This is a genomic window from Nocardioides sp. GXQ0305 (genome assembly GCF_050880345.1).
Classification (GTDB): Bacteria; Actinomycetota; Actinomycetes; order Propionibacteriales; family Nocardioidaceae; genus Nocardioides.
Map to the genome: position 1 here is coordinate 222,613 of NZ_JBNYXG010000001.1, position 55,902 is coordinate 278,514.

Consider the following 55,902-nt stretch of genomic DNA (forward strand, 5'->3'; position numbering starts at 1 on the left):
TGTCCGCGGCGTCGGTGACCCCGGAGGGGCACGAGACCAAGCCGCCGGCCCGCTACACCGAGGCGACGCTGATCCGCGAGCTCGAGGAGCGGGAGATCGGGCGGCCGTCGACCTACGCCTCGATCATCGGAACCATCCTCAACCGCGGCTACGTCTACAAGAAGGGGACCGCGCTGGTGCCGGCCTGGCTCGCGTTCTCGGTGACCCGGCTGCTGGTCGAGCACTTCCCGCGCCAGATCTCCTACGAGTTCACCGCCCGGATGGAGGACGTCCTCGACGACATCGCCGGTGGCCGCCGCGACCGCAACACCGAGCTCGCGGAGTTCTACTTCGGGTCCGGCGACGTCGAGGGGCTCAAGACGCTGGTCAACGGGCTCGGCGAGATCGACGCCCGCGAGCTGGCGACGTTCCCGATCGGCGAGCCCGAGGACGGCATCAAGCTGCGCGTGGGTCGCTACGGGCCCTACCTCGAGGGCGACGAGGACGGCCCGTACGCCGGCAAGCGCGCCAACGTCCCCGACGACCTGCCGCCCGACGAGCTGAGCACCGCCAAGGCGCGTGAGCTGTTCGCCAACCCCGCCGGCGAGGAGATCGAGCTCGGCGAGCACCCCGAGACCGGGCTGCGCGTGGTCGCCAAGAACGGCCGCTACGGTCCCTACGTCACCGAGCAGCTCCCCGAGGACGCGCCGAAGAAGGAGCGTCCGCGCACCGGGTCCCTCTTCAAGTCGATGAGCCTCGACACGATCACCCTCGACGACGCGGTGAAGCTGCTGTCCCTGCCGCGGGTCGTCGGCACCGATCCCGAGTCGGGCGAGGAGATCACCGCCCAGAACGGTCGCTACGGTCCCTACCTGAAGAAGGGCTCGGACTCGCGGTCGATCGACTCCGAGGAGAAGCTGCTCACCATCGACCTCGACGAGGCGCTGAAGATCTACGCCCAGCCCAAGCAGCGCGGCCGGGCGGCGGCCGCCGCCCCGCTGAAGGAGCTGGGGAACGACCCGGTCTCCGGGCAGCCCGTGGTGGTGAAGTCGGGCCGGTTCGGCGAGTACGTCACCGACGGCGAGTACAACGCCACCCTGCGCAAGGACGACACCGTCGCCGACCTCACCCTCGAGCGCGCTGCCGAGCTGCTCGCCGAGCGGCGCGCTCGCGGCCCCGCCAAGAAGGCGGGAAGGAAGACCGCCAAGAAGACGGCGAAGAAGGCGGCCGCCAAGAAGACGGCGAAGAAGTCGACGACCAAGAAGACGGCCGCCAAGAAGGGCTGACCCACGCCCGGTGGTTGAGGTGTGAGGCGCGCCAGCGCCGAGCCTCGAAACCCCGTACGGGCTCCGGGGCGTCGGTGGCCGCCCGTAGGGTGAACCCGTGAGCCCAGCTGGTGGTCCCGGGACCTACGCCGACACGGGGGTCTTCGTGTGCTTCGAGGGCGGCGAGGGTGCCGGCAAGTCGACCCAGGCCGACGCCCTGGCCCGCTGGCTCACCGAGGCGGGCTACGCCTGCCGCCTCACTTTCGAGCCCGGTGACACTCCCGTCGGCAAGCAGCTGCGCGACATCGTGCTCGACCCCGCGACGGGCGAGCTCTCGCCCCGCACCGAGGCCCTCCTCTACGCCGCCGACAAGGCCGAGCACGTCGACACCCTCGTGCTTCCGGCGCTCCGCCGGGGCGAGGTGGTGATCACCGACCGCTACGTCGACTCCTCGATCGCCTACCAGGGCGCCGGCCGGGTGCTCGGGCTCGACGAGGTCACCCGCCTCCAGCGCTGGGCCACCGCCGAGCTGCGGCCCCACCTGACCGTGGTGCTCGACGTCGCCCCCGAGCACGGGCTGGGCCGCTTCGACGGCCGCGACCGGATCGAGGCCGAGGGGCACGAGTTCCACGAGCGCGCGCGCCAGGCGTTCCTCGCGCTCGCGGCGGCCGACCCCGACCACTACCTGGTGGTCGACGCCCACCAGCCGGTCGACGAGATCGCCGCGCTGGTGCGCGAGAGGGTGACCCCGCTGCTGGGGCAGGCCGCCCGGTGACCGCCGCCACCGTGCCCGCCCGCACAGTGTGGGACGACCTCGTCGGCCAGCAGCGCGTCGTGGAGTCGCTGCGCCGGGCCGCCGGCGGACACGGCATGTCCCACGCGTGGCTGTTCACCGGTCCACCCGGCTCCGGCCGCTCCAACGCAGCGGTGGCGTTCGCCGCGGCTCTGCAGTGCGAGGACGGCGGGTGCGGCGACTGCCACGAGTGCCACACCGTGCTCAAGGGCTCCCACGCCGACGTCACGATGGTCCGGACCGAGAAGCTGTCGATCGGGGTCGACGAGGTCCGCGACCTGGTCCGCCGCTCGGCCCTCGCGCCCGTCGGCCGTCGCTGGCAGATCCTCGTCGTCGAGGACGCCGACCGGCTCACCGAGCAGGCCTGCAACGCGCTGCTCAAGGCGATCGAGGAGCCGACCGACCGCACGGTCTGGATGCTGTGCGCACCGACCGTGGAAGACGTGCTGCCGACGATCCGCTCCCGGTCCCGGCTGGTGTCGCTGACGACCCCGACGCCGAGCGACGTCGCCGAGTTCCTGGTCCGGGTCGACGGTGTCGAGGCCGGGCTGGCGGCGTACGCCGCCCGGGCCAGCCAGGGGCACATCGGCCGCGCCCGGGCGCTGGCGCGCGACGACGCCGTCCGCGCCCGACGTACCAGCGTGGTGTCGATCCCGGCCCGGCTGACCTCGCTGGGGGCCTGCCTGTCGGCGGCCACCGAGCTCACCGAGACGGCCAAGGTCGAGGCCGAGGCGATCACCGACGCGCTCGACGCCCGCGAGCGGCAACAGCTGGCGGAGGCCCACGGCGTCGTCGAGCGCGGCCGGCGCCCCCGGGAGTACGGCCCGGCGCTCGCCGCGCTCGAGCGCAACCAGAAGACCCGCGCCAAGCGGCGTCACCTCGACGTGGTCGACCGCAGCCTGATGGACCTGGTGTCCGTCTACCGCGACGCCGTCGCCCTGGCCGCCGGCGCGCCGGGCGAGCTGGTCAACGAGGAGCGGCGCGGCGAGATCGCCCACCTGGCCGAGACGTCGAGCGCCGAGCTCAACCTGCGTCGGATCGGATGGGTGTTCGAGGCCCGCGAGCAGATGCTGGACTTCAACGTGCCTGTGCAGCTGGCGCTGGAGTCGATGATGGTCGCGCTCCGGCTGCCCGAGGGGGCCCGCCGGTGAGGCGGGTGGTGGCGTGGGTGCTGGTCGTCGCGCTCGTCCTCTCGGGGCTCGGGGTCGTGGTCGGCCTGGTCGTGTTCCGCGACGCCGGTGACACCGCGGGCCCGCCGGAGCAACCCCCCACCGAGGCGGCCCCGGAGGAGGGATCCGCTGACGCGCCCGACCCGACGCTCGACCGCTTCTACGGCCAGCGTCTCGACTGGTCCGCCTGCGGCGAGCACCAGTGCTCCCGGCTCACGGTGCCGCTCGACTACGAGCAACCCGACGGTCGCACCCTCGACCTCGCGGTGCTCCGGGTCCCCGCCTCCGGGCGGCCGCAGGGGTCGCTGGTCGTCAACCCCGGCGGTCCCGGCGCCCCCGGGACGGCGTACGCCGCCGCGGCCTCGCAGGTCCTCGGAGACGCCCTCGTCAGCAGCTTCGACGTGGTCGGCTTCGACCCTCGCGGCACCGGCACCAGCGCACCGGTCGACTGCGTCACCGACGCCGAGCTCGACGCCTTCCTGGCCTCCGACCCCTCGCCCGACGACCGGGCCGAGGCCGACCGCTTCCTGCAGCTGTCCGGGGCGATCCCGAGCGGTTGCGCCGCCGACGACGCCGACCTCGCCGCCCACGTCTCCACCGTCGAGGCGGCCCGCGACATGGACGTCCTGCGCTCCGCCCTCGGCCACCGCCAGCTCGACTACCTCGGCAAGTCCTACGGCACCAAGCTCGGCGCGACCTACGCCGAGCTGTTCCCCGACCAGGTCGGCCGCTTCGTGCTCGACGGCGCCCTCGACCCGACACTCTCCACCCGCGAGGTCAACCTGGGACAGGCGGAGGGCTTCGAGACCGCGCTGCGCGCCTACGTCTCGAACTGCGTGGAGTCCACCGACTCCTGCTACCTCGGTGACTCCGTCGACGAGGGACTCGCCCGGATCAGCGACTTCATCACCGAGGTCGACGCCCGCCCCCTGCCCACCGACGGCGATCGCGAGCTGGCGGTCGGCAACGCGTTCTACGGGATCGCGGTCACGCTCTACGACCGGAGGTACTGGACCATCCTCAGCGGCGCCCTCCGGGCGGGCCTCGACGGTGACGGGACCGCGCTGCTCGGGCTGAGCGACGCCTACAGCTCCCGAGGTCCCGGTGGCTACACCGACAACAGCAGCGAGGCGTTCGTCGCCATCAACTGCCTCGACGACCCGTTCGCCCTGCCGGCCCGGCGGATCCCCGCCCAGGTGCCGGCCTTCCGCGAGGCCTCGCCGACCTTCGGCGACGTGTTCGCGTGGAGCCTCGTCGGCTGCCTCGACCAGGAGGCCGAGTCGATCGAGGAGCCGCTCGACATCGACGCGGCCGGGGCGGCGCCGATCGTGGTCGTCGGCACCACCCGCGACCCGGCGACGCCGTACGCGTGGTCCGAGGCGCTGGCCGACCAGCTCGAGTCGGGCGTGCTGGTCTCGCGCGACGGCGACGGCCACACCGGCTACCACGCCGGCAACGCCTGCGTGGACGGCGCCGTCGAGGGCTTCTACCTCGACGGGACCGTCCCCGACGACGGCCTGTCCTGCTGACGGCTCGGTCGTCGTACCCGACGCCTGCGTCGTGGAAAACGGCTGATCCACGACACGGATGCCGGGTACGACGAGATCAGCGTGCGGTGATCGGCTCGGCGACCGACTGGATCCGCCGGGTCGCGAGCTCGATCATCAGCCGCGCCGCCGGCGACAGGGTCGCTTCGGTGCGGTGGACGACGGCGAAGGTGTCGAACTGTCGTGGCCGCAGTGGCGCCAGTCCGGCGTGGGGAGCGAGCCGGGGGAGCAGCTGCTCGGCGGCGCCCCGCGGGATCACGGTGTCGGCGAGCCCCATGCCGACCAGCTCGACGACCGTCTCGACGTCCTCGACCTCGATCCGGGTCTGCGGGTTGTGGCCGGCCTCGTGGAGCATCTGCCGCAGGATGATCCGGGTGGAGTCGTCGCCCCGCCACGTGGTCTCGGGCATCACGAGGGCGGCCCGCGCGAGGCGTTGTGGGGTGATCTGGCCCGACAGCCGGTCCGGGTCGGCGCTGACGAAGACCAGCTCGTCGCGTGCGACCGGGGTCACCGACATCCCCTCGCTCGACACCGTCGGTACGGCGATCATCGCCGCCTCCAGGCGGCCCCGGCGCAGGTCCTCCTGGACCTCCCTGGAGTTCTGGCCGATCAGCTCGACCCGGACCCCCGGGTGCTGCTTCAGGACGTCGGCGACCAGCCCCGCGCCGGCGTACAGCCGGGCGGTGCCGAACATCCCGAACCGGATGGTCCCGGTCTCCAGGGTGGTCGCGCTGCGTGCGGCCCGCCAGGTCTCGTCGGCGGCCGCCAGGGTCCGTTCCGCGTGCGGCCGCAAGGTGTCGGCGACCGTGGTCGGGACGACCCCCCGCCCGACCCGCCGGAACAGGGGGGCGCCGAGGGACTTCTCGAGGGACCGGATCTGCTCGGAGACCGACGGCTGCGCGTAGCCGAGCTCGGCCGCCGCAGCCGTCAGCGATCCGTGCTCGTACGTCGCGAGGAAGCAGCGCAGCTGGTGCAGCGAAAACAAAGGCTTCTCCTTGAGGTCCTCCAGACAACTCAGGCTACCCCTATGAGTCGAGAGGCCCGAGAATGGTCGCGTACCCAACCGCACGAGACACCCGGGGAGGACCCGTGTTCGACCACCACTGCACCGCGTGTGACCGCCGCCAGCTGATCTTCCCGAGCCAGGTCACCCGCATCGACAACACCGACCACGGCATCGAGGTGGCCTTCGGCTGCTGGTGCGGTTCCCAGCAGATTCACCTGACCGGTCGCCGCGCCGACCGCCGCCGCCTCACCCACGCTGCCTGAGGCACCTACGACGGTTTCGTCGTCCGGCGCGCTGCTCCGTATACTCACCCGGGTTGCCCGGGCCGAGCACCACCGACCGCCCGGGCAGCGCGCCGCCTTAGCTCAGTCGGTAGAGCGATTCACTCGTAATGAATAGGTCGTCGGTTCGATTCCGACAGGCGGCTCCGCTCTCGCCCGGAGACCTCTGTGCCCCGGATCCGCGTCACCTGGTGACTCGAATCCGGGGCACTGTCGGTTGTCAGCCGGGCCAGACCGCAGTAGCGTGACGCGCAACTTGCGGTTGCGTGAGTCAGGAGCGGGCATGGAGCACGGCAGCATCGAGCGGGAGCTGCACATCGAGGCCACACCCGAGGTGGTCTACGAGGTGATCAGCTCGCCCGAGCACCTCCGGGAGTGGTGGCCCGACGACGCCGAGCTCGAGCCGGTCCTCGGCGCCGCGGGGACGGTCACCTTCGGGGACCCGACCTCTGGCGAGGCGAAGGTGGAGGCCCTCACGGTCGTCGAGGCCGACCCGCCGCGCCGGTTCGCGTTCCGGTGGGTGTACGACGACGGCGCACTGCCGGCCCCCGGCAACTCCCTGCTCGTCACCTTCGACCTCGTCGCCGACGGTGACGGAACCCTGCTCCGCTTCACGGAGACCGGCTTCCGCGAGAGGGGATGGGAGGCCGCCGTGCTGGAGGAGGTCTACCGGGACCACGTCCGGGGTTGGGACCACTTCCTGCCGCGCCTGGTCTCCCATGCCGACGGTCTGGTGGCCCGGTCGTGAGCACCGCGATCGACGACGACCTCTGGAGCGCGGTGGGTGACCCGACGCGCCGACGCGTGCTGGACCTGCTCCTGGCCGACGGCGTCGGTACGGCGAGCAGCCTCAGCGAACAGCTGCCGGTCACCCGTCAGGCGGTCGCCAAGCACCTGGGGGTGCTGGACCGCCATGGGCTGGTGAACATGACCCCCTCGGGCCGCGAACGCCGGTACCAGGTGGACGAGGCCCAGCTCGCCCGGGCGGTCGCCCAGCTGTCCGCGGTCGGCGCGGAGTGGGACGCCCGCCTGCGGCGGATCAAGAGGCTGGCCGAGCGGATCGAGCGCAGCCGGGAGGGCTGACGCCTCCGGGCCCGACGGGTGCGCCGTCGCGGGCGACGGCGCACCCGGTCGCCTGCCCGCTACGAGGGAAGGCGGGTACGGCCGGCCGCGGCGAAGTCACGGGCGGTGGCTTCGGCGAGCTCGGCGGTCATCGGGGAGGCGGTCCCCGTCGCGAGGAGGGAGCGGAGGCCGGCGTCCAGGAAGTGGGTCCACGCGTCGTGGCACACCTCGTAGCACTGCAGCTCCGGGACGAGTCCCTCGTGCGTCACGGTGACGACCGTGCCCGCCGCGGTGCGGGCCACCTCGAAGACGACGTCGGTACCGATCCACTCGGCCTGGTCGTCGACGAAGCTGAAGTGGTTGTCGAGCACGTGCCACACGGTCCGCCGGCCCGGGTCGGACTCCGTGACCCGCATCCGGGTGCGGTGGACGCCGGGCATGTCGAAGCCGAACTCGTCGCCGACGTCCCGGGCGGATCCCTCGATCAGCTCGTTCCACCAGGCCGCGGGTCTCGCGATGGCGGCGGAGACCTCCTCCGGGGTGCTGTCGACCGTCAGGGTCGTGGTGAAGCTCTCGGTCATGATCCTTCCTTCCGTGGGTCGAGGGCCGCGGGCACGGGTGGCGAGGACCATGGGTCGGGCAGCCCCTCGCCCGTGGTGATCAGGCTCCGCAGGCTGCCGTCGACGTAGTGCAGCCAGGCCGTGGAGCACGCCTCGAAGCACTCCACGTCCGGCACCAGGCCGACGTGGGTGAACCGCAGCTCGGCACCCTCCCCGGTGGGAGCGATGTCGAACACGATCAGGGATCCGGTCCACTCGGCGGGCTCCGAGATGCCGGCCAGGTGGCTGTCGGTGACCCGCCAGGCCACACGGCGCCCCGGCTCCAGCTCCACCACCTGCTGGACGCTGTGGTGCTGCGGAGGATGTCGGTAGGTGAACTCCGCGCCGACGCGGTCCGCGCGTCCGTCGATCTCGCCGGTCCACCACGCGCCCACGTCGAGGATCGCGTCGAAGACCTCCTGGGGGGACTGCTCGACCGAGAACGTGGACGCGTGGTCGCGCCCGGCGCCTGGTCTGCGGGTCGTGCTCGTGCTCATGGGACCTCCAAATGTGCAACTGTTGGTTGCACGAGGGTAGGCGACAAAAGAGGGTCACGCAACCAAGAGTTGCGTAACAGATCACGGTCAGGCGGACACCAGCCGCAGCTCGCGACCGGTGAAGGCGGCCAGGGCAGCCGCCTGGTCCTCCACCTCGGCCCGCGCGGGGGCGGGCAACGACCGGGCCAGGCCGAGGCTGACCGTCGTGGTGCGGCCGGCGTCTTTGCGCTTCCACCAGCCGACGTCGCGGCGGCCGTGGACGACCACACCGCCGCCCGCCTCCGCGAAAGACGAGTGACCCGTGCCCCACGGATGGTCGGGGAGGCGGGGCAGGTTGCTGCCGGGGTAGGTCAGGTATGCCTCGTCGAAGACCGGCAGGAGGAACGCGCCCTCGGCCGGGTCGGGCCCGGCTGCGTCGGCGCCGTACCAGTGGTCGACCCCGTCGACCTCGATCGTGGCGAGCGCGTCACCCAGGTCCGCCACGGCAGCCCGCACCTCGCGCTGGGTCAGGGTGCACCACCGAGCCAGCTGTGCGGCCGAGGCCGGCCCGTGGCCGGTGAAGAAGCGGAGCACCAGTTCGCGGACGGCGTCGTCGCGGTCCTTCGCGGGCGCGGGTGCGACCCGCTCGTCCAGGAGTGTGTAGGTGTGCTGGCCGTTGACGTGCGGTCCGGAGCAGACCAGGCCCTCCAGCTCCGCGATGCCGATGACCTGCCCGAGCCGCTCCCCGGCCAGGTCGTCGCGGCCGACCGCGGCAGCCACCTGTCGACGCGTGAGCGGCGTGTCCGCGAGGGTGGCGAGCAGCCGGTCCACCTCGCGCCGGAGCACCGCCGGATCGCCGAGGCCGAGGCGTCGCGTGCGTCCCGCCATCGACCGCAGCACCTTGGGGCCGGTGAGGTCGAGGAGCCAGCGCACGTCCTCGACGGAGACGTAGTGCCAGGTCGGGCGGAGCACGTGGGTGCGTACGACGTGCCCGTCGTCGACGGCGGCCCGCACCGCGGCGTCGTCGGGGCCGCCCGTCCGCAGCGACAGCGACCAGCGCGCGAGCGGAGCGTCCTGGGCCTGCACGGCCAGAAGTGCCCGTACCGCCTGGGGGACGTCGGCGAAGCCCGGGCCGGTGAGACCCTGCGCGCGGGCCCTCCTGGCCAGCACGTCATCGAGCACCTCGGGGCCCACGCGGTCACCTTCTCACGCGACCGGTTCGGCACACTGGCGTCATGGACGACATCCCGCCGGAGCTTCGTGGAGTCTCGCCCGACCCCACCCGCAGGCCGACCGTGCCGACGTGGGTTCGGCTCACGGCGCTGGTGCTGGTCGTCGCCATGGTCGGCTACGCCGTCGCCCTGATCCTGTGAGCCACCGTCGGTGGGCATCCGGGTCCCGGGGGCGAGCACGGCACCTGGACGTCGATGTTCGCCCGCCGTCACACCACACCAAGGACGACGAGGAGCGCCCCCGCAACGACCCCGGCGCTACCGATCACGCTGCCCTTGCTCAACCTGGCTCCGTCGAGCGGCTCGATGGGAACCAGCGTGGACGCGGTCATGATCAGGGCAGCCACGGCCCACGCTCTGGTGAGGGGAACGCCGAACCAGGCCGACTCGACGAACAGCACCAGCGCCAAGGCCCCGAACGTGACCGGAGCGGCGGCATGGACGTGGGCGATGACCTGGTCGGCTGACCGCCGTTCCGACGCCTCCGCAGCGGTCTCGTCCGGCTGCTCCACGGTTGGCGGCGAGGCTGGCTTCGGAGCACGAACGACCGGTACCGGTGCCCACGGAGCGCCGAGGGAGCCCGTTGCCAGCCCGAACGCCATGCCCGGGAACCAACTCTCCTGCACGACAGAAACGCGTGCCCTGCGCGCCAGGGCACTCCGCATCCACACCCCTGCCGCTGCCAGCGTCGCCACACCGAACGCCCACGCCAGGATCGAAGTCGCGCCCAGCTCCGGAGACCAGAACGCCGGCAGGACGAAGACCACGGCCGTGATGAGGATCGCCCACATCGGGCGGCGCAGACGTTGCGCGAAGGGAAGCCGGTCAAGCTGCTGCCCCAGCGGTTCCAAGAACTGGGATGCGAGGTCGGTCCCTCTTCCCCGCCCGGTCGACCGGATCAGCCCGATGCCCAGCAGGAGGACTGCCAGGAGGCTGGCCGCCGTGGCCGGCGACGCCTGCTGAAGTCGAGCGAAGCTCCATCGAGGGGGCAACGGCTGCGCGAGGTCGAGCCCGGTGCGGTACGTCACCCCATCGGCTGTCGGCCTCAGCTCGCGGTCGGCCAGGTTGGCATCCAGTGCGTAGGCGCGAGCCAGTGCGCCCTGGGCGGACAGCACGTACGCCGGCCCGCGCTCCGCCTGGATGGCGCCGATGTTGAACCAGCCCAGCGCGTAGTTGGGAGCGACGCCGACGGCGCGTCGCAAGGCGTCAACGGCGTCGGCGCGGCGCTGCCGCTCGGTCGCGAGGAGCACCGCGAGGTTGTTGGCTGCGGGAAAGGTGCCGGGGTCGCTGGCCAGTGCTCTCCGGTAGTAATCGATGGCGAGGTCGGTGTCTGCCGCCTGCTCGGCGGCGACACCGGCGGTGTAGAGGAACGCGGGACTGTTCGGGTCGGCCACGACCGCCTGTCGCGCCGCCGCCAGGGCCTCCCGCCCGCGGTCGAGGGCGCTCAGGGTGACAGCGAGGTTGTTGTCGACCCGCGCCGGTCGGACGCCAGTGGTCCCGGCTTCGAGGAGCACCGGAACAAGCTCGCGGGCGGCCTCATAGTCCTCCACCGCTGCCGCGAGGGAGTCTCTGTCGCGTTCGCTGTCCGCCAGCAGGGCGCGAGCGTGGTAGGCGACGAGCGCAAACCGTGCAGCCACTTCCGGGTTCTCAGCGCTGCGTTGGTACGCCGCCCCCTGCGCGGCGCGCTCGTCGAGCGTGCGCAGCAACAGACTGGCCTCCTCGACCCGCCCCGCCTGAAGGAGCGCTCCGCCGCGCTGGAGCTGGGTCTCCCAGACGTCGACATCGTTGTCCCACTGCTCGTCCCGGTACAGCCGCGCCGCTCGGCCGAACAAGGCGGCCGCCTCGTCGTACTCCCGCTGAAGGAATCGCACCTCGGCGAGCCGCTTGACGGGCCGCGGGTCGTCTGGGCCCACCCGTGCCGTCCACTCGCCAATCACCTGGCCCGCGCGGTCGAGGTCGCCGGCCCACCGCCAGAGATTCTGCCTGCTGTCGCCCAAGAAGTTGGCCCTCAGGACCCGGCCGCTCTGTGGTCCGCCTTGAAGCGTGCGTTGTCCGTCGAAGTGACCCGCCTCGGCACGCACCAGGTCGGTGAACGATCCATTGACCGGGCAGTAGTCGGACGGCAGGATCCCGTCGAACCAGTCGAACGAACCCGAGGGGAGGCCGTCGAGGGCCCTCGCCGGAGAACCAGCCAGGACGGCGTCGCGTCTCCATGCCCAGTCTGGGCAGTCGACCACGGTGCCGGTGATGCCGGGATCGTCGCGAAATCGCGGAACGTACGACGCGTCCAGCACCAAGGCACCGTTGCCACCCAGATCGGGGCTCGGCTGGAGGTCGATGGTCGTGAGGCGCGTGTAGCGGTCCGACCCGAGGGGGCCCTGGGCGTCGACCTCGACCATGCCTGGGACCGGGTACGCAGGGCCCTCCTGGGGGAAGGCGGCAGCACCACTCTGGTGGAGGCGGAAGGCGGTGGCGCTCGCAGCGGCGAACTCGCGCGCACTCTCCTGGGCCTGGAGGAGCACCTGCAGGCGCACGCCGGGCGAGGCGACACCCGTCGCGTCCGCGAGCAGCTCCACTGCCGCGGTGGGTTCGCCGAGTCCTACGCTGACCCGTGCCACCCCCACCACGAACTCGTCGCTGCCGGACAGGGCCCTCGCGCGTCGATAGCCGGCACCTGCCTGCCGGAACGCATGCCGTGCGGTGAATGGCTGGAGCGCGGAGGTCCTCTGAGCGAATCGGACACGGTTGTCGGCCCACCCAGCGACGACGCCGGCGTCCTCCGGGTATCTGACAAGCAGCTCCTCAAACGCCTCATCGGCCCTCTCCTGCATCTCCGCCGGGAACGGATCCACCGGGCTGCGATGGTCCGCGCTGGCGCGCTGAGACAGGTAGGTGGCTTGCAGCCACCCGGCCGTCGGGTCGCCAGGACAGAGCGCCTCAGCACGTTGGCCCTCGACGGCGACGACCCCGTCGCGTGGCTGCGCGTCCGCTGCCACGAGCAGCAGCAGGTCGAGCTGGGCTTTGCAGTCGCCTGCTCCGCGGGCGCGATCCAGCACGGCGTACGCCGCGGCGGGAGCGTTGGCGACCGTGGCGTCGCCCCTGCGCGCAGAGAGCGCAGCCAACGCCGCACCCAAGGCTGCGGCTTCGGGGGTGCGGCCACGGTCGGGAGCGGCGTCGAGGATCCGGGTCATGTCCGGGTAGTCGTACGGGTATTGCGTTCCGAACTCGTCCCGGAGCGCGGACTCGGTGAGCCGGTCGTCCAGGTCCCCCGAGCTCAGGATCGTCAGAAGCTCGGTCGCGCCTGCTTCTCCGAGGGCGGATACGGCCAGGGGCCACACGTCGTTGGGGACCGTGACCGGTGAGCCCGTGGTCAAGCCGGCCGGCAGCTCCCTCAGGGGTCGAGACGCTTCCCCGGCGTCCCGTTCGTCACCCGGAGGCAGCAGGGAGCGACGCACCGGGTCCAGCGGCAGCCGGTCCGCGGTGTAGGTGGCAAGGGGAGCGAAGGAGACCAGGCCGAAGAGCAGAACCGCCAGCCCGATGTCCGATACACGTCGTCCTGGAGTGCGCATCACTCAAGCCCCCGAGTACGCGCTCGATCATCCGAGCCTCTTCACAAGGTCCCACAGGCCGGATCGGACCGCAATCGGCCTCGGTGGCGATCGGCCCGGGGGCATCAGGTTCCACGTGCACGTCGAGGAGGCGCCAGAACAGGGCCCGTGAGAGGGCGCCGACGACCCGCCAGGTCTGACGCGAGCACACCAACCCGAGAACTCCCCTCCCGCGACTCCGGACTCACGGCTAGCCTTGTTCGTCGGACGGTGCGGGGGAGGGAGGCCCCGATGGTCCGCATCGGCACGTGGAACCTCGAGAACCTGTTCCTGCCGGGCCAGGAGCAGGGGGCGCCCGACGACCAGGCGGCCTACGACGCCAAGCTGGACACGCTCGCCGAGGTCATCGACGGCCTGCACCCCGAGGTGCTGGCGGTGCAGGAGGTCGGCGCCCCGGAGGCGCTCGACGACCTCGCCGGACGGCTCGGTCAAGAGTGGCGGACGGCGCTGGCCGACCCCGACCGGCGCGACATCCGGGTCGGGTTCCTGTCCCGGGCCGAGCTCACCCACGTCGAGCAGGTGCGCGACTTCCCGGCCGGCATCGGCCCGGTCCAGGTCGACGACGACCTGACCACCATCCACCAGCTGGGCCGGCCGGGGCTCCGGGCCCGGGTGCGCGCGGGGGGCCACACCCTCGACCTGGTGTCGGTGCACCTGAAGTCCAAGCTGCTGACCTTTCCGGACAACCGGTTCAGCCCGCGCGACGAGGGCGAGCGCGTCCGGTACGCCGTCTACGCCCTCCACCGCCGTGCTGCCGAGGCGGGCGGGGTCCGTACCTACGCGACCGCACTGCTCGACGACCACGCGGACGTCGTGGTGGCCGGCGACCTCAACGACGAGCCGGAGGCCGCGACCACCCAGATCCTGCTCGGCCCGCCCGGGTCGGAGGTCGGGACCATCGGGTTCGACCGGCCCGACCAGGGGGACGCCCAGCGGCTCTGGAACACCGCCGGGTTCATCGACCCCGAGCACCGCTGGTCGCGCATCTACCGGGGTCGGCGCGAGCTGATCGACCACGTGCTGTGCTCCGAGCGGGTGGTGAAGGCCGTCGAGCAGGCGTTCACGGCCGACGTCGAGGTCGCGTCGATCGACGAGTTCCCGACGCAGCGCCGCAACGAGCCGGTCTCCGACCACCGTCCGGTGGTCGTCGACCTGGCCGACGCCTGAGCCTGTTCACGCCGCCCGCGCCCGCAGCACCCCCGCCAGCACGGCCGACACCAGCAGCAGCGCGCTGCTCAGGGCGACCACGCCCGACCAGCCGACCGACGTCCAGGCCGCCGCGGCCACGGTGCCCGCCACCGAGGACGCGACGTAGAACGAGAACAGGTACAGCGAGGCCGCCTGGCCGGGCCCCACCCCCTGGGCGTGGGCGCGCGCCGGCACCCAGCCGCTGGCCACGCTGTGCACCACGAAGAAGCCCGCGATCACCAGCGCGAACCCCACCGCCATCCAGGGCAGGCCGGCCGGCAGCGTGAGCAGCACCCCGCCCAGCGCGACCGCGACCCCGAGGGGCAGCACCCGCGCGCGGCCCCAGCGGTCGGCGAGCCGGCCGGCGCCCATCGCGGCGAGCGAGCCGAGCGGGTAGGCGACGAACACCAGGCTGGCGGCGCCGACGCCGAGGCCGAACGGCGGGCTCGTCAGCCGGAACCCGAGCGCGTTCGACACCGCCATGAACGCCCCGACGCCGCAGCCGCCGACGGCGTACAGGGCGAGCAGGCCGCGGTCGGACACCGCTCCTCGCGTCATCCTGCCGAGTGATCGCAGCCCGGGACTCGCCGGACGGAAGTGTCGCGACGGCGGTAGCACCAGGCGCACGACCACGGCGCAGGCGAGCGCCAGCAGCGCGACCGCGCCGAGGGCCCACCGCCAGCCGAGCAGGTCAGCGACGCCGCCCGGCAGCAGCCGGCCGACCATCCCACCGAGGGCCGTGCCCCCGATGTAGAGGCCGGCGGCCCGGCCGTGGATCGCAGCGGGCAGCTCCTCGCGGAGGTACGCCGTCGCCACCGCGGGCAACCCGGCGAGCAGCAGCCCCTCGACCACGCGCAGCCCGAGCAGCACCGGCCAGCTCGGTGCCACCGCGCACAGGCCGGCGACCACCGCGGACGCCACCAGCGAGACGTGGATGAGAGGCGTGCGGCCCACGACCTCCGAGAGGGTGCCCGCGACCAGCAGCGCCACGGCCAGCGCGAAGGTGGTCGCCGACACCGCCAACGAGCTCTGGGCAGCACTGATGTCGAACGCCTCGCTGAGCGCGGGCAGCAGCGCCTGGGGGCTGTAGATCAGGGCGAACGTCGCCAGACCCGCGGCGAAGAGCGCCATCAGCACCCGGCGTACGTCGGCGGTGGCGGCCGACGGCGCGACGGGACGGCGGGCCAGGAGGGTCACGACGCCCCACTTTGCGTCGGCGGCGCTGATACGTCCAATGTCAGGTGCGGCCGGATTCAATGCGTATTCCGTATGATCCGGGTTGTGCGGCTGCGAGATCTCGAGTGGCTGGTCGCGGTGGCCGACCAGCAGCACGTGACCGAGGCGGCGGCCGGCCTCGGCGTCCCCCAGCCGACCCTCTCGCGCGCCCTGGCCAGGGTGGAGGACGAGCTCGGGGCCCGGCTGCTGGAGCGGGTGCCCACCGGGGTCCGGGTGAATCCCGACGGTGAGCTGGTGGTCGAGGCGGCCCGCGACCTGACCGCGCGCTACCGCGCGCTGCTCTCCGAGCTGGCCGGCCGCCACGACCCCGACGGCGGGCTGGTGCGGCTCGCCTTCCTCGACTCGATGGCGACCTCCGTGGTCCCGCGGCTGCTGCGCGACTTCCACCGGGAGGCCCCGGCGGTGCGGCTCTCGCTGCGCCAGGAACCCGGCCACGTCATCCTCGAGGACCTGGAAGCCGGGCTCTCCGAGCTGGCCGTGACGTCCGCTCGGCCGTCGGGTCCGTGGGGCTGGCTGCCGCTGCAGGAGGAACGGATCGTGCTGGTCGTCGGGCCCGCCCACGCGCTCCGGGACCGGCAGCGGGTGACGCTCGCCGAGGTGGCGCGGCAGGACCTGATCACCACCCCGGTGGGCTTCGGCTACCGCGCCATGGTCGACGACCTGTTCCGGTCGGCCGGCGTCACACCGCGGGTCGCCTTCGAGAGCGGCGACCTCGCCACGATCGCGGGGCTGGTCTCGGCGGGGCTCGGGGTGGCGCTGCTCCCGGAGCAGCTGGCCGGCCAGTCAGGCACCACGGGCATCGCCGTCCGGGCGCGGTCCGCCCGGCGCGTGGTGGGGCTGATGTGGCGCGCGGACCGGCCGCTGACCCCGCCCGCCCAGCGGTTCCGCGACTTCGTCGCGGCGCGTGTCGACACCGCCGTGACAGGCTGACCGGGTGCCTGCCCACGACGTCGTCGTCCTCGTGGAGGGTGCGAGCGACGCCGCCGTCGTCGAGCTGCTGGCGGACGGCGTCGGGCCGTCGCTCGAGGTGGTGGCGATGGGCGGGATCACCAACGCCGCCCGCCACGTACGCCGCCTCTCCGCCCGCCGGCCCACCCCGGCGGTCCTCGGGCTCTGCGACCTGCGCGAGCGCCGCTTCCTCGACCGGCTCGAGCCGCCCCTCGACGGGGTCTTCGCGTGCGACGCCGACCTGGAGTCGGAGCTGATCCGCGCGGTCGGGCCGGCCGGGGTGCTGGACGTCCTGGCGGCACTCGGTGAGCTCGCCCGGTTCCGCACCTTCCAGGGCCAGCCGGAGTGGCGCGGGCGACCGATCGCCGACCAGCTGCACCGGTTCGCCGGGACCCGGTCGGGCCGCAAGGCCACCCTTGCCCATGCCCTCGCCGCCCGGCTCGGACCGGACGACGTACCGGCCCCACTGGCCGACCTGCTGGCCACGGCGCGCCGGCTGCAGCGTGGGTGAGGAGCGGGCCTGCAGGCACTCGCGGTTGACCGACCGGACTCCTGGGTACGGAGACAGGAATCGACGCTGGGAGGTAGGTGATGGGTGCCGCAGTGGTCCCGGTCCTGCTCGTCCTGGTCGTGCTCGCGGTCGTGGCCGCCCTGATGGTCTCGGCAGGCCGGAGGCGGCAGCGCGAGGTCGCCGAGATCGACCGGCCCGAGACCGCCGCGTTGCGCTACCCGGTTCCCGAGGGCCAGGACCCCGTGCCCGTCGTGACCGCCCTGAAGGACGAGGGGTTCGACGCCCTGGCCGAGGGGCACGACGTGGTGGTGAAGGTTCCCACGGACGCCGCGCGCCACCGGTCCCGGGTCCGGGAGGTCATCGCCGCTGCGCCGAGCAACCTCGAGGGTGATGCGTCCCCCGACCAGGACGTGCGCTTCACCGACGAGTGAGGCGAGGACTCAGCTCTCAGACGGCAGCCGCATCGGGACGTGGGGGATGCCGTCGTCGAGGAACTCCGCACCGGCGACCGTGAATCCGAGCGACTCGTACCACGCGACCAGCGCCGCCTGGGCGTCCAGCACCACGTCGCGGTCGGGGCAGACCTGGAGCGCGGTCTCCATCACCACGTCGGCGAGGCCCCGGCCCCGGGCGGCGGGCGCGAGGGCGACCCGACCGATGCGCCACCGGGTCCCCTCGTCGAGCACGCGGGCGTAGCCGACGACCGTGTCGTCCTCGCGGAGCACGACGTGGCGGGTGCCGGGCTCGGCGTCCCGACCGTCGAGGTCGGGGTAGGGGCACTCCTGCTCCACGACGAACACGTCCTGCCGCAGCCTCCAGACGGCGTACGCCGTCGTGGGCTCGAGCGCAGCGAAGGGCAGGGCGTCGACGGTGATCATCGGAGGAACTCCAGGGTCTGGCGCCGCGCGGTCCGGGCCTCCGGGGCGATCGGCAGCAACGGGTAGGAGTGGATCAGGTCCGGCTGCTCCACGTAGCCGAGGTCCCAGCCGGCCGCGCGGGCCCGCTGCGCGAGCAGCCGGCAGCCGGGCAGCAGGAGGTCGCGGGTGCCGCAGAACATCAGCGCCCGGGGGAGTCCGGTGAGGTCGGCGAGGGCGGGGCTCACCTCGGGTCGGCCGAGGTCGGCCTCCGAGCCCGCCCACCACAGGGCGTACGCGTGGAGCTTGCCGAGGAACAGCCACGGGTCGCGGGCGGCGTACGCCGGGGTCGCGGGCGTGGAGGTCGTCAGGTCGACCCAGGGCGACAGCAGCAGCAGCTCGCTCGGCTGCGGCCCACCCCGGTCACGCAGCGCCATCGCGAGGGCGAGCGCGTAGCCGCCGCCCGACGAGTCGCCCAGCAGGGTCGTCCGGCTCGCCCGGCACCACCGCGCGGCCAGCCCGGTCATCGGCCCGAACGAGTCCCGCCACGTGTGCTCCGGGGCGAGCGGGTAGTCCGGCATCACCACGCGGGCGCCCAGGGCGCGGGCCAGCCGGGTCGCGTAGCGGACGTGGAACGGGTCGATCGGGGCCATGTAGGCCCCGCCGTGCACGTGGAACAGGGTGCGCCGCGGTTCGATCCCCCGTGGGGTCACGACGTGGACCGGGAAGCCCGCCACCTCCTCGGTGACGAGGGAGAACCGGCGGTCGAAGCCCGGCACGAGCTGGGTCGGCAGCGCCCGGTCGAGCCCGAGGTGCCACCGCTCGACCCGCGCGCGCTCGGTCGGCTCGTCGACCAGGTCGCGCGAGCGCCGTACCCGGGGCACGGCGTACGCCAGCAGCTGGTGGCGTCGGCTCGGCATGGCGCGACCCTACTGGCGTCGAACGGTGGGGGGCTGTCACAGCGGAGCGCCCGCCGGGGTCTCCATGGGTGGGAAGAGACCTCTGACCCCGACTCCCCAGGAGGAGACATGCCCAGCACCAGCACGTTCCGCGTCCCCCCGGCCCCGATCCGCGGGCTCTACGGACGCGCGCTCGAGTGGTACGCCCGGCGCACCTACGGCGAGGTGCCCGACAACGCCTACGTCCTGTGGCACAACCGCAAGGTGCTCAGGGCGATCTTCGGGTTCGAGCAGAAGGTGGCCAGGCTCGACGCCCTCGACCCCCACCTGCAGACCTTCGCGCAGATGGCCAGCGCCGGGGTGATCGGCTGCTCGTGGTGCCTCGACTTCGGCTACTTCCTGGCCCACCGCGAGGGCCTGGACGAACGGAAGGTGCGCGAGGTGCCCCGCTGGCGCGAGTCCGGGGTCTTCACCACGCTCGAGCGCGACGTCATGGAGTACGCCGAGGCCATGTCGGCCACGCCGCCGACGGTCACCGACGAGATGGTCGCGGGGCTGCGCGACCGGCTCGGGGACCCCGCGGTCGTGGAGCTGACGGCGCTGGTCGCGATCGAGAACGAGCGCTCACGCTTCAACTCCGCGATGGGCCTCGCCAGCCAGGGCTACTCCGAGGTGTGCGAGCTGCCACTCGCCGTGCCGGCGGTAGAGTCCTCGGCGTCGTGAGCACCGAGAGCGGGACGGACCCGACCGCGACGTTCGTCGACCACCGTGCGCTGCTGTTCACCGTCGCCTACGAGATGCTCGGCTCGGCGGCCGACGCCGAGGACGTCGTCCAGGAGGCGTGGCTGCGCTGGGACGGCGTCGACCACGCCGCGGTCCGGGACCCGCGCGCCTACCTGGTCCGGGTCACGACCCGGCTGGCGCTCAACCGGATGCGCACCCTGGCGCGGCGGCGCGAGGCCTACGTCGGTCCGTGGCTGCCCGAGCCGCTGCTGACCCGGCAGGACGTCGCCGACGACGTCGAGCTGGCCGACAGCGTCTCGACCGCGATGCTCCTGGTGCTCGAGACCCTCACGCCGACCGAGCGCGCGGTCTTCGTGCTGCGGGAGGTCTTCGACGTGCCGTACGACGAGATCGCGGCCGCGGTCGACCGGAGCCAGGACGCCGTACGACAGATCGCCCACCGCGCCCGCTCCCACGTGCTCGCGCGACGGCCGCGGCAGGAGGTGACCCGGGCCGAGCAGGACCGGGTCATCGAGCGGTTCCTGGCCGCCGCGGCGAGCGGTGACCTGCAGTCCCTGATGGACGTGCTGGCTCCCGACCTGGTCCTGGTGACCGATGCGGGAGGACAGGCCAAGGCCGCGCTGCGTCCGATCCACGGCCGCGACAAGGTGCTGCGGTTCCTCGAGGCGGTCAGCCAGGGGCCGATGAACGGCGAGCTGCTGAGCATCAACGGCGGGCCCGCCCTGGCGCTGCGGATCGACGGGGAGCTCGACACCGTGGCGACCTTCCGCATCGAGGACGGGGTGGTGACCGCGCTGTACCTGCTGCGCAACCCCGAGAAGCTGCAACGACTCGGCGAGGCCACGGCGCTCCGGAGGTGACCACCGCCGGAGGTTGAGGTGCGAGGCGCGCCAGCGCCGAGCCTCGAAACCCCGGGAGGGCGTCAGGGTGGTGTGCGGCGTAGTGTGGCGGCGTACAGACAGGGGAGCCCGCGCGGCGGGCTGAGAGTGCGGGAGACCCGCAGACCCTCCGAACCTGATCCGGTTGACACCGGCGTAGGGAGTCGCTCGATGAGGCTCGTACCTTCCGTCCTGCTCACGTGTGCGTTGATGTCGGGCTGCAGCCTGATCGGGGGCGAGCCGGACCGGCAGGCCACCGACGGCGGGTCCGCCACCGCCCCCGACGAGGTGGTGCTGGTGACCCACGAGTCGTTCAGCCTGCCCAAGCCGCTGCTCAGGCAGTTCGAGCAGGAGTCGGGCTACGACCTGGAGGTGCGCAGCAGCGGCGACGCCGGTGCGCTCACCACCAAGCTGGCCGTCACCCGCGACGACCCCACGGGTGACGTCGCCTTCGGGGTGGACAACACCTTCGCCTCGCGAGCGCTCGAGGAGGGCGTGTTCGACACCCTCGGGGCCGACCTGCCCGCGGGCGCGGACGACTACGCGCTCCCCGGCGACGACGGGGAGCGGCTGGCACCGGTCGACAACGGCAACGTGTGCGTCAACGTCGACACCACCTGGTTCGAGCAGCGCGACCTGGCGCCGCCGGAGACCCTCGACGACCTCACCGACCCGGCCTACGAGGGGCTGTTCGTCACCCCGTCGGCGCTGTCGAGCTCGCCCGGCCTGGCGTTCCTCCTGACCACGGTGGCGGCGTACGGCGAGGACTGGCCGGCGTACTGGGAGGACCTGCTCGCCAACGACACGGCCGTCGTCGACGGCTGGACCGACGCCTACTACGGCGACTTCACCCAGGGCGGCGAGGGCGGCGACCGCCCGATCGTGCTGTCCTACGACTCCTCGCCCGCGTTCACCGTGCCGAAGGGCTCGGACGAGTCGAGCACCGAGGCGCTCCTGGACACCTGCTACCGCCAGGTCGAGTACGCCGGCGTGCTCGCCGGCGCCGCCAACCCCGAGGGCGGCCGTGAGCTGGTGGAGTTCCTGCTGTCCGAGGACGTCCAGGCGGCGCTGCCCGACTCGATGTACGTCTTCCCGGTCCGCGACGGCGTGCCGCTGCCCGACGACTGGGCCCGCCACGCGGAGCAGCCCGCCGACCCCTACGCGCTCGACCCGGCGCAGGTCGCCGCCGAGCGCGACGCCTGGCTCGCGGAGTGGCGCGACCTGACCACCGGCTGAGGAGCCGGCCGTGACCCGACGCCTGCTGGGGCTGGCCGCGCTCGCCGCACTGCCGGTGCTGGCGCTGGTCGCGTTCTTCGTCGTCCCGGTCGCGGCGATGGTGTCGCTCGGCCTCGAGGGCGACGGCGGGCTGGCGGGGACGCTCGAGGTGCTGACCCGCGAGCGCACCCACCGGGTGCTGCTGTTCACCCTCGCGACCGCCGCGGCGGGCACCCTGGTCTCGGTCGTGCTCGGACTGCCCACGGCCCACGTCCTGCACCGGACCTCGCTGCCGCTGCGGCGGCCGGTGCGCGCGGCGCTGCTGGTGCCGTTCGTGCTCCCGACGGTGGTGGTGGGGGTGGCGTTCCGGCAGCTCCTGGGCGAGGGCGGACCGCTGGGGTTCCTCGGGCTCGACGGGACGCCGGTCGCGATCGTGCTGGGCCTGGTCTTCTTCAACGTCGCCGTCGTGATCCGGGTCGTCGGCAGCGCCTGGGAGTCGCTCGACCCCCGGCCGGCGCAGGCGGCCGCCACCCTGGGCGCCGCACCCGCGACGGTGTTCCGCACCATCACCCTCCCCGCTCTGCGGCCCGCGATCGTCTCCGCCGCCACCGTCGTCTTCCTCTTCTGCGCAACCGCCTTCGGGATCGTGCTCACCCTCGGCGGCGCCCGCTACGCGACGGTCGAGACGGAGATCTACCTGCTGACCGTGCAGCTGTTCGACCTGCAGGCCGCCGCAGCGCTGTCGCTGCTGCAGCTGGTCGTGGTGTGCGGGCTGCTGCTCGCCGCCCGCCGGACCAGGACGGTCGCCCCCACCGCGCGCCGACCTGTCCCTCCCCGGCGGCCCGACCGCTCCGACGCCGTCCCCCTGGCGGCCACGCTGGTCCTCCTGCTGTACGTCGCCCTGCCGGTCGCCGCGCTGGTCACCGGGTCGCTGCGGGTCGAGGGGAGCTGGAGCCTGGCCAACTACGAGGCGCTCACGACCACGGGCGACCAGCAGGCGCTGCTGGTGCCGGTGACCGAGGCCCTCCTCAACTCGCTGCGCACCGCCGTCGACGCGACCTGGATGTCGCTGCTGGTCGGCCTGATGGTCGCGCTGGTCGTGACCCGGCGCTCCCGGTCGGTGACGGAGCGGCGGGTGCGTGGCGTGCTGGACGGGTTCTTCATGCTGCCGCTCGGCGTCTCGGCCGTGACCCTCGGCTTCGGATTCCTGATCGCGCTCGACAAGCCGCCGCTGGACCTGCGCGACAGCCCGCTGCTGGTACCGGTGGCGCAGGCCCTGGTCGCGCTCCCGCTGGTGGTCCGCATCCTGGTGCCGGTGCTGGCGGGCATCGACGACCGGCAGCGCCAGGCAGCCGCGTCGCTGGGCGCCGGGCCGCTGCGTGCCCTGGCCACGGTCGACCTGCCCGTGCTGTGGCGTCCGCTGCTGGCGGGCGCCGGGTTTGCCTTCGCGGCGTCGCTCGGAGAGTTCGGCGCGACCTCCTTCCTGGCGCGCGACGACGCTCCCACCATGCCGGTCGTGATCTTCCGGCTGCTGGGCCACCCCGGCGAGATGAACTACGGGATGGCGCTCGCGGCGTCGTGCGTGCTCGCCGCGACCACCGCGCTGGTGATGCTGCTGGTCGAGCGGCTGCGGGTGCCGAGCCTGGGAGCCTTCTGAGGTGCTGACGCTGCGCGACGTCTCGGTCACCCTCGACGGCCACCCGGCCGTCGCGGGCGTCGACCTCGCGCTCCCCGACGGACAGGTGCTCGCCGTGCTCGGTCCCTCGGGATGCGGCAAGTCCACGTTGCTGCGGGCCGTCGCCGGCCTGGAGACGCTCACCACCGGCTCGGTCGCCTGGGACGGCGACGACCAGGCCGGGGTGCCGACCCACCGGCGCGGGTTCGCGCTGATGTTCCAGGACGGCCAGCTCTTCGACCACCTGACCGTCGCCCGGAACGTCGGCTACGCACTGCGTCTGCGGCGGACCCCCGACACCGCGCAGCGGGTGGCCGAGCTGCTCGACCTGGTCGGCCTGCCGTCGTACGCCGACCGGCTGCCCGGCACCCTCTCGGGCGGTGAGCGGCAGCGGGTCGCGCTGGCCCGGTCGCTCGCGGTGCGGCCGCGGCTGCTGCTGCTCGACGAGCCGCTCTCGGCCCTCGACGCGGGGCTGCGGGAACGGCTCGCCGGCGACCTCGGCCGGATCCTGCGGGAGGCCGGGACGACCGCGCTGCTCGTCACCCACGACCACGAGGAGGCGTTCGCGGTGGCCGACCGGCTGGCGGTGATGCGTGAGGGCCGGATCGTGCAGGAGGGCGGGATCGCGGAGGTGTGGCGGCAGCCGGTGGATCCTCCCACCGCACTGTTCCTCGGCTACGCCCGCGTGCTCTCCGGTGAGCACGCCGCGACGCTGCTCGGTGCCCTCGGCCTCGACGCCGGCCCGGCTGTGGCCCTGCGCCGTTCGGCCCTCCGCGTCGTCGACGACGGCCCGGTCACCGGCACGGTGGTCTCGTCGCGGCTCACCCCCGAGCAGGTGCGGCTCGAGGTCGACGTCCCGGGTGCCGGGCGGCTCGACGCGGTCGCGCCGCTGGACCGTCACCCTGGGACCGGCGAGCAGGTGCGGCTCCTGATCGACCGCACCCGGATCGCGCTGATGGATCTCGCCTAGCCGGTGGCGTCACGGGACGACGATCGCGGGGACCGGCGCGTGCCGGAGGATCTTGGCGCCGCTGGACCCGAGGAACAGCCGCTGCATCACGCCCGCCGAGGAGGACCCGACGACGAGCACCTCGTCGCGGTCCCAGGCCACCCGGTCCAGCGTCGAGGCCCACGACCGCCCGACGGCGACCTCGGTCGTCACCTCGTCGGGCAACCCGTCGGCGGCGGAGAGCTCCTCGAGTGCCTGCTTCTGCAGCGCCTCCGCCTGCGCCACCCAGGCCGCCAGCACGTCGTCCTCGGTGGCGGGCGAGACGTCGGGCGGGTACATGGTGCGGCCCCGTACCGCGAAGGTGACGATCCGGAGCGAGGCCCCCACGTCGCGGCAGATGGCCGCGGTCTCCCGCAGCGTGCGGCGCGACACCTCGTCGCCGCGGAACGCACAGGTCGCGCGCGTCACCCGGCCGTGCTCGCTCGCGAGGTAGCCGCGGGTGGCCAGGGCGACCGGGACGTGCGCCGAGTGCAGCAACCGGTCGGCCGCCGAGCTGAGCTGGACGTGGCCGTAGCTGCCGCCGTGGCCGGAACCCACCACGAGCATCCTCGCGTCGCAACGGTCCGCCTCGGCCAGCAGCCCTCCGGGCACCGAGCGGGCCGCTACGTAGCCGACGCTGACCGTGAGGTCGGGTGCGTGCTCGGCGGCGAGCTTCTCCGCGACGACGACGGTCTCGCGCCCCATCCCCTCGGCCCAGGCGCGGAACTCCCGGTCGGTGCCCTCGGCGGCCTGGGTCCCCCAGGGGGCAGGCACCACGGTCACGACCCGCAGCTCCTGCCCCGCCGACCGGGCCAGGGTGGCGCCCAGCTCGATCGGCGTCGGGTCGTGGCGCCCGAAGGAGAAGGCGGCGAGGACGGTCACGACGCGACCTCCTCGGTGAGACGGGAGCGGTGGCGCGCGACGAAGAAGTAGTAGGCCATGAGCGCCGCCAGCCAGACCCCGAAGATCACCCAGGTGATCGGCGCGAGCCCGGACAGCACGTAGACGCAGGCCGCGACGGTGAGGATCGGGGTGACCGGGTAGCCAGGCACCTTGAACGGCCGGTGCAGGTCCGGACGGGTGCGGCGGAGGACGATCACGCCGATCGCGACCACCGAGAAGGCGATCAGGGTCCCGATGGACACCGTGTCCCACAGGTAGTCCGACGGCACGAAGCCGGCGATCAGGCTGACGACCACCATCACGACGATCGTGTTGAAGGTCGGCGTGAGGGTGCGCGAGTCGACCTCGGCGAACCGGTCGGGCAGCATCCGGTCGCGGCCCATCGCGAACAGGATGCGGGTCTGGCCGTAGAGCGTGACCAGGGTGACCGAGAAGATCGAGATCACGGCACCCGCAGCGAGGATCGTGCCGGGGATCGCCGAGCCGGTGATGTTCTCCAGGATCACCGAGAGGCCGGCGCTCTGCTGCTCCTCGCTGGAGAACTCCTCGAGCGGCTGGGAGCCGACGCCCGCGATCGCGACGAGCAGGTAGATCCCGACGACCACGATCAGTGCCCCGACCAGCGCCCGGGGCAGCGCGCGCTGCGGGTCCTTCACCTCCTCGCCCGCGGTCGAGATGGAGTCCAGGCCGATGAAGGAGAAGAAGATGGTGCCGGCGGCGGCGGTGATGCCGGCCGACCCGGCGGCCCAGAAGTTCTCGAAGCGGTCGGCCTGGAAGGCGGTCAGCCCGATGACGGCGAACAGCACCAGCACGGCGAGCTTGATGAGCACCATGACCGTGTTGACCTTGGCCGACTCGCTGGCCCCGCGGATGAGCAGGAGCGAGCACAGGACGACCAGCACGATGGCGGGGAGGTTGACCCAGCCCGTGGTGCCGCCCTCGACGGGGATGGGCGAGTAGGACAGGGCGTCCGGGATCGTGACGCCGACCGTCTGGTCGAGGAGCTCGTTGAAGTAGCCGCTCCAGCCGACGGCGACCGCGCTGCCCGCCACGCCGTACTCGAGGATCACGCAGGCCGCGATCCCCATCGCGAACACCTCGCCGAGCGAGTGGTAGGCGTAGGAGTAGGTCGAGCCGCTGACCGGGATCGCGCTCGCCAGCTCCGCGTAGCAGACCGCCGAGAGGCCGGCGGCGACGCCGGCCAGGACGAACGCCACGATGACCGCGGGGCCCGCGTCGGGCACCGCCTCCTGGAGCACGAAGAAGATCCCGGTGCCGACGGTGCCGCCGACACCGAACAGCATGAGCTGGAAGGTGCCGATGGTGCGGTTCAGGTCCGGGCCCGAGTGATGGTGGTCCGCCTCGTCGGGGTGGGCGATCTGGAGCGGCTTCTTGCGGAGCATCTGGTCCCGCAGCGACATCGACATGGGTCCTCCCTCAGTCCGATGGCGGCACCCGCCGCGGCGGGAGCCGTCGACCACCGCTCACCTTGGCCCTGCGGCCCCTGCAGCGCACCACCCGGGCTGGGTGAGCCGCCTACCGCCCGGTGGCCGGATGGGACACGATGAGCGGGTGACAGCGGTGCACGTGGAGGCGGTCGACGACCCGCGGCGCCTGCGAGAGGTGAGCGACCTGTTCGCCCGGGTCTGGGGCCGCAACGACGAGGGGGTGCCGATCTCGAGCGAGATGATGCGCAGCCTCGCCCACGCCGGCGGGCTGGTGTCGGCGGCGTACGACGGGGAGGCGCTGGTCGGCGCGGCTGTGCTCGGTCGCGACGAGCCGGGTGCGTGCTACGGCTATCTCGCGGCCGTCGCGCCGGGCCTCGGCGACCGGGGACTGGGTCGCGCGCTCAAGCAGCACCAGAGGGAGTGGGCGCTCGGTCACGGCGTCACGACGATGCGGTGGACCTTCGACCCGCTCGTCGCTCGCAACGCCCGGGTCAACCTCACCCGGCTCGGTGCGACGGCCGGGCACTACGAGGTCGCGTTCTACGGCGAGATGGCCGACGAGCAGAACGCCGGCGAGGTCGGCGACCGGCTGGTCGCGACCTGGCGGATGGACAGCGCGCGGGTGGCCGCGGCCCTGGCCGGCGAGGCGCCGGAGCCGCCGCCACCCCGCGGGGCGGTGGCCGACGGCCCGGACGGTGCCCCCGCGGTCTGGTCGGGCGCGGCCGACCGGTGGATCCGGGTCCCGGCCGACGTGCTCGCCGTGCGCCGGCAGGGGACCGGGCTCGCGACCGCGTGGCGCGAGGCGGCGCGGGCGTGGTTCGAGGAGGCGTTCGCCGACGGCTGGGTGGCCGAGGGGGTCAGCCGGGACAGCGTCTACCACCTGAGCCGGAGGGACCCGTGATGCGCATCGAGCAGGCCGAGATCATCTGGGTGAGGCTGCCGCTGGTGGCCCCGTTCCGGACCTCCTTCGGGACCAGCCACGACCGCGACACCTTCCTGCTCCACCTCACGACGGACTCCGGTGAGGAGGGATGGGCCGAGTGCGGCGCGGAGCCGGACCCGCTCTACTCCAGCGAGTTCCTGGCCGGTGCCGAGCTCGTGCTGCGCGACCACCTGGTCCCGCGCCTGGCCGCGCTCGGCGACGACCTGGCCGCCCACCTCGTCCAGCCGGCCCTGGCGCCGGTCAAGGGCCACTGGATGGCCAAGCACGTGCTGGAGACCGCGGTCCTCGACGCGGAGCTGCGGGCCCAGCGGGTGTCGTTCGGACACCGGCTCGGCGCCGTCCGCGACCGGGTCCCGGCGGGCGTCTCGGTGGGGATCATGGACTCCCACGACGAGCTGCTCGCGGCCGTCGGCCGCTACCTGGACCAGGGCTACGTGCGCATCAAGCTGAAGATCGAGCCCGGCTGGGACCTCGAGCCGGTGCGTCTGGTCCGGGAGACGTACGGCGACATCGGGCTGCAGGTCGACGCCAACACGGCGTACACGCTGGCCGACGCGGCCCACCTGGCGCGGCTCGACGACTTCGACCTGCTGCTGATCGAGCAGCCCCTCCCCGAGGACGACCTGCGCGGGCACGCCGAGCTGGCCGGGCGGATCCGCACGCCGGTCTGCCTCGACGAGTCGATCACCTCCGCCCGCGACGCGGCGACGGCCATCGCGCTCGGCTCCTGCGCGGTGATCAACGTCAAGCCCGCCCGGGTGGGCGGCTACCTGGAGTCGGTGCGCATCCACGACGTCGCGCTCGCGAACGGCGTCCCGTGCTGGTGCGGTGGGATGCTGGAGACCGGGATCGGCCGCGCTCCCAACCTCGCGCTCGCCGCGCTGCCCGGCTTCACCCTGCCCGGCGACACCTCGGCCTCCGACCGCTACTACGCGACCGACCTCACCGCGCCGTTCGTGCTCGAGGACGGGCACGTGCGGGTGCCGACCGGACCGGGCACCGGGGTCGAGGTGCTGCCCGACCTGCTCGACGCCGTCACCCTCTCCCGCACGCCCCTTCCGTGGGGCTGACGCGCCCACGGCCGCCCGCCGGCACGCACCTAGACTGACGCCTGTGTACCGCCGGGCCTATGCACTCCTCGTGGGGGTGGCTGTCGTCATGGGCCTGCTCGCGATCATCGCCGCGATCGTGCTCGACAAGCGGCTGGCCGACCCCGACGGCTTCCTCGGACCGTCCTGGCTGCGGCTCCCGCTGCTGATCTCGGGCGCGTTCCTCGCCGACATGGTGCCGCGGACCCTGTGGATCTCCCGCGGCCGGCCCAGGGAGTGGCGGGAGATCGTGCGCCACCGGCTCCAGACCCACTGGGGCCGGGAGCGCTGGACCCTGGTGATCCTGGGGATCGTCTGCTTCTACGTCACCTACGTCAGCTACCGGAACCTCAAGTCCTTCCTGCCGTTCATCCGCGAGCGGAAGTTCGACTACGAGCTGCACCTGATGGACCGGGCGCTGATGTTCGGCCACGAGCCCGGCAACGTGATGCACGAGCTGTTCGGCACCGGGGTCTCGGCGCACGTGCTCTCCTACATCTACCTGTGGTTCCTGCCCCTGGTGCCGCTGGCGGTCACCGCGTGGCTCGTGTGGTCGCGCAACCTGTCCTACGGCTACTGGTTCGTGACCAGCCAGGTGCTCGCCTGGACGCTCGGCACGGTCTCCTACTACATGCTCCCCACCCTGGGTCCCGGCTTCTACACCGCGTGGGTCTACCAGGACGTCGTGGGCGCAGGCACTCCCACGTCGAACCTCATGGAGTCGCTCTCGGACGCACGGGAGCGCGTGCTCTACGAGGGCATCGAGGGGGCGGTGCAGTCCACCGCGGGCTTCGCCAGCCTCCACGTCGCGATCACCCTGCTGGTCGCGCTGATGATCCAGTACACGATCCGGTCCCGGGTGCTGCACTGGGTCGGCTGGGTCAACTTCGCCCTCACCATCGTGGCCACCATCTACTTCGGCTGGCACTACATCGCCGACGACGTCGCCGGCGTCCTGATCGCGCTGCTGTCCTTCTACCTCGGGGGCATCGCGAGCGGGCAGAAGTTCGAGCGGCACGGGCTGTCCTCCCACCCCACGACGACCGACTCCCACGTTCCCGCCGACGTCAGCGACTGAGTGAGCAGCGGACGCCGGCCGCGGGTCATCCGGAGGCGTTGCCGGACCACAGGACCGACCCGTCGCGCGCCAGCACCTGGGCGGGGAGCGGGACGATGCCCGCGAACCCCGGGACCTGCGCGGCGAAGGACCACACCCCGTCCCGCACCGGCGCGGAGGCGGTGCTGCCGTCGGGCAGCGTGACCTCGATCCTGGCCGCCCGCCTGCTGGTCCGGCCGGCCCCCACGACGTAGGTGCGCTCGTCGTCGACGACGGACTTCGCCGACGCGCCCGTCCCGACCGTCCGCAGCAGGATCCCGCCGCCGCGCAGCGGCCAGTCGGGCTCGACCTCGTTGACGCCGACGTCCCACGTCACCGGTCCGAGCAGGCAGCGGTAGTCCTGCCCCTCGTGGGTGAGGAGCGCCACGACCAGCGGGCCCGTGCCGGCGGTCGCGACCGGGTCGGCGTCACGCAGGTCGGGGATCGAGTCGCCCCGACGCGTGATCGTGCTGGACCGGGGGTCGAACCGGACGTCGCCCCCGTAGTAGGCCTCGGTGCACAGCGCAGCCACTGCGTCGCCGTCGCCGGGCGAGGCGAGGAACGCGTCGAAGGGCACCGGCCGCTCCTCCTCACCGGTCCGGGGGATGCGGCAGAGCACGGGGTTCGAGCCTCCGCGGGCGTCGACCAGCGAGACCACGTCACCAGCGCGGTAGTTGAGGTCGGCATTGGCCACCCGCCACGGCCGGCCCGCGGGGTTGCGTGCGTACATGGGGAGCTCGCCGTACTTGTCCAGCTGGGGCAGGCAACGGCGTACCACCTCGCGGTGGCCCACGGTCGCTGCCTCCGCCCGGCTGGTCGGCTCGTCGGGCCCGGACGGGCCGGGGCGTTCCTGCCCGGTGCTGAGGATGCCCGGGGTCACGGCGACGGCAGCGACGGCTGCGCAGCCGAGGAACGTCGCACCGGCCGCGCGTACCCGGCGACGTCGCCGTCGGTCGGCGCGTGCCCGGGCGAGGAGTCGCCCCAGGTCGGTGTGGAGGGGCCGCTGGCCGTCGTCTGCGGCGCGGGTGAGCAGCTCGCGGACGACGCGGTCCGGGGTGCTGGTGTCGTTCATGTCCTTCCCTCCCGTACGGCGCTCCCGGCGTCCTCGTGGGCGGCCAGCAGCGGCTGCAGCTGGCGCAGCGCCGCGTGCGTCTGGCTCTTGACCGTGCCCTCCGAGCACCGGAGCACGCGGGCCGACTCGGCGACCGACAGGTCGTGGTAGAAGCGCAGCACGAGGCAGGCCCGGCGCCGGGGTGTCAGTCCGGCCAGCGCCTCGACCATCGCGTCGCGGTCGGCCACGAGGTCGCCGGGACCGGCGACGGCCAGGTCGCGACCCGCCTCGTCGCTGGGCGACTCCCTCCGCCACGGCCGGCGCGACTCGTCGATGACCACCCGGACGCAGGCCCGGCGGGCGTAGCCGAGCAGGGCCTCGCGGCTGCGGACCCGGTGCCAGGAGCGGTAGACCCGGATCAGCGCCTCCTGCGCGGCGTCCTCGGCGCGGTGCCAGTCGCCGCACATCAGGTACGCCGTCCGGCGCAGGTCGGCCAGCGACGCCGCGGCGAACTCCGCGAACTCGGCGTCGTGGTCGGCTGCCACCCCGGTGCCCCCTCCGTCGTAGGTCCCTGTCATGAGGAGGGACGGAACGTACCCCACCCCGGGTTGGCCGATCGGAGGAACCACCGGCAGGCACGTCCGCGTGAATGACAAGCTTGTAGTTTGTCAATGCGACACGCCTGTGACTGGAGAAAAAATTGTGAAAAGTGTTCCTTCTGTGACGAATGGGGGCTAGCGTCCTGCGTGGCCCGGGGGCGGACGTCGCTGACGACCGTCGCGCGGGCCGAGTCCACGACCGATTCCGAGCAGGAGGAGTGGCCACCGTGCGTGCGAGCGGAGCCGTCATTGCCCTCACGCTGATCCTCGCGGTGCCCCCGGCCGCGGGAGGCATGAGCGTTGCGTGGGCGGACGACCCCGACACCCCCCCGAGCCGGGCCGACGTGCGCGACGCCCGCGCCGCGGTCCGGGACCAGGCACGCAGTGTGGACGCCCTCCAGTCGGAGCTGCTCGCCGCCAACCAGCGGCTCCAGGAGTCCGCCGTCGCGGCGGCTCAGGCGAGCGAGGCGTGGAACGGCGCGCGGTACCGGCTCGAGCAGGCGCGGCGCGATGCGGCCGCCGCGGGAGAACGAGCCGGTATCGCGCGCGACGACGTGGACAGCCAGCGCCAGGCCTACACCGACGCGGTCGTCGACTCCTACCAGATGGCGCCGGAGCTCTCCGCGGTCGTGTCGATCGTGAAGTCCGACGGGGTCCAGTCCGTGGTCGAGCAGGCCACGACGCTCGCGCAGACGGAGTCGGCGATGGACACCCGGTACGACGGGTTCCGCGCGGCCTCCACGCTCGCCGACGTGGCCCACCAGCAGGCCACCGACGCCGAGGCCGAGGCGGCCCGGCTCCAGGTGGAGGCCCGCGAGGCCAAGGACGCGGCCGCGGCGGCGGCGGACGCTGCGGCACAGGAGGCCGACGCGATCGCCGACCGGAAGGCCGGGCTCATCGAGGAGCTCGCCCGGCTGCAGGACGTGAGCGTCGACATCGCCGAGGAGCGCCAGTCGGCACTGGAGGCGCAGGCGCTCGCAGAGGCGGCTGCCGAGCAGCAGGAGCGGCAGGAGGCCGCCGAGGCAGCGCAGGCGGCCGAGGAGCAGCAGGACCAGGCCCCCGCCCCCCAGCCTGACCCGGAGCCCGCCCCCGAGCCGGACCCGGAGCCCGCCCCGGCGCCTGCGCCGCCCCCCACTCCCGCCCCGCCGGCCCCCGGCGGCGGCGCCGGCGCGGCGATCGCCTTCGCCCGGGCCCAGCTCGGCGAGCCCTACCAGTGGGGCGCTGCCGGGCCCGACGCCTGGGACTGCTCCGGCCTCACGGCCGGCGCCTGGAACGCTGGCGGGAAGTACCTGCCCCACTACTCCGTGGCCCAGTACGAGCAGTCCACGCCGATCTCGGCAGGGGCGCTGCAGCCGGGCGACCTGGTCTTCTGGGGCTCCTCCAGCAGCCCCTCGTCGATCTACCACGTGGCGCTGTACGCCGGGAACGGCCAGATCATCCACGCGCCGCGCACCGGTCGGCCGGTGACCCAGGAGTCGATGTACTACTGGATCCCGCCGAACTTCCACGCCAGACCCTGATCGCGGCTACCCGGCAGTACGGTCGGGTCCATGGCCACCGACACCGCGGCGTCCGCTGACGCCGCCGACGAATCGCCGGGATACACCAGGCCGACCATCGACGTCGCCGAGCTGCGGCGGGTGCTCGACGGCCGCTACGCCGAGGTCCGCGACCTGGTCCGGACCAACCTCGTCGACCACGCATCGGTCCTGGAGGACGCTGAGACCATGGCGACCGACCGGTTCCGCGACCGGGTCCGCGACCTGCTCGTCACCATGGCCCGTACCGGCCAGACCGGCATGGGCTTCCCCGAGGAGTACGGCGGAGGCGGCGACATCGGCGCGTCCGTCGCGGCGTTCGAGACGCTCGCCTACGGCGACCTCTCGGTGCTGGTGAAGGCCGGGGTGCAGTTCGGGCTGTTCGGCGGCGCGATCCTCCAGCTCGGGACCGAGCGGCACCACGACGCGTACCTGCGTGACCTGATCACCGGGAACGTGCTGGGCTGCTTCGCCATGACCGAGGTGGGCCACGGCTCCAACGTGCAGGCGCTCGGCACCGTGGCCACCTACGACCCGGATGCCGAGGAGTTCGTCGTCACCACGACCGACCCGTCGGCGCGCAAGGACTGGATCGGCAACGCCGCGCGGCACGCCGAGCTCGCCGTGGTCTTCGCCCAGCTCGAGGTCGCCGGCGAGCGGCACGGCGTCCACGCCCTCGTCGTACCGCTGCGCCGCGACGGGCGAGTGCTCGACGGGATCACGATCGAGGACGACGGGCTCAAGATGGGGCTCAACGGCGTCGACAACGGCCGGATCACCTTCGACGGGGTGCGGGTGCCGCGCGAGAACCTGCTCAACCAGTTCGCCGACGTCACGCCCGACGGTCGCTACGAGAGCCCGATCGACAACCCGGACCGGCGGTTCTTCACGATGCTCGGCACGCTCGTGCAGGGACGGGTGTGCGTCGGCGGCGCGGGGATCAACGCGTCGAAGGTGGCGCTCACCCTCGCCGTCACGTACGCCGACCGGCGCCGGCAGTTCAACGCGACCTCCGAGGACCGGGAGGAGCTGCTGCTCGACTACGGCCTGCACCAGCGACGGCTGCTGCCGCTGCTCGCCCGGACGTGTGCGCTCCACTTCGCGCAGGAGGTCGTGGCCCAGGAGCTGCACGAGGTGTTCTCACGGACCGAGGCCCCCGAGGAGGGGGAGAACGACCACCGGCGGCGGGAGCTGGAGTCCCTCGCTGCGGGCGTCAAGGCGCTCGGCACCTGGCACGCGACCCGCACCATCCAGGAGTGCCGGGAGGCCTGCGGCGGCCAGGGCTACCGCGCGCTCAACCGGTTCGCCGCCCTGAAGGCCGACACCGACGTGTTCACGACGTTCGAGGGCGACAACCACGTGCTGCTCCAGCTGGTCGCCAAGGGGCTGCTCACCGACTACGCGAACGAGTTCGAGGACATGGACCAGTTCGCGATGGTCCGGTTCGTGGCCGGCGTGGCCGTGGAGACGGTCATCGAGCGGACGTCGGTCCACACACTGATCGAGCGCGTCCGCGACGTGCTGCCGGGTGGCGACGAGTGGGACCAGGAGGCCGGGCTGCTCGACCCCGACTACCACCGGATGATGCTGCGGTTCCGCGAGGAGCACATGCTCTCCGGGGTCGCGCGACGCCTCAAGCGCGGCATCGACGGCGGCCAGGACGCCGGTGAGGTGTTCTCCCGCGTCCAGGACCACGTGGTCGCCGCCGCCCGGGCGCACGTCGAGCGGCAGGTGCTCGACGCGTTCGTCGACAAGGTCGCCTCTCTCGAGGACGGCGACACCAAGGTCGCGCTCACCCTGCTCTGCGACCTGTTCGCGCTGTCGACGATCGAGGCCGACCGCGCCTGGTTCCTCGAGCACGGCCGCCTGTCCAGCCAGCGGTCCAAGGCGATCAGCCGCGAGGTCAACGGCCTGTGCCGCAAGGTCCGCCCGCTTGCCGGCGACCTGGTCGACGCCTTCGGCGTCCCTCCCGAGCTGCTCCGCTCCCCGGAGCTGGTGGGCTGACCTCACTCCGCGACCCGTCACTCGTGCAGCCTGGAAACCTGCCGAGCCGTCACTTGTGCTGGGTCGAACGTGCGTAGCTGACGGCTCGCGCGCTTCTGAACCTGCGCAGCTGACGGCTCGCGGGAGGTCAGTGGCCGCCGTTCTCCTGGAAGCGCTTGAAGGAGGCCTCGACCTCGGCCTCGGCCTCGGTGCGGCCGACCCAGTCGGCGCCCTCGACGGACTTGCCGGGCTCGAGGTCCTTGTAGACCTCGAAGAAGTGCTGGATCTCGAGCCGGTCGAACTTGGAGACGTGGTTGATGTCGCGCAGGTGCTCCAGGCGCGGGTCGTGGGTGGGGACGCAGAGAACCTTGTCGTCGCCGCCGGCCTCGTCGGTCATCCGGAACATGCCGATCGCGCGGCAGGCGATGAGGCAGCCGGGGAAGGTGGGCTGCTGCAGGATGACCATGGCGTCGAGCGGGTCGCCGTCCTGCCCCAGCGTGTCCTCGATGAATCCGTAGTCGGCGGGATACGCCGTCGACGTGAACAGCATCCGGTCGAGCCGGATCCGGCCGGTCACGTGGTCGACCTCGTACTTGTTGCGCTCCCCCTTGGGGATCTCCACCACCACGTCGAACTCGAGCACGCTCCCGCTCCTCCACCTCGTGTACGCCCGGGCGCGTCCGGGCCGAGGTCCAGTGTCGCGCACAATGGCCCCGACAGTGCACCCGGGAGGGCAGCCGGAAGGGGTCGTGGGTGACCAGACGTGACCGAAGCCACGAGGTGGGGCAGGCCTCGGGGCGTGGCCGCCTGCTCACCCGGTGGCTGCCGATCGTCCTGGTGGTCGTGCTGCTCGGTGGAGCGGTGGCGGCGTACCGGTTCGACCTCGGGGAGCGCTGGTTCGACACCGAGCCGCCGGACCCGGTCGAGGAGCCCGCGGCGGTGGCGCCGCCGGAGGGGCTGGAGGTGCCCGCGCTCGACCGGCCGGCGCCCGTGGCCGAGGAGGCGGACCAGGACATGCTCTCCCGCGCCGCCGTACGCCGCGCCCTCGCGCCCGGCCTGCGCGACCGCGACCTCGGCAAGTCGGTCCACGCCGCGGTCGCCCCGCTCGACGGTGGTCGGATGGTCTTCGAGACCGGGCAGCAGGCATTTGTCCCGGCCTCCTCGACCAAGGTGGTGACGGCGGCCGCGGCGCTGGCCGAGCTGGGCCCCGACCACCGGTTCACGACGACGGTCGTCGGCCGCCGTGGCGCACTGACGCTGGTGGGCGGAGGGGACCCGTTCCTCGTGAGCAAGCCGGCGCCCGCCGACGAGTGGCCGCCGCGGGCGAACCTGGTCGACCTGGCCCGGCAGACGGCGCAGTCGCTGCGGGAGGGGAAGTGGCGCAAGCCCGTCCGGCTCTCCTACGACGACTCGCTGTTCACGGGTCCCACGGACAACCCTGCCTGGCGGTCCGACTACGTCCCCGACGACATCGTGTCGCCGATCACCGCGCTCTGGGTCGACGAGGGCCTCGACCCGATCGGCTACGGCCGGCTCGCCGACCCCGCCGCCGGTGCCGCGGCCGCCTTCGCCGAGGCGCTGCGCGCCCAGGGGGTGCAGGTCACCGGCGCGGTCCGCGCCTCCCGGGCGCCGCGCCGCGCCGACGAGCTGGCCTCGGTGTCCAGCGCCCCGCTGTCCCAGGTCGCGGAGCGGGTCATCGAGATCAGCGACAACGAGGGGGCCGAGGTGCTCGCCCGCCACGTGGCCCTAGCCCGCGAGGAGGAGGCGTCCTTCGCCGGAGCCTCCCGGGCGGTGACCGGGTCCCTCGGCGACCTGGGGGTCCCGCTGGACGGGGTCCGGCTGTACGACGGCAGCGGGCTGTCGCGTGACAACCGGCTCACCGGTCCTGCGCTCGTGACCGTGCTCCAGGTGGCCGCGGAGCCGGACCGGCCGGACCTGCGGCCGCTCCTGACCGGCCTCCCCGTGGGCGGCTACACCGGCTCGCTCGCGACCCGCTTCGACACCGGGCCGCGGGCGGGGCTCGGCCGGGTCCGCGCGAAGACCGGGACGTTGACCGGAGTCCGGGCGCTGGCCGGTGTCGCGACCGACCAGGCGGGGACGCCGATGGCCTTCGTGCTGTCCGCCGACAGGATCCGGCTGGCCAGGACGGTCGACGCCGAGCAGCAGCTCGACGAGCTCGCCGAGGGCCTCGGTGCCTGCCGCTGCACGCGGTGAGCGTTGCGGTGCCCCGTAGGGTCGCCTGTATGAACTCGATGGTCGACTGGGACCTCGCAGCCGCCATCGGCTCCCGTCTCGCCGGGCAGGGTCCGGAGGTGACCGCCGACGAGGCCGCCGCCGCGGTGGCCGACCTCCGCGCCGCGGCCGACCGCTCCACGGGGCTGGTCCGCGACTTCACCGGGCTGGTGGCCGAGGAGCGCACCGCGCCGGTCCTCGTGGTCGACCGGGCCGGCTGGGTGCGGGCGAATGCCGACGCGTTCTCGACGATGCTCGCCCCGGTGGTGGCGAAGCTGGCCGAGAAGAAGGGAGAACCGACCGGCGTCGCCCGGGCGGTCGGGTCCCGCGTCACCGGCACCGAGGTCGGGCTGCTGCTCGGCTTCCTCGCCTCCAAGGTGCTCGGCCAGTTCGATCCCTTCCACGAGCCGACCGGTCGGCTGCTGCTGGTCGCCCCGAACGTCGTCCACGTGGAGCGCGAGTTGCGGGCCGACCCTGACGACTTCCGGCTCTGGGTGTGCCTCCACGAGGAGACCCACCGGGTCCAGTTCACCGCGGTCCCGTGGCTGCGCGACCACCTCTTCGCCCAGATCACGGCGCTGGCCGACACCGTCGACCCGGGCGGGCTGCTCGAGGACGGCGTCAAGCGGGTGTCGGAGGCGTTGCGCGGCAGCGGCACCGGCAGCGTGCTGGACGCGCTGAGCACCCCGGAGCAGAGGGAGATCCTCGACCGGGTCACCGGCGTGATGTCGCTGCTCGAGGGCCACGCCGACGTGGTCATGGACGGCGTGGGGCCCCGGGTCATCGGCTCGGTCGCGGAGATCCGGAAGAAGTTCGACCAGCGCCGCAAGGGCGTCGGTGTCCTCGACCGCTTCCTGCGTCGCATGCTCGGCCTCGACGCGAAGATGGCCCAGTACCGCGACGGCGCGACGTTCGTCCGCGGGGTCGTCGACAAGGTCGGGATGGCCGACTTCAACGCTGTCTGGGAGCGCCCCGAGAACCTCCCGTCGAAGGCCGAGATCGCGGCGCCCGAGACCTGGGTCTCCCGCGTCCTCTAGCCCGGTGACGCTCCCGCCCGCAGTCGCCGCGTGCCGTCGTGGCGTACGCCGGGCGCTGGCCGGCCTCGAGCCCGGCGACCGGGTCGTCGTGGCCTGCTCGGGCGGGGCCGACTCCCTCGCCCTGCTCGCCGCTGCCGTCCACGAGGCCCGCGACCTCGCCGTGCACGTGATCGGCGCCACCGTCGACCACGGGCTCCAGGACGGCTCGGCCGAGCGGGCCGAGCAGGTCGTGGCCGCGATGGCCTCGCTCGGCGCCGACGAGACGCTGTCGGCACGGGTGCGGGTCGAGGGCGGCGGACAGGGGCCGGAGGCCGCTGCCCGGCAGGCCCGCTACGCCGTGCTCGAGGAGGTCGCCGAGCGGACCGGCGCCCGACGGGTGCTGCTGGCCCACACCCTCGACGACCAGGCCGAGACGGTGCTGCTGGGCCTCACCCGGGGCAGCGGCGGGCGCTCGATCGCCGGCATGCGCCCGGCGTACGACGTGTTCGTCCGTCCCCTGCTCGACGTGCGCCGCTCCGGGACCGAGGCGGCCTGCCGCGCCGAGGGGATCGCCTGGTGGGACGACCCGCAGAACGACGATCCCCGCTTCACCCGCAACCGGGTGCGGCGGGAGGTGCTCCCCGTGCTCGAGCGCGAGCTGGGCCCGGGGGTCGCCGAGACCCTGGCCCGCACCGCCGCCCAGCTGCGGCCGGACATGGAGGCCCTGGACCGGATGGCCGAGGAGCAGCACGCCCGGCTGCGGACCGACGAGGGTCTCCCGCTCTCCCGGCTGCGCGACCTCGACGAGGCCGTCGCGTCCCGGGTGCTGCGGCTGGCCGCCGTGGCGGCCGGAGCCCGGCCCTCCGAGCTGTTCCACGTCCACGTCCGGGCGCTGGTCGACCTCGCCGCCGGCGAGGTGACCGGACAGGTGCAGCTGCCCGGCCACGTCACCGCGGTCCGGGAGGCCGGTCACCTGCGGTTCCGCCGTACGGCTGTGGAATCCTGACGCCATGGATGCCTCCCACGTGGAAGACGACCTCGTCAACGTCCTCTTCACGGAGGCCCAGATCAGGGAGCGGCTCGGCGACCTGGCCCGACAGATCGAGACCGACTACGACGGCCAGGACCTGCTGATCGTCGGCATCCTGCGCGGCGCGGTGATGGTGATGGCCGACCTGGCCCGCAGCTTCACCCGCCACCTCGAGATGGACTGGATGGCGATCTCCTCCTACGGCTCCGGCACCAAGTCCAGTGGCGTGGTCCGGATCCTCAAGGACCTCGACACCGACATCACCGGCCGCCACGTGCTGATCGTCGACGAGATCATCGACACCGGGCTGACCCTCTCGTGGCTGACCTCCAACCTGGAGTCGCGCGAGCCCGCCAGCGTCGAGATCTGCACCCTCCTCCGCAAGCCCGAGGCCCTCCAGATGCCGGTGCAGGTCAAGTACGTCGGCTGGGACATCCCCAACGAGTTCGTCGTCGGCTACGGCCTCGACTACCGCGAGCGGTACCGCAACCTGCGCGACATCGGCACCCTGGCCCCCCACGTCTACTCCTGACGGGTCGCCGCCTGCAGCGGTGCGGGGTTTCGAGGCTCAGGCCCGGGGGGCCTTCGCTCCTCAACCTCCGTGGATGGTGGCGGTGACCGCCGTCGGAGGTTGAGGTGCGGGGGTTTCGAGGCTCAGGCCCGGGGGGCCTTCGCTCCTCAACCTCCCTGGGTGGTGGCGGTGACCGCCGTCGGAGGTTGAGGTGCGAGGCGCGCCAGCGCCGAGCCTCGAAACCCCGGGAGGCCGGGCAGGGCCTGGACCACGGCGTTCATTGGGCAGCCGTTGGGGTTGCCTGCGAGAATGGTCGGTGCCGACGGCGGGTAGCGTCGTCGGTCCACGCAGCCCCTGAGCCCGAGAGAAGCATGTGAAGCGCATCCTGCTGAACCGCTGGGTCATCGGCATCCTCGCCGTGACCGGTGTCCTGCTCGCCCTCCAGTACCTCGTCCCGACCGGCGAGCACGAGGAGATCTCCACGTCCCGGATGATCGAGTACATCGAGTCCGGCCAGGTCCAGGAGATCAAGTTCATCGACGGCGACCAGGTCATCGAGGCCACGCTCGACGACGACGTCGAGCGCGAGGGCGGCAACGACGTCATGGCCTACTGGCTGACCGACACGCAGGCCGACATCGAGGCCCAGGTCGAGGAGCAGATCCAGGCCGGCGAGATCGAGAGCTACACGACCGAGATCGCCCGGCCCAGCGTCATCGGTTCGATCCTCGCGACGTTCCTGCCGATCGTGCTGATCGTGCTGGTGTTCCTGTGGCTGATGAACAACATGCAGGGCGGCGGCGGCCGGGGCGTGATGCAGTTCGCCAAGTCCAAGGCCAAGCTGATCTCGAAGGACATGCCGAAGTCGACGTTCACCGACGTCGCGGGCTGCGAGGAGGCCATCGAGGAGCTCGGCGAGATCAAGGAGTTCCTGCAGGAGCCGGCCAAGTTCCAGGCCGTGGGCGCGAAGATCCCGAAGGGCGTGCTGCTCTACGGCCCCCCCGGCACCGGCAAGACCCTGCTGGCCCGCGCGGTCGCCGGCGAGGCGGGCGTGCCGTTCTACTCCATCTCCGGCTCCGACTTCGTCGAGATGTTCGTCGGTGTCGGCGCGAGCCGCGTCCGCGACCTGTTCGAGCAGGCCAAGGAGAACGCGCCCGCGATCGTCTTCATCGACGAGATCGACGCCGTCGGCCGGCACCGCGGGGCCGGCATGGGCGGCGGCCACGACGAGCGCGAGCAGACCCTCAACCAGCTGCTGGTCGAGATGGACGGGTTCGACGTCCGCGGCGGCGTCATCCTGATCGCCGCGACCAACCGGCCCGACGTCCTCGACCCGGCGCTGCTGCGGCCCGGCCGCTTCGACCGCCAGATCCAGGTCGACGCGCCCGACCTCACCGGCCGCCACCAGATCCTCAAGGTCCACTCCCGCGGCAAGCCGATGGCGCAGGACCTCGACCTGATGAGCGTCGCCCGCCGTACGCCGGGCTTCACCGGCGCCGACCTGGCCAACGTGCTCAACGAGGCGGCCCTGCTGACCGCCCGCCAGAACAAGAAGCTGATCGACAACCCGGCCCTCGACGAGGCGATCGACCGGGTCATCGCGGGGCCGCAGCGTCGGACCCGGCTGATGAGCGAGCACGAGAAGCTGGTGACCGCCTACCACGAGGGTGGCCACGCCCTGGTCGCCGCCGCGCTGCCCGGGAGCGACCCGGTCCACAAGGTCACCATCCTGCCGCGGGGCCGCGCGCTCGGCTACACGATGGTGCTGCCCGACGAGGACAAGTACTCCCAGACCCGCAGCGAGCTGCTCGACAAGCTGGCCTACATGATGGGCGGCCGCGCCGCCGAGGAGATGGTCTTCCACGACGTCACCACCGGCGCGGGCAACGACATCGAGAAGGCCACCAACCTCGCCCGGGCGATGGTGACCCAGTACGGCATGACCGAGAAGCTGGGCGCGATCCGGCTGGGCGAGTCCAACTCCGAGCCGTTCCTCGGCCGCGACCTCGGCCACAGCCGCAACTACTCCGAGGACGTCGCCGCCAAGGTCGACCAGGAGACCAAGCTGCTGCTGGCGACCGCCCACCAGGAGGCGTTCGACATCCTCGAGGAGAACCGTGACGTCCTCGACGCCCTGGTCCTCGCCCTGCTCGACAAGGAGACCCTCGACAAGGAGCAGACGGCCGCGGTCTTCGAGCCGCTGCGCCGTCGTCCCCACCGTCCGGCCTGGACCGGGTCGCCCGACCGCAACCCGTCGGAGATCCCGCCGATCGAGATCCCCGAGGAGGTCCGCGAGCGGGCCCAGTCCAACGGCCAGCCGGTGCCCGACGAGGGCGACGGCGGGGTCGTGATCACGCCGCCCGGCGCCGGCGGCGACGTCCACGGTGACCCGGGCTTCGGGGGGCCGACCCCTCCTGAGCCACCTCGATGACGGACCCCGTGTCGCTGCCGGAGCGTGACCCGGACGAGGTCCCCGACTACGACCACGAGCGGGCCGAGGCCGCCGTGCGCGAGCTCCTGATCGCGATCGGCGAGGACCCCTCCCGCGAGGGGCTCCACGAGACACCGGCGCGGGTCGCCCGCGCGTACGCCGAGCTCACCAGCGGGCTGCGGATGCGCGCCGAGGACGTGTTGACGACGACGTTCGACATCGGCCACGACGAGATGGTCGTGGTCCGCGACATCGAGCTGTGGTCGATGTGCGAGCACCACCTGGTGCCGTTCACCGGGGTCGCCCACGTCGGCTACATCCCCGCGGAGAGCGGCAAGATCACCGGCCTATCCAAGCTGGCGCGGCTGGTCGACGTCTACGCCAAGCGGCCGCAGGTCCAGGAGCGGCTGACCTCCCAGGTCGCCGACGCGCTCATGGACATCCTCGAGGCGCGCGGGGTGATCGTGGTGATCGAGGCCGAGCACCTCTGCATGACGATGCGCGGGGTCCGCAAGGCCGGCTCGCGCACGATCACCTCCGCCATGCGCGGGATGCTGCGGGAGCCCGCGACCCGTGCCGAGGCGCTCGCCCTGATCCACGGCAGCCACGGCAGGTCGTGACGCCGTGCCTCTGCTGATGGGCGTCGTCAACGTCACTCCCGACTCCTTCAGCGACGGGGGCCGGTTCGTCGAGGCCGAGGCGGCCATCGACCACGGCCGTCGGCTGCTCGCCGAGGGGGCCGACATCGTCGACGTGGGCGGCGAGTCCACCCGGCCGGGAGCCACCCGGCCGCTGGTCGAGGAGGAGCTGTCGCGGGTCGTCCCCGTGATCACGACCCTGGCCGCGGAGGGCGCCGTCGTGTCGGTCGACACGATGCGCTCCGAGGTGGCGCGCGCCGCGATCGAGGCGGGCGCCGGCATCGTCAACGACGTCTCCGGCGGGCTGGCCGACCCTGCGATCCTCGACGTGGTCGCCGACTCGGGTGCGTCGTACGTCGCGATGCACTGGCGCGGCCACGCCGACCGGATGCAGTCGCTGGCCCACTACGACGAGCCGGGCGGTGTGGTCGCCGCCGTGGTGCGCGAGCTCGGCGAACGGGTCGAGGCTGCGCGGGTCGCCGGCATCCCCGACGACCGGCTGGTCCTCGACCCCGGACTGGGCTTCGCCAAGACGGCCTCCCACAACTGGGCTCTGGTCGCCGGTACCCCGCAGCTGCACGCCCTCGGATTCCCGCTGCTCGTGGGCGGCAGCCGCAAGTCCTTCCTCGGCAGCCTGCTGCCCGGCCCCGACGGGTCGCCCCGGCCCGTCGACGACCGCGAGGCCGCCAGCACCGCGCTGACCCTGCTGCTGGCGCAGCGGGGCGCGTGGGGGATCCGGGTCCACGACGTGCGCTCCAGTGCCGACGCCCTCGCCGTCCTCGCCCGGCTGGAGCAGGAGCGAGGAGGCGAGCCCCGTGACCGATGAGCTCTCCATCACCGGCATCGAGTGCTTCGGCCACCACGGGGTCTACGACCACGAGCGGCGGGACGGGCAGGTGTTCGTGGTCGACCTGACGCTGGGCGTGGACACCCGGGCGGCCGCGGCCAGCGACGACTTGCGGGACACCGTCGACTACGGGAGCCTCGTGGGACGAGTGAAGACCGTCGTCGAGTCGGATCCGGTCGATCTGATCGAGACCCTGGCCCGGCGGATCTCGGGCGTTGCCCTTTCGGACCATCGTGTTCAATGGGTACGGGTGACGGTGCACAAGCCGGATGCCCCGATCGAGGCGACGTTCGAGGACGTGGCACTGACGATCCTTCAGAAACGTGAGGACAGCCTGTGACCGAGACGCCGAACCCGAACATCATCGACGCCGACACCCTCACGGGGGAGATGCGGCCGATCCGGCGGGTCGTCGTGGCCCTGGGGTCCAACCTCGGTGACCGGATGGGGGCGCTCCAGGGAGCGGTCGACACCATCGCCGACACCCCCGACGTGTGGGTGACCTCGGTCTCCCCGGTCTACGAGACCGAACCCGTCGACGCCCCCGACGACTCACCGATGTTCCTGAACGCCGTCGTGCTGGCCGACACCACCCTGGCCGCCCACCGGCTCCTCGACCGTGCGCTCGCCGTCGAGGACGCCTACGACCGTGAGCGCAGCGAGGTCCGCAACGCGCCCCGTACCCTCGACGTCGACATCATCGTCGTGGGTGACCGCCGCGCCGACGACGACCAGCTCACCCTCCCGCACCCCCGGGCCCACGAGCGCGCGTTCGTGCTGCAGCCGTGGCACGACCTCGAGCCCGACGCCGAGATCCCCGGCGTGGGGTCGATCAAGGAGCTGCTCGACGGCCTCGACGGGTCCGGGATCACGCGCCGCGAGGACCTGGCGCTCGAGCTCCAGTGACGCAGGGTCCGTCCGACGAGGAACCGGACGGGCCACCGCCGGAGGGCCGGCTGCAGCCGACGTCCCCGGCCACCGTCGGGGGCTCGGTCATGGTCGGCCTGGTCGGCGGCTGGCTGCTGCACCCGGTGGTCGACCGGTTCGGGACCCCGCTGGTGGTGTCCTGGCTGCAGCCGATCGCGCTGTTCTTCGTGGGCGCGGTGCTGCTGGCGGCCGCGCTGGTCACCCACCGGACCCTCCACGTCCGGGGGGAGTACCTGGAGCCGCACCGCGCGGTCAACCGGCTGGTGCTCGCGCGGGCCTGCGTGGTCGTCGGCGGCCTGGTGGCCGGCGGGTACGCCGGCTACGCGCTGAGCTGGCTCGGCGTCCCGGGCGACGGGGCCGACCAGCGGATCGTCCGCTCGCTGGTGGCCGCCGCCGCCGGGGTGGTGATCGTCGTCGGGGCACTGCTCCTCGAACGAGCGTGTCGTGTCCGAAAACGCCACGAGGACCCCTAGTCTCGTGCTATGTCTTCCCCGACCGCACGTCGGCGGCAGCGCAGCACGCGCCTGACTGTCGCCGTTTTCCTGCTGACGTGCGCCGCGGTCCTCGTGACCGCGGCGTTCCTCGGTGACGTGGCCGCCCTCCAGGCCTTCGCTGCCGTGTCCTCCGTGGTGCTGGGCGCCACGGCCACCCGGATCACCCACACCGAGCTGGTCCAGTCGCGCCGCGAGGCTGCGCGCGACCGGGCCGAGCAGGCGATGGCCTACCGCGAGCTCACCGAGCAGCGCACGACCGAGCACCTCGCCTTCTCCCGCGCCATGCAGGCGCGGGCCGACCAGCAGGACCTCGCGCTCGCCGAGCTCGAGTCCGCGCTGGGCGAGGCCCAGCGGCGGGCGGCCGACGCGGTCCGCAAGTTCAACGCCGAGGCCCGCCGGGCCGAGCTGGCCGAGCAGGAGGGCCGCGAGGTCGGTACCCGCCTCGAGGAGGCCGAGGAGCGCGCGTCCGAGGCGGCGCTGCGGGTCTCCGAGCTCCAGCAGGAGCTCGAGGCGGTGCGGGCAGAGCTCGCGGCCTGGGAGTCCACCCCGCAGCGCATGCACGCCTGAGCAGCACCGAGTCGCACCGACGCCCCGCCGACCACCGGTCGGTGGGGCGTCGTACGTCGTGCGGCAGAATGTGCCGACGTGATCCCCGCGGCCAACCGGTTCGACAGTGACCTCGACGGCATCCTCGCGGATTCCGAGCACCTCCTCGACGGGTGGCGCGTGGCGGCGCCCGATCCGTCCGACCGGTTCACGATCGCACGGCTGACCGCGTTGCTCCGCGAGCACGAGCGCGCCGGCCGCGGGTGGGCCGGCGCCTCGGTCGACGACGTCCTGGTCGAGGTCTCCGAGGCCGGGCTGCGGATGCGCGAGAACGTCGTGGTGCGCGACCCCGACGGTGAGATCCGGGCGTGGGGCAGTGTCCACGACCGGGCCGAGGGGCGGATGCTGTTCGTCCACGTGGTCGAGCGCGGGCTGTCCGACGACCTGGCCGACGCCTGCGCCGGCCTGCTGTTCTCGTGGGCCGACGAGCAGGCCCGCTCGGTCGGAGCGGCCCGCGAGCTCGAGGTCCAGCAGATCGACACCGGTGCCTTCGCCGACGACGCCCGGCAGCACGACTGGCTCGAGCAGGCCGGGTTCCGGCGGGTCCGGACCTGGTTCCAGATGTCCCGCCCGGTGAGCCCCGACGACGCCGGGATGGTGCCCGACCCGGCCGGCTGGCAGCGCGGCGACGTCACGATCAGGCGGGTCCGGCGCCGTGACGAGGACGGGCTCCCCGACTCCGTCGACCTGCACGCCGTCCACCAGGTGCTCGAGCAGGCCTTCCGTGACCACTTCAACTCGTGGGAGGAGACCTTCGGTGAGTTCGTCCACCGGGTGCGGGAGGACCCCGGCCACCGGTGGGACCACTGGTGGCTGGCCGAGCTCGCCCACGAGGACCTCGACGGGATCGGGCCGATCCCGGTCGGCGCGCTGGTCGGCACCCACCTCGAGTCCAGCCGTGGCCGCGACGGGTCCTACGTCTCCTACATCGGGGTGCTCGACGACGCCCGCGGCCGGGGTGTGGCCAAGGCGCTGCTCCACACGATCATCGCCGACGCCGCAGCGCGCGGGCGGGACCGGGTCGGGCTCGAGGTCGACGCCGACTCCCCGACCGGCGCACGTGGTCTCTACGAGTCCCTCGGCTGGAAGACGTCGTACGTCACCGAGTCGTGGCACCGCGACGTGCCGGTCGCCTGACGTCCTCCGTCAGCCCCCGCCGCGGCGCCGCAGCAGCTCCTCCACGACCACCAGGTCCAGGCGGCTGGTGACCTTGAGCAGCGCCTCGTCGCCGTCGACCACCGCGACGGGTACGTCGGGCAGGTAGCGGTGCACGACCGAGCAGTCGTCGGTGGCGACGAACCCCGGGTCGGTGGCGGCCGCGGCGTACGCCCGGCGCAGCACGTCTGCGTGGAACCCCTGCGGTGTCTGGGCGCGCCTCAGCCCCTCGCGCGCGGGCACCCCACTGATCGTCCCGTCCGGACCGACCTCGAACACGGTGTCGGTCGACGGGATCACCGTGGCGACCGCCCCGTGCCCGGCCAGCGCGGCCAGGCAGTCGCTGACCACCCGGGCGGGGAGGAGCGGACGGGCCGCGTCGTGGAGCAGCAGCAGGCAGTCGGTGTCGCCGAGGTGGGCCAGCGCGGCGAGGGTGCTCGCCGTCCGCGTCTCGCCGCCCGCCAGCACCGCGGTCACCTTGGCGTACCCGGCCGCCACCGCCCGGGCGGCGTCGAGGTGGTCGGGCGCCATCACGACCAGCACCTCGTCGACGTCCGGATGGTCGTGGAGCGCGCGCAGCGCGTGCTCGAGCAGGGTGCGCCCCGCCACCTCGACCAGCTGCTTGGGTCGGTCCAGCCCGGTCCGCGTGCCGGTGCCCCCGGCGAGCAGCACGGCCACCCGCCGCCGGGGGGCCGGAGTCGCGTCCATGGCGGCATCCTCGCAGCACCGCGGCGTCCGGAGTCACGCACGTCACACCTCGCGACGGTTCCCAGCAGCGGGTGGCGCCGCGTAGATTTTCACTGATCCACCGGACACGCATCGTCTGGTACCCGCACCGGCCGCGACCGCGGATGTCGGCGGGACCGAAACGAGAGGTTCGCGAGATGAGCAGTCTTCCCGTGCGCGCCCCCCTGCGCATCGGCGTCGTCGGCGCCGGTCGCGTCGGGGCTGTGCTGGCCTCCGCCCTGCGCGCCGCCGGCCACCCGGTCGTCGCCGCCGCGGGGGAGTCCGATGCCTCCCGCGGCCGGATCGCCGCCCTGCTCCCCGGCGTCCCGGTGCGCAAGCCGTCGGCCGTGGCCCGGGCGTGCGACCTGCTCCTGCTCACCGTCCCCGACGACATGCTCGGCAACGCGGTCTCCATGCTGGCCGCCAGCGGCGCGCTGCGCGAGGGCCAGGTCGTGGCGCACACCTCGGGCCGGCACGGCCTGGCGGTGCTCGACCCGGCCACGGCCCTGGGGTGCCGGCCGATCGCGCTGCACCCCGCGATGACCTTCACGGGCACGGCGGTGGACCTCCCTCGGCTGGCGGGCTGCACCTACGGGGTCACCGTCGCCGACGGCGAGCACGGGCTCGCCGAGCAGCTGGTCTCCGACCTGGGTGGCCGCGCGGTCCGGGTGCCCGAGGAGCGTCGTGCCCTCTACCACGCGGGCCTGGCGCACGGCGCCAACCACCTGGTGACCCTGGTCAGCGAGGCCCTCGAGCTGCTGTCGTCCGCCGGGTTCGACGACCCCGGCGCGACCCTGCGCCCGCTGCTCGAGGCGGCCCTCGCCAACAGTCTCGGGCAGGGCGACTCGGCGCTCACCGGCCCCGTGGTGCGCGGAGACGTCGAGACCGTGCGGGCCCACGTCGCCGAGCTGGCCGCCCAGGCCCCCGACTCGTTGCCGTCGTACATCGCCCTGGCGCGCGCCACGCTCGACCGGGTCGTCACCGACGGGCGGGTGCTGCCCATCCGGGCCGCGGCGATCCGCCGGGTGCTCGACGCCGCCGACGCCGGCGACCAGCTCCCGCACCCGCAGCCGTGACCCCTCCCCTGGCGGTGGCGTCGGACCGCCACGAGCTCGGCCTCCGGCTCGCCGACGCCCGTCGGGCCGGTGCGGCGGTCGCGTTCGTCCCCACGATGGGGGCGCTGCACGCCGGCCACGCCTGCCTCGTCCGCGCCGCCCGGGACCGCGTCGGCCCCGAGGGACGGGTGGTCGTCTCGATCTTCGTGAACCCGCTCCAGTTCGGTCCTGGTGAGGACCTGGAGCGCTACCCGCGATCCTTCGACGCCGACCTCGCGGTGTGCGCTCGCGAGGGCGCCGACGTCGTCTACGCGCCGCGGGTCGACGACGTCTACCCGGGCGGCCAGCCCGCGGTGAACGTCTCGCCCGGCCCGCTCGGCGAGGTGCTCGAGGGCGCGGTCCGTCCCGGGCACTTCCGGGGGGTCCTCACGGTCGTGGCCAAGCTGTTCGGGCTGGTGCGACCCGACGTCGCGGTGTTCGGGGAGAAGGACTACCAGCAGTTGGTCCTCGTGCGCCGGATGGTCGCGGACCTCTGCCTGGGGGTGGAGGTCGTCGGCGTCGAGACCCAGCGAGAGCCCGACGGCCTCGCGCTCTCGTCCCGCAACCGTTACCTCGACCCGGAGCAGCGGCAGCGGGCATCGGCCCTGATCCGGGTCCTGGAGGCCGGCCGGTCGGCGCAGGAGCGCGGCCGCGACGCGGTGCTCGGCAGCGCCCGGGTCGAGCTGCGGCGCGCCCACGGCCTGGACCTCGACTACCTGGTCGTCACCGACGCCGACCTCGGCGACCTGCCCGCGGCGCCACCGCCGGGGACGGCGGGGCGGCTGCTGGCCGCCGTACGGGTCGGCGGCACCCGCCTGATCGACAACCTGCCGCTCACCCTCGGCGGGACCCCCACCGGAGGAGACCGCTGATGCTGCGGACCACGATGACGAGCAGGATCCACCGGGCCGCGGCGCCGCGGCCCGGCTGGTCCACCCGGGGGAGGTGGTGATCCTGATCGGCCACGGCCAGATGGACGCGGCGGAGGCTCGGGAGCCGCAGCCACGGGTGGTCCTCCTCGACGCCGACGACCGCATCGTGGGCACCGGCTCCGATCCCGCCGAGACCAACGGTTCGGCGCTGCTGACCCGCGGTGACATCATCCTCGGGTGATCGCCTCGCGCCTGGCCGCGCCGGAGCCCGGCTGGACGACCCGCGCCGACGTGGTCGTCGTCGGGTCCGGCATCGCCGGCCTGACCGCCGCGCTGCGGCTCTACGGCCAGGTCGGGCGGATCCTCGTCGTGACCAAGGACGTCCTCGACGCCGGGTCCACGCAGTGGGCCCAGGGCGGCATCGCCGCCGCCCTCGGGCCCGGCGACACCCCCGCCCAGCACGAGCGGGACACCCTGGTCGCCGGTGCCGGGGCGTGCGACCGGGAGGCGGTGCGGGTCCTCGTGCACGAGGGGCCCGAGGCGGTGCGCGAGCTGATCAGCTGGGGCGCGGTCTTCGACCAGCAGGACGGCGTGCTGTCGCTGACCCGCGAGGGCGGGCACCACCGCGACCGGATCGCCCACGCGGGCGGCGACGCGACCGGTGCGGAGATCCAGCGCGCCCTGATCGCGGCCGTGGACCGGGCGCCCGAGATCGAGGTCATCCAGCACGCGCTCGCCGTCGACCTGGTCCCCGCCGCCGACGGCGGCGTCGCCGGCGTGACCCTGCACGTGCTCGGCGAGGGCCAGGTCGACGGGGTGGGCCGGGTGCTGTGCCGGGCCGTCGTGCTGGCCAGCGGCGGGCTCGGGCAGGTCTTCTCCCAGACGACCAACCCGGCCGTCGCCACCGGCGACGGGATGGCGCTCGCGCTGCGGGCCGGGGCCACGCTGCGCGACCTGGAGTTCGTCCAGTTCCACCCGACCGTGATGTGGCTCGGGGAGCAGTCGCAGGGCCAGCAGCCGCTGATCTCCGAGGCGGTGCGCGGCGAGGGTGCGGTCCTGGTCGACGGGGAGGGACGCCGGATCATGGAAGGGGTCCACCCCCTCGAGGACCTGGCGCCCCGCGACGTGGTCGCCAAGGCGATCACCCGCCGGATGCACGAGACGGGGATGCCGCACGTGTGGCTCGACGCCCGCCACCTGGGCCCGGCGTTCTGGGAGCGCCGGTTCCCGACCATCCTGGCGACGGCGCGCTCCCACGGCGTCGACCCGGTCACCGAGCTGGTCCCGGTGGCGCCGGCCCAGCATTACGCGTCGGGCGGCGTCGCGACCGATCTCTGGGGACGGGCGGACGTGGCGGGCCTCTACGCGACCGGCGAGGTCGCCTGCTCCGGCGTGCACGGCGCGAACCGGCTGGCCTCCAACTCCCTGCTCGAGGGCCTGGTCTTCTCCCGCCGGATCGCCGAGGTGCTGCCCGGGGAGCTGCGCCCCTGGTCGGAGCCGGTCGCCGACCGGCGGGCGGCCGGCCTGGTGCCCGGCGCCGTACGACGGCGGCTGCAGGAGGTGATGACCGACCGGGTCGGCGTGCTGCGCTCGGAGAAGGGGCTCGACTCCGCCCTCGCCGACCTCGACGTGCTGGCCGAGGAGGTGGGCCACGAGCCGGGACCGGACGCCTGGGAGGCCACCAACCTGGTCACGGTCAGCCGGGCCCTGGCGGCTGCGGCGTCGCTCCGTGAGGAGACCCGCGGCTCCCACTGGCGCGACGACCACCCGGACCGCGACGACGCCGCCTGGGCGGGACACGTCGACCTGGTGCTCGCGCACGGCGTCCCGTCGGCCACCTTCCATCCCGCGCCAGCCACCGACGGAGGTGCCGCATGACCAGCCTCGCCGACGCCCCGCCCGCCCTGCTCGACGAGCTGACGGCTGCGGGCCTGGACACCGGGGAGGTCTGGGACCTGCTGTGCCGGGCGTTCGCCGAGGACCTCCCCGACGGCGGAGCGGACGCGACGAGCGTCGCGACCATCGCGCCCGAGGCCCGGGCCGTCGGCCAGCTCAACGCCCGCGAACCGGGGGTCGTCGCCGGCCTCGGCATCGCCGTGCTCGCCTTCCACGCCACCTGCGGGACGGACCTCGAGGTCACCGGCCGCGTGCCCGACGGCACGCGGGTCGAGGCCGCCGACACCGTCATGGGTGTCACCGGACCGGCCCGCGGGCTGCTGACCGCCGAGCGCACCGCCCTGAACCTGGCCAGCCACCTCTCGGGCGTCGCCACCGCCACCGCGCACTGGGTGGCCGCGGTCGAGGGCACCCGCGCCCGGGTCCTCGACACCCGCAAGACGCTCCCCGGCCTGCGCGCCCTCCAGAAGTACGCCGTCCGCTGCGGTGGGGGAGTCAACCACCGGTTCGGGCTGGCGGACATGGCGATGGTCAAGGACAACCACGTGGTCGCGGCCGGCGGCGTGGTCCCGGCGTACCGGGCGGTGCGCGAGCGGTTCCCGGACCTGCCCGTCGAGGTCGAGGTGACCGACCTCGAGCAGCTGCGCGCCCTGTTGGCGGTCGGCTGCGACCGGATCCTGCTCGACAACATGGCCCCGGAGCTGATGCGCGAGGCGGTGACGCTCACGGACGGACGGGCCACCCTGGAGGCCTCGGGCGGGCTGACCCTGGACCGCGCCCGGACGGTGGCCGAGACCGGCGTCGACTTCATCTCCGTGGGGGCGCTCACCCACTCGGTCACGGTCTTCGACCTCGGCCTGGACCTGCGGGAGGAGTGAGGATGGCCGGTCCGATCCTCGCCGCCGACATCGGGAACAGCCACACCGCCCTCGGCGTCGTCGACGACGGCACCGTGGTCGCCGAGTGGCGGGTCGCCACCGTCGAGGGACGGACCGCCGACGAGTGGGCCGTGCTGCTGCGCGGGCTGCTCGCCGAGCGTCTGGCCGAGGTCACGGGCATCGCGGTCTGCGCGACCGTCCCCGCCGTGCTCCACGAGTGGCGCGACATGCTGGCGCGCCACTTCGACGAGCTGCCCCACCTCGTCGTCGAGCCGGGCGTGCGGACCGGGGTGCCGGTGCGCACCGACAACCCGCGCGAGGTCGGCACCGACCGGATCCTCAACGCGCTCGCCGCGGCGACCGACGTCGGAGGCCCGGCCGTCGTGGTCGACTTCGGTGGCACCGCGACGACGTTCGACGTCGTCGACGAGGCCGGCCGCTATGTCGGCGGGGCCATCTCGCCCGGGATCGAATTGTCGCTGGACGCGCTCGGACACCGCGGGGCGCAATTGCGCAAGGTGGAATTGGCGAAACCCTCCCGCGTGATCGCCCGCAACACCGTCGAGGCGCTCCAGTCGGGAATGGTGTTCGGCGTGGCCAGCCAGGTCGACGGCCTGGTCGCGCGCACGGTGGACGAGCTCGGCGCCGAGCGTGACGTACGCGTGATCGCCACCGGGCCGCTCGCCCCGCTGGTGGCCGGGGAGTGCCGGTGCTTCACCGACCACCTGCCCGGCCTCACCCTGCGCGGCCTGGAGATCGCCTTTCGACGGAATCGGTGAATTCGTCCCGCTATTCCGCGTCCCGAATTCACGGGATTTCCCTCGAATGCCCCTTTCTGCCATGCTGCTCTGGCTATTCCACAATTCGCGACGGCTCCCCACGGGAAACGTTCCAGAGAGGCAACACCACACATGGCGCAGAAAGTGAACATCGTCCTCGTCGACGACATCGACGGCAGCGACGCCTCGGAGACCGTGGCCTTCGGGCTCGACGGCACCTCCTACGAGATCGACCTCAACGACAAGAACGCCGCGAAGCTGCGCGACGCCCTCGCGAGCTACGTCGGCCACGCGCGCAAGGTGAGCACCCGCGGCCGTCGTACCCGCTCCAGCGTCGCCGCCTCCGGCCCGAGTGCCCGCGAGCTGCGCGAGTGGGCCCGCTCCAACGGCTTCGAGGTCTCCGACCGGGGCCGGGTGCCCGCGGAGGTGCGTGAGGCCTTCGACGCCCGAGGCAAGTAGAGCGCGAGGAACGAGCGCGCTGCGTCGGCCGAGGGGGTTGAGCGAGCCCACGACCGAGGAACGAGGTCGTGACGGCGCGTCGAAACACCGGTGAGCCGGAAGCAGACCGCCACCACGTTCGCTCTCGGCGTACGGGCGTGAGCCTCTGGCGGGAACGCGTAGGCTGTCTTCGGGGTTGAACCTGACGTTGCGGTCCGCCGGGGAGCGGGCCGGCCCCCGAGGCAACAGGAGCGATACGCATGTTCGAACGGTTCACCGACCGGGCCCGTCGGGTGGTCGTGCTGGCGCAGGAAGAGGCCCGCATGCTCTCCCACAACTACATCGGGACCGAGCACATCCTGCTCGGCCTGATCCACGAGGGCGAGGGCGTCGCAGCCAAGGCTCTGGAGAGCCTGGACATCTCCCTCGAGGCCGTGCGCGCCCAGGTCGAGGAGACCATCGGCCAGGGCCAGCAGGCCCCGAGCGGCCACATCCCCTTCACGCCGCGCGCCAAGAAGGTGCTGGAGCTGTCCCTGCGCGAGGCGCTGCAGCTCGGGCACTCCTACATCGGCACCGAGCACATCCTGCTCGGCCTGATCCGGGAGGGGGAGGGCGTCGCCGCCCAGGTGCTGCAGAAGCTCGGCGCCGACCTCAACCGGGTCCGCCAACAGGTCATCCAGCTGCTCTCGGGCTTCCAGGGCAAGGAGTCCGCGGCCACCGCGTCCGCCTCCGGGGCCCCGTCGGAGCAGCAGTCCTCCTCGCTGGTCCTCGACCAGTTCGGGCGCAACCTGACCCAGGACGCCCGTGAGGGCAAGCTCGACCCGGTCATCGGGCGCGAGCAGGAGATCGAGCGGGTCATGCAGATCCTGTCCCGCCGGACCAAGAACAACCCGGTCCTCATCGGCGAGCCCGGCGTCGGCAAGACCACGATCGTCGAGGGCCTGGCCCAGGACATCGTGCGCGGCAACGTCCCGGAGACCCTGAAGGACAAGCAGATCTACACCCTCGACCTCGGCGCGCTCGTCGCCGGGTCGCGCTACCGCGGCGACTTCGAGGAGCGCCTGAAGAAGGTGCTCAAGGAGATCCGCACCCGCGGCGACATCGTGCTCTTCATCGACGAGATCCACACCCTCGTCGGCGCCGGTGCCGCCGAGGGCGCGATCGACGCCGCCAGCATCCTCAAGCCGATGCTGGCCCGCGGCGAGCTGCAGACCATCGGCGCCACCACCCTCGACGAGTACCGCAAGTACCTCGAGAAGGACGCCGCGCTGGAGCGCCGCTTCCAGCCGATCCAGGTGGCCGAGCCGTCCATCGCCCACACCATCGAGATGCTCAAGGGTCTGCGCGACCGCTACGAGGCCCACCACCGGGTCACGATCACCGACGAGGCGCTGGTCTCGGCGGCGACCCTCGCCGACCGCTACATCTCCGACCGGTTCCTGCCGGACAAGGCGATCGACCTGATCGACGAGGCCGGCTCGCGGCTGCGGATCCGCCGGATGACCGCACCCGCCGACCTCCGCGAGTACGACGACAAGATCGCCGACGTCCGGCAGCGCAAGGAGGGCGCGATCGACGGTCAGGACTTCGAGGCCGCGGCGCGGCTCCGTGACGAGGAGAAGCAGCTCATCGCCCGCAAGTCCGAGCGTGAGAAGCAGTGGCGCGCCGGCGACATGGACGAGGTCGCCGAGGTCGACGAGGAGCTGATCGCCGAGGTCCTCGCCGTGGCGACGGGCATCCCGATCGTGAAGCTCTCCGAGGAGGAGTCGACGCGACTGCTGAAGATGGAGGACGAGCTCCACAAGCGGGTCATCGGCCAGGACGAGGCTGTCAAGGCGCTCAGCCGGGCGATCCGCCGTACCCGCGCCGGCCTGAAGGACCCGAAGCGTCCCGGCGGCTCGTTCATCTTCGCCGGCCCGTCCGGCGTCGGGAAGACGTGGCTGTCCAAGTCCCTCGCCGAGTTCCTCTTCGGCGACGAGGACGCGCTGATCCAGCTCGACATGAGCGAGTTCGGCGAGAAGCACACCGTCTCGCGGCTGTTCGGCTCGCCTCCGGGCTACGTCGGTTACGAGGAGGGCGGCCAGCTCACCGAGAAGGTGCGCCGCAAGCCGTTCTCGGTCGTGCTCTTCGACGAGGTCGAGAAGGCGCACCCCGACATCTTCAACAGCCTGCTGCAGATCCTGGAGGAAGGTCGGCTCACCGACTCCCAGGGCCGGGTGGTCGACTTCAAGAACTGCGTCATCATCATGACCACCAACCTCGGCACCCGCGACATCGCCAAGGGGCTCAACCTGGGCTTCCAGCAGGCCGGGGACGCTGCGGGCTCCTACGAGCGGATGAAGAACAAGGTGTCGGAGGAGCTCAAGCAGCACTTCCGGCCCGAGTTCCTCAACCGGGTCGACGAGGTCATCGTGTTCCCGCCGCTGTCGCAGGAGCAGATCATCTCGATGGTCGACAACATGATCGTCGCCGTCGAGACCCGGCTGAAGGACCGCGACATGAAGATCGAGCTCACGCAGGCGGCGAAGAA

General features: G+C 73.0%; 55 protein-coding genes, 1 tRNA gene, 1 pseudogene and 1 riboswitch (2 of these 58 cut by a window edge). Of the genes and pseudogenes, 43 read left to right on the forward strand and 14 right to left on the reverse strand.

Annotated elements, in window-relative coordinates; translation table 11 throughout:
• From topA to ACQ1X7_RS01105, 4 genes are all read left to right on the forward strand, one after another.
• Positions 1-1,265 carry the 3' portion of a type I DNA topoisomerase gene (topA, locus tag ACQ1X7_RS01090; protein WP_432476295.1) on the forward strand. Its footprint begins 1,426 nt before the window's first position, so the window shows 1,265 of its 2,691 coding nt (coding positions 1,427-2,691); its start codon lies beyond the left edge, outside the window; it ends in the stop codon at positions 1,263-1,265.
• A 97-nt stretch (positions 1,266-1,362) separates the two neighbouring features.
• Positions 1,363-2,019, forward strand: a complete 657-nt coding sequence (tmk, locus tag ACQ1X7_RS01095; protein ID WP_432476296.1) for a dTMP kinase — start codon at positions 1,363-1,365, stop codon at positions 2,017-2,019.
• Complete coding sequence (locus ACQ1X7_RS01100) at positions 2,016-3,188, forward strand: DNA polymerase III subunit delta' (protein WP_432476297.1); 1,173 nt, start codon at positions 2,016-2,018, stop codon at positions 3,186-3,188. The genes tmk and ACQ1X7_RS01100 overlap by 4 nt, the downstream gene beginning before the upstream one ends.
• The gene (locus ACQ1X7_RS01105) at positions 3,185-4,735 is read left to right on the forward strand and encodes an alpha/beta hydrolase (RefSeq protein ID WP_432476298.1); all 1,551 of its coding nucleotides are present in this window, start codon (positions 3,185-3,187) and stop codon (positions 4,733-4,735) included. Before ACQ1X7_RS01100 ends, ACQ1X7_RS01105 begins: the two co-directional genes overlap by 4 nt.
• A 76-nt stretch (positions 4,736-4,811) precedes the next feature.
• Here ACQ1X7_RS01105 and ACQ1X7_RS01110 read toward each other — a convergent pair whose 3' ends face one another.
• Positions 4,812-5,738: a LysR family transcriptional regulator gene (locus ACQ1X7_RS01110; protein WP_432476299.1), complete on the reverse strand. Its 927-nt coding sequence runs from the start codon at positions 5,736-5,738 to the stop codon at positions 4,812-4,814.
• A 104-nt stretch (positions 5,739-5,842) separates the two neighbouring features.
• On the opposite strand from ACQ1X7_RS01110, the gene ACQ1X7_RS01115 reads away from it, so the two are divergent.
• From ACQ1X7_RS01115 to ACQ1X7_RS01130, 4 genes are all read left to right on the forward strand, one after another.
• Positions 5,843-6,022 carry a hypothetical protein gene (locus tag ACQ1X7_RS01115; protein ID WP_432476300.1) on the forward strand — a complete coding sequence of 60 codons (180 nt, stop codon included), beginning with the start codon at positions 5,843-5,845 and terminating at the stop codon, positions 6,020-6,022.
• Positions 6,023-6,113: 91 nt separating this feature from the next.
• Positions 6,114-6,186, forward strand: a tRNA-Thr gene (locus ACQ1X7_RS01120).
• Positions 6,187-6,323: 137 nt separating this feature from the next.
• On the forward strand, positions 6,324-6,788 hold the full coding sequence (locus tag ACQ1X7_RS01125) for an SRPBCC family protein (RefSeq protein ID WP_432476301.1): 465 nt from the start codon (positions 6,324-6,326) through the stop codon (positions 6,786-6,788).
• On the forward strand, positions 6,785-7,123 hold the full coding sequence (locus ACQ1X7_RS01130) for an ArsR/SmtB family transcription factor (protein WP_432476302.1): 339 nt from the start codon (positions 6,785-6,787) through the stop codon (positions 7,121-7,123). The genes ACQ1X7_RS01125 and ACQ1X7_RS01130 overlap by 4 nt, the downstream gene beginning before the upstream one ends.
• Positions 7,124-7,182: 59 nt before the next feature.
• Here the strand turns inward: ACQ1X7_RS01130 and ACQ1X7_RS01135 are convergent, their stop codons facing one another.
• From ACQ1X7_RS01135 to ACQ1X7_RS01145, 3 genes are all read right to left on the reverse strand, one after another.
• Positions 7,183-7,683 carry an SRPBCC family protein gene (locus ACQ1X7_RS01135; protein ID WP_432476303.1) on the reverse strand — a complete coding sequence of 167 codons (501 nt, stop codon included), beginning with the start codon at positions 7,681-7,683 and terminating at the stop codon, positions 7,183-7,185.
• Positions 7,680-8,198: an SRPBCC family protein gene (locus tag ACQ1X7_RS01140; RefSeq protein WP_432476304.1), complete on the reverse strand. Its 519-nt coding sequence runs from the start codon at positions 8,196-8,198 to the stop codon at positions 7,680-7,682. Before ACQ1X7_RS01140 ends, ACQ1X7_RS01135 begins: the two co-directional genes overlap by 4 nt.
• An 87-nt stretch (positions 8,199-8,285) precedes the next feature.
• A complete protein-coding gene (locus ACQ1X7_RS01145; protein WP_432476305.1) occupies positions 8,286-9,371 on the reverse strand; it encodes a winged helix DNA-binding domain-containing protein in 1,086 nt (361 codons plus the stop codon).
• A 41-nt stretch (positions 9,372-9,412) separates the two neighbouring features.
• Here ACQ1X7_RS01145 and ACQ1X7_RS01150 point away from each other — a divergent pair, with 41 nt between their 5' ends.
• Positions 9,413-9,550 carry a hypothetical protein gene (locus ACQ1X7_RS01150; protein WP_432476306.1) on the forward strand — a complete coding sequence of 46 codons (138 nt, stop codon included), beginning with the start codon at positions 9,413-9,415 and terminating at the stop codon, positions 9,548-9,550.
• 68 nt (positions 9,551-9,618) lie between these two features.
• On the opposite strand, the gene ACQ1X7_RS01155 is transcribed toward ACQ1X7_RS01150, so the two are convergent.
• The gene (locus tag ACQ1X7_RS01155) at positions 9,619-12,978 is read right to left on the reverse strand and encodes a hypothetical protein (protein WP_432476307.1); all 3,360 of its coding nucleotides are present in this window, start codon (positions 12,976-12,978) and stop codon (positions 9,619-9,621) included.
• A gap of 270 nt (positions 12,979-13,248) precedes the next feature.
• Between ACQ1X7_RS01155 and ACQ1X7_RS01160 the strand changes: the two genes are divergently transcribed.
• Positions 13,249-14,184, forward strand: a complete 936-nt coding sequence (locus ACQ1X7_RS01160; RefSeq protein ID WP_432476308.1) for an endonuclease/exonuclease/phosphatase family protein — start codon at positions 13,249-13,251, stop codon at positions 14,182-14,184.
• A 6-nt stretch (positions 14,185-14,190) separates the two neighbouring features.
• On the opposite strand, the gene ACQ1X7_RS01165 is transcribed toward ACQ1X7_RS01160, so the two are convergent.
• Entirely contained in the window at positions 14,191-15,402 is a 1,212-nt protein-coding gene (locus ACQ1X7_RS01165; protein ID WP_432476309.1) for an MFS transporter, read from the reverse strand.
• Between the two features lie 84 nt (positions 15,403-15,486).
• Here ACQ1X7_RS01165 and ACQ1X7_RS01170 point away from each other — a divergent pair, with 84 nt between their 5' ends.
• From ACQ1X7_RS01170 to ACQ1X7_RS01180, 3 genes are all read left to right on the forward strand, one after another.
• A complete protein-coding gene (locus ACQ1X7_RS01170) occupies positions 15,487-16,371 on the forward strand; it encodes a LysR family transcriptional regulator (protein ID WP_432476310.1) in 885 nt (294 codons plus the stop codon).
• Between the two features lie 4 nt (positions 16,372-16,375).
• Positions 16,376-16,900 carry a TOPRIM nucleotidyl transferase/hydrolase domain-containing protein gene (locus ACQ1X7_RS01175; protein ID WP_432476311.1) on the forward strand — a complete coding sequence of 175 codons (525 nt, stop codon included), beginning with the start codon at positions 16,376-16,378 and terminating at the stop codon, positions 16,898-16,900.
• Between the two features lie 80 nt (positions 16,901-16,980).
• Positions 16,981-17,331, forward strand: a complete 351-nt coding sequence (locus ACQ1X7_RS01180; protein WP_432476312.1) for a hypothetical protein — start codon at positions 16,981-16,983, stop codon at positions 17,329-17,331.
• Between the two features lie 9 nt (positions 17,332-17,340).
• Here the strand turns inward: ACQ1X7_RS01180 and ACQ1X7_RS01185 are convergent, their stop codons facing one another.
• Together ACQ1X7_RS01185 and ACQ1X7_RS01190 are read right to left on the reverse strand one after the other, a co-directional pair.
• On the reverse strand, positions 17,341-17,778 hold the full coding sequence (locus ACQ1X7_RS01185; RefSeq protein ID WP_432476313.1) for a GNAT family N-acetyltransferase: 438 nt from the start codon (positions 17,776-17,778) through the stop codon (positions 17,341-17,343).
• Positions 17,775-18,674 (reverse strand): alpha/beta hydrolase, encoded by a 900-nt coding sequence (locus ACQ1X7_RS01190; protein ID WP_432476314.1) that lies wholly within the window; start codon positions 18,672-18,674, stop codon positions 17,775-17,777. The genes ACQ1X7_RS01185 and ACQ1X7_RS01190 overlap by 4 nt, the downstream gene beginning before the upstream one ends.
• 108 nt (positions 18,675-18,782) lie before the next feature.
• Here ACQ1X7_RS01190 and ACQ1X7_RS01195 point away from each other — a divergent pair, with 108 nt between their 5' ends.
• The 5 genes from ACQ1X7_RS01195 (at position 18,783) to ACQ1X7_RS01215 (ending at position 24,135) form a co-directional block, all read left to right on the forward strand.
• Positions 18,783-19,376 (forward strand): carboxymuconolactone decarboxylase family protein, encoded by a 594-nt coding sequence (locus tag ACQ1X7_RS01195; protein ID WP_432476315.1) that lies wholly within the window; start codon positions 18,783-18,785, stop codon positions 19,374-19,376.
• The gene (locus ACQ1X7_RS01200; protein ID WP_432476316.1) at positions 19,373-20,257 is read left to right on the forward strand and encodes an RNA polymerase sigma-70 factor; all 885 of its coding nucleotides are present in this window, start codon (positions 19,373-19,375) and stop codon (positions 20,255-20,257) included. Before ACQ1X7_RS01195 ends, ACQ1X7_RS01200 begins: the two co-directional genes overlap by 4 nt.
• A 90-nt stretch (positions 20,258-20,347) precedes the next feature.
• A riboswitch (TPP riboswitch) is annotated at positions 20,348-20,455 on the forward strand.
• Positions 20,447-21,511, forward strand: coding sequence for a thiamine ABC transporter substrate-binding protein (locus ACQ1X7_RS01205; RefSeq protein ID WP_432476317.1), 1,065 nt, complete (start codon positions 20,447-20,449; stop codon positions 21,509-21,511). (Overlaps the previous riboswitch by 9 nt.)
• Before the next feature lie 10 nt (positions 21,512-21,521).
• Positions 21,522-23,147: an ABC transporter permease gene (locus tag ACQ1X7_RS01210; RefSeq protein WP_432476318.1), complete on the forward strand. Its 1,626-nt coding sequence runs from the start codon at positions 21,522-21,524 to the stop codon at positions 23,145-23,147.
• Position 23,148: 1 nt separating this feature from the next.
• Complete coding sequence (locus ACQ1X7_RS01215) at positions 23,149-24,135, forward strand: ABC transporter ATP-binding protein (protein ID WP_432476319.1); 987 nt, start codon at positions 23,149-23,151, stop codon at positions 24,133-24,135.
• Positions 24,136-24,144: 9 nt separating this feature from the next.
• Here the strand turns inward: ACQ1X7_RS01215 and ACQ1X7_RS01220 are convergent, their stop codons facing one another.
• Together ACQ1X7_RS01220 and ACQ1X7_RS01225 are read right to left on the reverse strand one after the other, a co-directional pair.
• Entirely contained in the window at positions 24,145-25,035 is an 891-nt protein-coding gene (locus tag ACQ1X7_RS01220) for a universal stress protein (protein WP_432476320.1), read from the reverse strand.
• Positions 25,032-26,483 (reverse strand): APC family permease, encoded by a 1,452-nt coding sequence (locus ACQ1X7_RS01225; protein ID WP_432476321.1) that lies wholly within the window; start codon positions 26,481-26,483, stop codon positions 25,032-25,034. Before ACQ1X7_RS01225 ends, ACQ1X7_RS01220 begins: the two co-directional genes overlap by 4 nt.
• Positions 26,484-26,628: 145 nt before the next feature.
• Here ACQ1X7_RS01225 and ACQ1X7_RS01230 point away from each other — a divergent pair, with 145 nt between their 5' ends.
• The 3 genes from ACQ1X7_RS01230 to ACQ1X7_RS01240 all read left to right on the forward strand — a co-directional run bounded on the left by ACQ1X7_RS01230 (position 26,629) and on the right by ACQ1X7_RS01240 (position 29,613).
• Complete coding sequence (locus ACQ1X7_RS01230) at positions 26,629-27,405, forward strand: GNAT family N-acetyltransferase (RefSeq protein ID WP_432476322.1); 777 nt, start codon at positions 26,629-26,631, stop codon at positions 27,403-27,405.
• Positions 27,405-28,517: an o-succinylbenzoate synthase gene (gene menC, locus ACQ1X7_RS01235; protein ID WP_432476323.1), complete on the forward strand. Its 1,113-nt coding sequence runs from the start codon at positions 27,405-27,407 to the stop codon at positions 28,515-28,517. Before ACQ1X7_RS01230 ends, menC begins: the two co-directional genes overlap by 1 nt.
• A gap of 70 nt (positions 28,518-28,587) precedes the next feature.
• Positions 28,588-29,613: a phosphatase PAP2 family protein gene (locus tag ACQ1X7_RS01240; protein ID WP_432476324.1), complete on the forward strand. Its 1,026-nt coding sequence runs from the start codon at positions 28,588-28,590 to the stop codon at positions 29,611-29,613.
• A gap of 25 nt (positions 29,614-29,638) precedes the next feature.
• On the opposite strand, the gene ACQ1X7_RS01245 is transcribed toward ACQ1X7_RS01240, so the two are convergent.
• Both ACQ1X7_RS01245 and ACQ1X7_RS01250 read right to left on the reverse strand, forming a co-directional pair.
• Positions 29,639-30,703, reverse strand: coding sequence for a hypothetical protein (locus ACQ1X7_RS01245; protein WP_432476325.1), 1,065 nt, complete (start codon positions 30,701-30,703; stop codon positions 29,639-29,641).
• Entirely contained in the window at positions 30,700-31,260 is a 561-nt protein-coding gene (locus tag ACQ1X7_RS01250) for a SigE family RNA polymerase sigma factor (RefSeq protein WP_432476326.1), read from the reverse strand. Before ACQ1X7_RS01250 ends, ACQ1X7_RS01245 begins: the two co-directional genes overlap by 4 nt.
• Positions 31,261-31,508: 248 nt before the next feature.
• Here ACQ1X7_RS01250 and ACQ1X7_RS01255 point away from each other — a divergent pair, with 248 nt between their 5' ends.
• On the forward strand, positions 31,509-32,801 hold the full coding sequence (locus ACQ1X7_RS01255; RefSeq protein ID WP_432476327.1) for a C40 family peptidase: 1,293 nt from the start codon (positions 31,509-31,511) through the stop codon (positions 32,799-32,801).
• Positions 32,802-32,831: 30 nt separating this feature from the next.
• A complete protein-coding gene (locus ACQ1X7_RS01260) occupies positions 32,832-34,823 on the forward strand; it encodes an acyl-CoA dehydrogenase (RefSeq protein WP_432476328.1) in 1,992 nt (663 codons plus the stop codon).
• Positions 34,824-34,950: 127 nt separating this feature from the next.
• Here the strand turns inward: ACQ1X7_RS01260 and ACQ1X7_RS01265 are convergent, their stop codons facing one another.
• The gene (locus ACQ1X7_RS01265; RefSeq protein ID WP_432476329.1) at positions 34,951-35,445 is read right to left on the reverse strand and encodes an inorganic diphosphatase; all 495 of its coding nucleotides are present in this window, start codon (positions 35,443-35,445) and stop codon (positions 34,951-34,953) included.
• A gap of 110 nt (positions 35,446-35,555) precedes the next feature.
• Here ACQ1X7_RS01265 and dacB point away from each other — a divergent pair, with 110 nt between their 5' ends.
• The 12 genes from dacB to ACQ1X7_RS01325 all read left to right on the forward strand — a co-directional run bounded on the left by dacB (position 35,556) and on the right by ACQ1X7_RS01325 (position 46,671).
• Positions 35,556-37,016: a D-alanyl-D-alanine carboxypeptidase/D-alanyl-D-alanine endopeptidase gene (gene dacB, locus ACQ1X7_RS01270; protein ID WP_432476330.1), complete on the forward strand. Its 1,461-nt coding sequence runs from the start codon at positions 35,556-35,558 to the stop codon at positions 37,014-37,016.
• 29 nt (positions 37,017-37,045) lie between these two features.
• Complete coding sequence (locus tag ACQ1X7_RS01275; protein ID WP_432476331.1) at positions 37,046-38,071, forward strand: zinc-dependent metalloprotease; 1,026 nt, start codon at positions 37,046-37,048, stop codon at positions 38,069-38,071.
• A gap of 4 nt (positions 38,072-38,075) precedes the next feature.
• Positions 38,076-39,056 (forward strand): tRNA lysidine(34) synthetase TilS, encoded by a 981-nt coding sequence (gene tilS / locus ACQ1X7_RS01280; RefSeq protein WP_432476332.1) that lies wholly within the window; start codon positions 38,076-38,078, stop codon positions 39,054-39,056.
• 4 nt (positions 39,057-39,060) lie between these two features.
• A complete protein-coding gene (hpt, locus tag ACQ1X7_RS01285; protein WP_432476333.1) occupies positions 39,061-39,612 on the forward strand; it encodes a hypoxanthine phosphoribosyltransferase in 552 nt (183 codons plus the stop codon).
• Positions 39,613-39,964: 352 nt separating this feature from the next.
• Entirely contained in the window at positions 39,965-42,022 is a 2,058-nt protein-coding gene (ftsH, locus tag ACQ1X7_RS01290) for an ATP-dependent zinc metalloprotease FtsH (protein ID WP_432476334.1), read from the forward strand.
• Positions 42,019-42,642 carry a GTP cyclohydrolase I FolE gene (folE, locus tag ACQ1X7_RS01295; RefSeq protein WP_432476335.1) on the forward strand — a complete coding sequence of 208 codons (624 nt, stop codon included), beginning with the start codon at positions 42,019-42,021 and terminating at the stop codon, positions 42,640-42,642. Before ftsH ends, folE begins: the two co-directional genes overlap by 4 nt.
• 4 nt (positions 42,643-42,646) lie before the next feature.
• On the forward strand, positions 42,647-43,486 hold the full coding sequence (folP, locus tag ACQ1X7_RS01300; RefSeq protein ID WP_432476336.1) for a dihydropteroate synthase: 840 nt from the start codon (positions 42,647-42,649) through the stop codon (positions 43,484-43,486).
• Positions 43,476-43,847: a dihydroneopterin aldolase gene (gene folB / locus ACQ1X7_RS01305; protein ID WP_432476337.1), complete on the forward strand. Its 372-nt coding sequence runs from the start codon at positions 43,476-43,478 to the stop codon at positions 43,845-43,847. Before folP ends, folB begins: the two co-directional genes overlap by 11 nt.
• Entirely contained in the window at positions 43,844-44,413 is a 570-nt protein-coding gene (folK, locus tag ACQ1X7_RS01310) for a 2-amino-4-hydroxy-6-hydroxymethyldihydropteridine diphosphokinase (protein ID WP_432476338.1), read from the forward strand. Before folB ends, folK begins: the two co-directional genes overlap by 4 nt.
• Positions 44,410-44,907, forward strand: a complete 498-nt coding sequence (locus ACQ1X7_RS01315) for a DUF3180 domain-containing protein (RefSeq protein ID WP_432476339.1) — start codon at positions 44,410-44,412, stop codon at positions 44,905-44,907. Before folK ends, ACQ1X7_RS01315 begins: the two co-directional genes overlap by 4 nt.
• Before the next feature lie 9 nt (positions 44,908-44,916).
• Positions 44,917-45,495, forward strand: coding sequence for a hypothetical protein (locus tag ACQ1X7_RS01320; RefSeq protein WP_432476340.1), 579 nt, complete (start codon positions 44,917-44,919; stop codon positions 45,493-45,495).
• Between the two features lie 78 nt (positions 45,496-45,573).
• Positions 45,574-46,671 carry a GNAT family N-acetyltransferase gene (locus ACQ1X7_RS01325; protein WP_432476341.1) on the forward strand — a complete coding sequence of 366 codons (1,098 nt, stop codon included), beginning with the start codon at positions 45,574-45,576 and terminating at the stop codon, positions 46,669-46,671.
• Positions 46,672-46,680: 9 nt separating this feature from the next.
• On the opposite strand, the gene ispD is transcribed toward ACQ1X7_RS01325, so the two are convergent.
• The gene (ispD, locus tag ACQ1X7_RS01330; RefSeq protein WP_432476342.1) at positions 46,681-47,397 is read right to left on the reverse strand and encodes a 2-C-methyl-D-erythritol 4-phosphate cytidylyltransferase; all 717 of its coding nucleotides are present in this window, start codon (positions 47,395-47,397) and stop codon (positions 46,681-46,683) included.
• Between the two features lie 176 nt (positions 47,398-47,573).
• Here ispD and ACQ1X7_RS01335 point away from each other — a divergent pair, with 176 nt between their 5' ends.
• From ACQ1X7_RS01335 to ACQ1X7_RS01370, 8 genes and pseudogenes are all read left to right on the forward strand, one after another.
• On the forward strand, positions 47,574-48,491 hold the full coding sequence (locus tag ACQ1X7_RS01335; protein WP_432476343.1) for a Rossmann-like and DUF2520 domain-containing protein: 918 nt from the start codon (positions 47,574-47,576) through the stop codon (positions 48,489-48,491).
• Complete coding sequence (panC, locus tag ACQ1X7_RS01340) at positions 48,488-49,381, forward strand: pantoate--beta-alanine ligase (protein WP_432476344.1); 894 nt, start codon at positions 48,488-48,490, stop codon at positions 49,379-49,381. Before ACQ1X7_RS01335 ends, panC begins: the two co-directional genes overlap by 4 nt.
• A 49-nt stretch (positions 49,382-49,430) precedes the next feature.
• Positions 49,431-49,622: pseudogene (locus ACQ1X7_RS01345) on the forward strand (aspartate 1-decarboxylase); the annotation flags it as partial.
• A complete protein-coding gene (locus tag ACQ1X7_RS01350; protein WP_432476345.1) occupies positions 49,619-51,259 on the forward strand; it encodes an L-aspartate oxidase in 1,641 nt (546 codons plus the stop codon). The pseudogene ACQ1X7_RS01345 and the gene ACQ1X7_RS01350, both read left to right, overlap by 4 nt.
• Positions 51,256-52,155 carry a carboxylating nicotinate-nucleotide diphosphorylase gene (gene nadC / locus ACQ1X7_RS01355; RefSeq protein WP_432476346.1) on the forward strand — a complete coding sequence of 300 codons (900 nt, stop codon included), beginning with the start codon at positions 51,256-51,258 and terminating at the stop codon, positions 52,153-52,155. The genes ACQ1X7_RS01350 and nadC overlap by 4 nt, the downstream gene beginning before the upstream one ends.
• 2 nt (positions 52,156-52,157) lie before the next feature.
• Positions 52,158-52,934, forward strand: a complete 777-nt coding sequence (locus ACQ1X7_RS01360; RefSeq protein WP_432476347.1) for a type III pantothenate kinase — start codon at positions 52,158-52,160, stop codon at positions 52,932-52,934.
• A gap of 132 nt (positions 52,935-53,066) precedes the next feature.
• The gene (locus ACQ1X7_RS01365) at positions 53,067-53,393 is read left to right on the forward strand and encodes a histone-like nucleoid-structuring protein Lsr2 (RefSeq protein WP_432476348.1); all 327 of its coding nucleotides are present in this window, start codon (positions 53,067-53,069) and stop codon (positions 53,391-53,393) included.
• Positions 53,394-53,632: 239 nt separating this feature from the next.
• Positions 53,633-55,902, forward strand: the 5' portion of a protein-coding gene (locus ACQ1X7_RS01370; RefSeq protein WP_432476349.1) for an ATP-dependent Clp protease ATP-binding subunit. 325 nt of this gene lie beyond the right edge of the window; 2,270 of the gene's 2,595 nt are visible here — the first part of the coding sequence; the start codon lies at positions 53,633-53,635; its stop codon lies beyond the right edge, outside the window.

Excerpts from the sequence above, each read along its gene's own strand:
- ACQ1X7_RS01365 (WP_432476348.1), top strand. The coding sequence starts at position 53,067 with ATGGCGCAGAAAGTGAACATCGTCCTCGTCGACGACATCGACGGCAGC.
- ACQ1X7_RS01160 (WP_432476308.1), top strand. The coding sequence starts at position 13,249 with ATGGTCCGCATCGGCACGTGGAACCTCGAGAACCTGTTCCTGCCGGGC.
- ACQ1X7_RS01275 (WP_432476331.1), top strand. The coding sequence starts at position 37,046 with ATGAACTCGATGGTCGACTGGGACCTCGCAGCCGCCATCGGCTCCCGT.
- nadC (WP_432476346.1), top strand. The coding sequence starts at position 51,256 with ATGACCAGCCTCGCCGACGCCCCGCCCGCCCTGCTCGACGAGCTGACG.
- ACQ1X7_RS01360 (WP_432476347.1), top strand. The coding sequence starts at position 52,158 with ATGGCCGGTCCGATCCTCGCCGCCGACATCGGGAACAGCCACACCGCC.
- ispD (WP_432476342.1), bottom strand. The coding sequence starts at position 47,397 with ATGGACGCGACTCCGGCCCCCCGGCGGCGGGTGGCCGTGCTGCTCGCC.
- ACQ1X7_RS01140 (WP_432476304.1), bottom strand. The coding sequence starts at position 8,198 with ATGAGCACGAGCACGACCCGCAGACCAGGCGCCGGGCGCGACCACGCG.
- ACQ1X7_RS01320 (WP_432476340.1), top strand. The coding sequence starts at position 44,917 with ATGTCTTCCCCGACCGCACGTCGGCGGCAGCGCAGCACGCGCCTGACT.
- ACQ1X7_RS01260 (WP_432476328.1), top strand. The coding sequence starts at position 32,832 with ATGGCCACCGACACCGCGGCGTCCGCTGACGCCGCCGACGAATCGCCG.
- ACQ1X7_RS01125 (WP_432476301.1), top strand. The coding sequence starts at position 6,324 with ATGGAGCACGGCAGCATCGAGCGGGAGCTGCACATCGAGGCCACACCC.
- ACQ1X7_RS01185 (WP_432476313.1), bottom strand. The coding sequence starts at position 17,778 with ATGATCACCGTCGACGCCCTGCCCTTCGCTGCGCTCGAGCCCACGACG.
- ACQ1X7_RS01335 (WP_432476343.1), top strand. The coding sequence starts at position 47,574 with ATGAGCAGTCTTCCCGTGCGCGCCCCCCTGCGCATCGGCGTCGTCGGC.
- ACQ1X7_RS01150 (WP_432476306.1), top strand. The coding sequence starts at position 9,413 with ATGGACGACATCCCGCCGGAGCTTCGTGGAGTCTCGCCCGACCCCACC.
- ACQ1X7_RS01180 (WP_432476312.1), top strand. The coding sequence starts at position 16,981 with ATGGGTGCCGCAGTGGTCCCGGTCCTGCTCGTCCTGGTCGTGCTCGCG.
- ACQ1X7_RS01155 (WP_432476307.1), bottom strand. The coding sequence starts at position 12,978 with ATGCGCACTCCAGGACGACGTGTATCGGACATCGGGCTGGCGGTTCTG.
- hpt (WP_432476333.1), top strand. The coding sequence starts at position 39,061 with ATGGATGCCTCCCACGTGGAAGACGACCTCGTCAACGTCCTCTTCACG.
- menC (WP_432476323.1), top strand. The coding sequence starts at position 27,405 with ATGCGCATCGAGCAGGCCGAGATCATCTGGGTGAGGCTGCCGCTGGTG.
- ACQ1X7_RS01190 (WP_432476314.1), bottom strand. The coding sequence starts at position 18,674 with ATGCCGAGCCGACGCCACCAGCTGCTGGCGTACGCCGTGCCCCGGGTA.
- folE (WP_432476335.1), top strand. The coding sequence starts at position 42,019 with ATGACGGACCCCGTGTCGCTGCCGGAGCGTGACCCGGACGAGGTCCCC.
- ACQ1X7_RS01205 (WP_432476317.1), top strand. The coding sequence starts at position 20,447 with ATGAGGCTCGTACCTTCCGTCCTGCTCACGTGTGCGTTGATGTCGGGC.
- ACQ1X7_RS01225 (WP_432476321.1), bottom strand. The coding sequence starts at position 26,483 with ATGTCGATGTCGCTGCGGGACCAGATGCTCCGCAAGAAGCCGCTCCAG.
- ACQ1X7_RS01250 (WP_432476326.1), bottom strand. The coding sequence starts at position 31,260 with ATGACAGGGACCTACGACGGAGGGGGCACCGGGGTGGCAGCCGACCAC.
- ACQ1X7_RS01195 (WP_432476315.1), top strand. The coding sequence starts at position 18,783 with ATGCCCAGCACCAGCACGTTCCGCGTCCCCCCGGCCCCGATCCGCGGG.
- ACQ1X7_RS01135 (WP_432476303.1), bottom strand. The coding sequence starts at position 7,683 with ATGACCGAGAGCTTCACCACGACCCTGACGGTCGACAGCACCCCGGAG.
- ACQ1X7_RS01245 (WP_432476325.1), bottom strand. The coding sequence starts at position 30,703 with ATGAACGACACCAGCACCCCGGACCGCGTCGTCCGCGAGCTGCTCACC.